This is a genomic window from Asticcacaulis endophyticus, assembly GCF_014652575.1.
Lineage (GTDB): Bacteria > Pseudomonadota > Alphaproteobacteria > Caulobacterales > Caulobacteraceae > Asticcacaulis > Asticcacaulis endophyticus.
The window spans coordinates 1-55,990 of record NZ_BMZB01000004.1 but is presented as its reverse complement, the minus strand read 5'-3'; the positions used below and the strand labels follow the sequence as shown (position 1 = coordinate 55,990).

The 55,990-nt window shown below is 54.9% G+C and carries 60 protein-coding genes, 1 tRNA gene and 1 pseudogene (1 of these 62 cut by a window edge); 32 read left to right on the top strand and 30 right to left on the bottom strand.

The window, feature by feature from the left end; genetic code table 11:
* Positions 1-690: the 3' portion of a 4-hydroxy-3-methylbut-2-enyl diphosphate reductase gene (gene ispH, locus IE102_RS13435; RefSeq protein WP_189487532.1), read on the top strand. 273 nt of this gene lie to the left of the window's left edge; the window shows 690 of its 963 coding nt (coding positions 274-963); its start codon lies beyond the left edge, outside the window; its stop codon occupies positions 688-690.
* Positions 691-706: 16 nt separating this feature from the next.
* A complete protein-coding gene (gene rnhA, locus IE102_RS13430) occupies positions 707-1,162 on the top strand; it encodes a ribonuclease HI (protein ID WP_189487530.1) in 456 nt (151 codons plus the stop codon).
* Positions 1,163-1,172: 10 nt separating this feature from the next.
* Here the strand turns inward: rnhA and IE102_RS13425 are convergent, their stop codons facing one another.
* Together IE102_RS13425 and IE102_RS13420 are read right to left on the bottom strand one after the other, a co-directional pair.
* Complete coding sequence (locus IE102_RS13425; protein ID WP_189487529.1) at positions 1,173-1,589, bottom strand: TFIIB-type zinc ribbon-containing protein; 417 nt, start codon at positions 1,587-1,589, stop codon at positions 1,173-1,175.
* 69 nt (positions 1,590-1,658) lie between these two features.
* Entirely contained in the window at positions 1,659-2,189 is a 531-nt protein-coding gene (locus IE102_RS13420; protein ID WP_189487528.1) for a gamma carbonic anhydrase family protein, read from the bottom strand.
* A 430-nt stretch (positions 2,190-2,619) separates the two neighbouring features.
* On the opposite strand from IE102_RS13420, the gene IE102_RS13415 reads away from it, so the two are divergent.
* Positions 2,620-3,393 carry a PhoH family protein gene (locus tag IE102_RS13415; RefSeq protein ID WP_189487527.1) on the top strand — a complete coding sequence of 258 codons (774 nt, stop codon included), beginning with the start codon at positions 2,620-2,622 and terminating at the stop codon, positions 3,391-3,393.
* 182 nt (positions 3,394-3,575) lie between these two features.
* Here IE102_RS13415 and IE102_RS13410 read toward each other — a convergent pair.
* The 3 genes from IE102_RS13410 to IE102_RS13400 form a co-directional block, all read right to left on the bottom strand.
* Positions 3,576-3,662 (bottom strand) — tRNA-Leu (locus IE102_RS13410).
* A gap of 115 nt (positions 3,663-3,777) precedes the next feature.
* On the bottom strand, positions 3,778-5,259 hold the full coding sequence (locus tag IE102_RS13405) for a M20/M25/M40 family metallo-hydrolase (RefSeq protein ID WP_229807766.1): 1,482 nt from the start codon (positions 5,257-5,259) through the stop codon (positions 3,778-3,780).
* Positions 5,260-5,280: 21 nt separating this feature from the next.
* On the bottom strand, positions 5,281-6,093 hold the full coding sequence (locus IE102_RS13400; protein ID WP_189487526.1) for a competence/damage-inducible protein A: 813 nt from the start codon (positions 6,091-6,093) through the stop codon (positions 5,281-5,283).
* Positions 6,094-6,144: 51 nt separating this feature from the next.
* Between IE102_RS13400 and sfsA the strand changes: the two genes are divergently transcribed.
* Entirely contained in the window at positions 6,145-6,879 is a 735-nt protein-coding gene (sfsA, locus tag IE102_RS13395) for a DNA/RNA nuclease SfsA (protein ID WP_189487524.1), read from the top strand.
* Between the two features lie 54 nt (positions 6,880-6,933).
* Here the strand turns inward: sfsA and IE102_RS13390 are convergent, their stop codons facing one another.
* Positions 6,934-7,179, bottom strand: a complete 246-nt coding sequence (locus tag IE102_RS13390; protein ID WP_189487522.1) for a hypothetical protein — start codon at positions 7,177-7,179, stop codon at positions 6,934-6,936.
* Positions 7,180-7,323: 144 nt separating this feature from the next.
* Here IE102_RS13390 and map point away from each other — a divergent pair, with 144 nt between their 5' ends.
* From map to IE102_RS13360, 6 genes are all read left to right on the top strand, one after another.
* Entirely contained in the window at positions 7,324-8,139 is an 816-nt protein-coding gene (map, locus tag IE102_RS13385; RefSeq protein WP_189487520.1) for a type I methionyl aminopeptidase, read from the top strand.
* Positions 8,140-8,144: 5 nt separating this feature from the next.
* The gene (locus IE102_RS13380; RefSeq protein ID WP_189487518.1) at positions 8,145-8,825 is read left to right on the top strand and encodes a JAB domain-containing protein; all 681 of its coding nucleotides are present in this window, start codon (positions 8,145-8,147) and stop codon (positions 8,823-8,825) included.
* A gap of 83 nt (positions 8,826-8,908) precedes the next feature.
* Entirely contained in the window at positions 8,909-10,216 is a 1,308-nt protein-coding gene (locus IE102_RS13375; protein WP_229807764.1) for a tyrosine-type recombinase/integrase, read from the top strand.
* An 11-nt stretch (positions 10,217-10,227) separates the two neighbouring features.
* Complete coding sequence (locus tag IE102_RS13370) at positions 10,228-10,470, top strand: helix-turn-helix domain-containing protein (protein WP_189487514.1); 243 nt, start codon at positions 10,228-10,230, stop codon at positions 10,468-10,470.
* 443 nt (positions 10,471-10,913) lie between these two features.
* A complete protein-coding gene (locus IE102_RS18130) occupies positions 10,914-11,063 on the top strand; it encodes a type II toxin-antitoxin system RelE/ParE family toxin (RefSeq protein WP_229807763.1) in 150 nt (49 codons plus the stop codon).
* A 1-nt stretch (position 11,064) separates the two neighbouring features.
* Positions 11,065-11,343, top strand: coding sequence for an addiction module antidote protein (locus IE102_RS13360; protein WP_189487512.1), 279 nt, complete (start codon positions 11,065-11,067; stop codon positions 11,341-11,343).
* Between the two features lie 73 nt (positions 11,344-11,416).
* On the opposite strand, the gene IE102_RS13355 is transcribed toward IE102_RS13360, so the two are convergent.
* Genes IE102_RS13355 through IE102_RS13345 form a run of 3 tightly spaced genes read right to left on the bottom strand, consistent with a single transcriptional unit; the run spans position 11,417 to position 14,800 of the window.
* Positions 11,417-12,334, bottom strand: coding sequence for a plasmid partitioning protein RepB C-terminal domain-containing protein (locus IE102_RS13355; protein WP_189487510.1), 918 nt, complete (start codon positions 12,332-12,334; stop codon positions 11,417-11,419).
* Complete coding sequence (locus tag IE102_RS13350) at positions 12,324-13,241, bottom strand: ParB/RepB/Spo0J family partition protein (protein WP_189487509.1); 918 nt, start codon at positions 13,239-13,241, stop codon at positions 12,324-12,326. The genes IE102_RS13355 and IE102_RS13350 overlap by 11 nt, the downstream gene beginning before the upstream one ends.
* On the bottom strand, positions 13,238-14,800 hold the full coding sequence (locus IE102_RS13345) for a recombinase family protein (protein WP_189487508.1): 1,563 nt from the start codon (positions 14,798-14,800) through the stop codon (positions 13,238-13,240). The genes IE102_RS13350 and IE102_RS13345 overlap by 4 nt, the downstream gene beginning before the upstream one ends.
* 77 nt (positions 14,801-14,877) lie before the next feature.
* On the opposite strand from IE102_RS13345, the gene IE102_RS13340 reads away from it, so the two are divergent.
* Positions 14,878-15,498: a DeoR family transcriptional regulator gene (locus IE102_RS13340; protein ID WP_189487507.1), complete on the top strand. Its 621-nt coding sequence runs from the start codon at positions 14,878-14,880 to the stop codon at positions 15,496-15,498.
* Here IE102_RS13340 and IE102_RS13335 read toward each other — a convergent pair.
* The 3 genes from IE102_RS13335 to IE102_RS13325 form a co-directional block, all read right to left on the bottom strand.
* Entirely contained in the window at positions 15,469-16,443 is a 975-nt protein-coding gene (locus IE102_RS13335) for a 3'-5' exonuclease (protein ID WP_229807762.1), read from the bottom strand. The genes IE102_RS13340 and IE102_RS13335 overlap by 30 nt on opposite strands.
* 68 nt (positions 16,444-16,511) lie before the next feature.
* Positions 16,512-16,967, bottom strand: coding sequence for a hypothetical protein (locus tag IE102_RS13330; protein ID WP_189487502.1), 456 nt, complete (start codon positions 16,965-16,967; stop codon positions 16,512-16,514).
* A gap of 158 nt (positions 16,968-17,125) precedes the next feature.
* Positions 17,126-18,301, bottom strand: a complete 1,176-nt coding sequence (locus tag IE102_RS13325) for an MFS transporter (RefSeq protein ID WP_189487500.1) — start codon at positions 18,299-18,301, stop codon at positions 17,126-17,128.
* A gap of 97 nt (positions 18,302-18,398) precedes the next feature.
* Here IE102_RS13325 and IE102_RS13320 point away from each other — a divergent pair, with 97 nt between their 5' ends.
* On the top strand, positions 18,399-19,310 hold the full coding sequence (locus IE102_RS13320) for a LysR family transcriptional regulator (RefSeq protein WP_189487498.1): 912 nt from the start codon (positions 18,399-18,401) through the stop codon (positions 19,308-19,310).
* 208 nt (positions 19,311-19,518) lie between these two features.
* On the opposite strand, the gene IE102_RS13315 is transcribed toward IE102_RS13320, so the two are convergent.
* Entirely contained in the window at positions 19,519-20,181 is a 663-nt protein-coding gene (locus IE102_RS13315) for an SGNH/GDSL hydrolase family protein (protein WP_189487496.1), read from the bottom strand.
* A gap of 148 nt (positions 20,182-20,329) precedes the next feature.
* On the opposite strand from IE102_RS13315, the gene IE102_RS13310 reads away from it, so the two are divergent.
* From IE102_RS13310 to IE102_RS13295, 4 genes are all read left to right on the top strand, one after another.
* Positions 20,330-21,022, top strand: coding sequence for a response regulator transcription factor (locus IE102_RS13310; protein ID WP_189487495.1), 693 nt, complete (start codon positions 20,330-20,332; stop codon positions 21,020-21,022).
* Between the two features lie 64 nt (positions 21,023-21,086).
* The gene (locus IE102_RS13305) at positions 21,087-21,440 is read left to right on the top strand and encodes a hypothetical protein (RefSeq protein ID WP_189487493.1); all 354 of its coding nucleotides are present in this window, start codon (positions 21,087-21,089) and stop codon (positions 21,438-21,440) included.
* Positions 21,441-21,455: 15 nt separating this feature from the next.
* Positions 21,456-21,869: a hypothetical protein gene (locus IE102_RS13300; RefSeq protein ID WP_189487491.1), complete on the top strand. Its 414-nt coding sequence runs from the start codon at positions 21,456-21,458 to the stop codon at positions 21,867-21,869.
* A 104-nt stretch (positions 21,870-21,973) separates the two neighbouring features.
* The gene (locus IE102_RS13295) at positions 21,974-22,384 is read left to right on the top strand and encodes a helix-turn-helix domain-containing protein (RefSeq protein WP_189487489.1); all 411 of its coding nucleotides are present in this window, start codon (positions 21,974-21,976) and stop codon (positions 22,382-22,384) included.
* A gap of 6 nt (positions 22,385-22,390) precedes the next feature.
* On the opposite strand, the gene IE102_RS13290 is transcribed toward IE102_RS13295, so the two are convergent.
* From IE102_RS13290 to IE102_RS13275, 4 genes and pseudogenes are all read right to left on the bottom strand, one after another.
* Entirely contained in the window at positions 22,391-22,750 is a 360-nt protein-coding gene (locus IE102_RS13290) for a hypothetical protein (protein ID WP_189487487.1), read from the bottom strand.
* 50 nt (positions 22,751-22,800) lie between these two features.
* Entirely contained in the window at positions 22,801-22,998 is a 198-nt protein-coding gene (locus tag IE102_RS13285; protein ID WP_189487485.1) for a hypothetical protein, read from the bottom strand.
* 188 nt (positions 22,999-23,186) lie between these two features.
* Positions 23,187-23,534: pseudogene (locus IE102_RS13280) on the bottom strand (transposase); the annotation flags it as partial.
* Positions 23,518-25,302: a hypothetical protein gene (locus tag IE102_RS13275; protein WP_505595773.1), complete on the bottom strand. Its 1,785-nt coding sequence runs from the start codon at positions 25,300-25,302 to the stop codon at positions 23,518-23,520. The pseudogene IE102_RS13280 and the gene IE102_RS13275, both read right to left, overlap by 17 nt.
* A gap of 781 nt (positions 25,303-26,083) precedes the next feature.
* Here IE102_RS13275 and IE102_RS18105 point away from each other — a divergent pair.
* The 5 genes from IE102_RS18105 to IE102_RS13250 all read left to right on the top strand — a co-directional run bounded on the left by IE102_RS18105 (position 26,084) and on the right by IE102_RS13250 (position 29,348).
* Positions 26,084-26,266, top strand: coding sequence for an ATP-binding protein (locus IE102_RS18105; RefSeq protein WP_189488018.1), 183 nt, complete (start codon positions 26,084-26,086; stop codon positions 26,264-26,266).
* A 397-nt stretch (positions 26,267-26,663) separates the two neighbouring features.
* Positions 26,664-27,005 (top strand): hypothetical protein, encoded by a 342-nt coding sequence (locus IE102_RS13265; protein WP_189487481.1) that lies wholly within the window; start codon positions 26,664-26,666, stop codon positions 27,003-27,005.
* A gap of 108 nt (positions 27,006-27,113) precedes the next feature.
* Positions 27,114-27,650: a response regulator gene (locus IE102_RS13260; protein WP_189487479.1), complete on the top strand. Its 537-nt coding sequence runs from the start codon at positions 27,114-27,116 to the stop codon at positions 27,648-27,650.
* Positions 27,651-27,694: 44 nt separating this feature from the next.
* Positions 27,695-28,135, top strand: a complete 441-nt coding sequence (locus IE102_RS13255) for a response regulator (RefSeq protein ID WP_189487477.1) — start codon at positions 27,695-27,697, stop codon at positions 28,133-28,135.
* Positions 28,128-29,348, top strand: coding sequence for a histidine kinase dimerization/phosphoacceptor domain -containing protein (locus IE102_RS13250; protein ID WP_189487474.1), 1,221 nt, complete (start codon positions 28,128-28,130; stop codon positions 29,346-29,348). The genes IE102_RS13255 and IE102_RS13250 overlap by 8 nt, the downstream gene beginning before the upstream one ends.
* A gap of 3 nt (positions 29,349-29,351) precedes the next feature.
* Here IE102_RS13250 and IE102_RS13245 read toward each other — a convergent pair whose 3' ends face one another.
* Positions 29,352-30,068 carry a response regulator transcription factor gene (locus tag IE102_RS13245; protein WP_189487472.1) on the bottom strand — a complete coding sequence of 239 codons (717 nt, stop codon included), beginning with the start codon at positions 30,066-30,068 and terminating at the stop codon, positions 29,352-29,354.
* A 208-nt stretch (positions 30,069-30,276) separates the two neighbouring features.
* Here IE102_RS13245 and IE102_RS13240 point away from each other — a divergent pair, with 208 nt between their 5' ends.
* The 4 genes from IE102_RS13240 (at position 30,277) to IE102_RS13225 (ending at position 37,196) form a co-directional block, all read left to right on the top strand.
* The gene (locus IE102_RS13240) at positions 30,277-31,473 is read left to right on the top strand and encodes a sensor histidine kinase (protein WP_189487470.1); all 1,197 of its coding nucleotides are present in this window, start codon (positions 30,277-30,279) and stop codon (positions 31,471-31,473) included.
* A 1,387-nt stretch (positions 31,474-32,860) separates the two neighbouring features.
* Positions 32,861-35,128, top strand: coding sequence for a TonB-dependent receptor (locus tag IE102_RS13235; protein ID WP_189487468.1), 2,268 nt, complete (start codon positions 32,861-32,863; stop codon positions 35,126-35,128).
* Entirely contained in the window at positions 35,128-35,700 is a 573-nt protein-coding gene (locus tag IE102_RS13230) for a hypothetical protein (RefSeq protein WP_189487466.1), read from the top strand. The genes IE102_RS13235 and IE102_RS13230 overlap by 1 nt, the downstream gene beginning before the upstream one ends.
* A complete protein-coding gene (locus tag IE102_RS13225; protein WP_189487464.1) occupies positions 35,697-37,196 on the top strand; it encodes a PepSY-associated TM helix domain-containing protein in 1,500 nt (499 codons plus the stop codon). The genes IE102_RS13230 and IE102_RS13225 overlap by 4 nt, the downstream gene beginning before the upstream one ends.
* A 93-nt stretch (positions 37,197-37,289) precedes the next feature.
* Here IE102_RS13225 and IE102_RS13220 read toward each other — a convergent pair whose 3' ends face one another.
* The 3 genes from IE102_RS13220 to IE102_RS13210 form a co-directional block, all read right to left on the bottom strand.
* Positions 37,290-38,762, bottom strand: a complete 1,473-nt coding sequence (locus IE102_RS13220) for a methyl-accepting chemotaxis protein (RefSeq protein WP_189487462.1) — start codon at positions 38,760-38,762, stop codon at positions 37,290-37,292.
* Between the two features lie 352 nt (positions 38,763-39,114).
* Positions 39,115-40,284, bottom strand: coding sequence for a PepSY-associated TM helix domain-containing protein (locus IE102_RS13215; protein WP_268247483.1), 1,170 nt, complete (start codon positions 40,282-40,284; stop codon positions 39,115-39,117).
* Positions 40,284-42,635, bottom strand: coding sequence for a TonB-dependent receptor (locus tag IE102_RS13210; protein ID WP_189487459.1), 2,352 nt, complete (start codon positions 42,633-42,635; stop codon positions 40,284-40,286). The genes IE102_RS13215 and IE102_RS13210 overlap by 1 nt, the downstream gene beginning before the upstream one ends.
* 148 nt (positions 42,636-42,783) lie before the next feature.
* Between IE102_RS13210 and IE102_RS13205 the strand changes: the two genes are divergently transcribed.
* Positions 42,784-43,284 carry a sigma-70 family RNA polymerase sigma factor gene (locus tag IE102_RS13205; protein ID WP_189487457.1) on the top strand — a complete coding sequence of 167 codons (501 nt, stop codon included), beginning with the start codon at positions 42,784-42,786 and terminating at the stop codon, positions 43,282-43,284.
* A gap of 1 nt (position 43,285) precedes the next feature.
* Complete coding sequence (locus IE102_RS13200) at positions 43,286-44,242, top strand: FecR family protein (RefSeq protein ID WP_189487455.1); 957 nt, start codon at positions 43,286-43,288, stop codon at positions 44,240-44,242.
* Positions 44,243-45,265: 1,023 nt separating this feature from the next.
* Here the strand turns inward: IE102_RS13200 and IE102_RS13195 are convergent.
* Entirely contained in the window at positions 45,266-46,015 is a 750-nt protein-coding gene (locus IE102_RS13195; protein ID WP_189487452.1) for an SDR family oxidoreductase, read from the bottom strand.
* A gap of 160 nt (positions 46,016-46,175) precedes the next feature.
* Between IE102_RS13195 and IE102_RS13190 the strand changes: the two genes are divergently transcribed.
* Positions 46,176-46,895, top strand: a complete 720-nt coding sequence (locus IE102_RS13190; protein ID WP_189487451.1) for an HAD-IA family hydrolase — start codon at positions 46,176-46,178, stop codon at positions 46,893-46,895.
* On the opposite strand, the gene IE102_RS13185 is transcribed toward IE102_RS13190, so the two are convergent.
* Together IE102_RS13185 and IE102_RS13180 are read right to left on the bottom strand one after the other, a co-directional pair.
* The gene (locus IE102_RS13185) at positions 46,872-47,813 is read right to left on the bottom strand and encodes an AraC family transcriptional regulator (protein ID WP_189487449.1); all 942 of its coding nucleotides are present in this window, start codon (positions 47,811-47,813) and stop codon (positions 46,872-46,874) included. The two genes, IE102_RS13190 and IE102_RS13185, sit on opposite strands and share 24 nt — an antisense overlap.
* Before the next feature lie 144 nt (positions 47,814-47,957).
* On the bottom strand, positions 47,958-48,236 hold the full coding sequence (locus tag IE102_RS13180; protein ID WP_189487447.1) for a hypothetical protein: 279 nt from the start codon (positions 48,234-48,236) through the stop codon (positions 47,958-47,960).
* Positions 48,237-48,655: 419 nt separating this feature from the next.
* Here IE102_RS13180 and IE102_RS13175 point away from each other — a divergent pair, with 419 nt between their 5' ends.
* Together IE102_RS13175 and IE102_RS13170 are read left to right on the top strand one after the other, a co-directional pair.
* Positions 48,656-48,988 carry a type II toxin-antitoxin system PrlF family antitoxin gene (locus IE102_RS13175; RefSeq protein ID WP_189487445.1) on the top strand — a complete coding sequence of 111 codons (333 nt, stop codon included), beginning with the start codon at positions 48,656-48,658 and terminating at the stop codon, positions 48,986-48,988.
* Positions 48,989-48,990: 2 nt separating this feature from the next.
* A complete protein-coding gene (locus IE102_RS13170) occupies positions 48,991-49,482 on the top strand; it encodes a type II toxin-antitoxin system YhaV family toxin (protein WP_189487443.1) in 492 nt (163 codons plus the stop codon).
* Positions 49,483-49,540: 58 nt separating this feature from the next.
* Here IE102_RS13170 and IE102_RS13165 read toward each other — a convergent pair whose 3' ends face one another.
* The 4 genes from IE102_RS13165 to IE102_RS13150 all read right to left on the bottom strand — a co-directional run bounded on the left by IE102_RS13165 (position 49,541) and on the right by IE102_RS13150 (position 52,173).
* Positions 49,541-50,029 (bottom strand): sigma-70 family RNA polymerase sigma factor family protein, encoded by a 489-nt coding sequence (locus tag IE102_RS13165; RefSeq protein WP_189487441.1) that lies wholly within the window; start codon positions 50,027-50,029, stop codon positions 49,541-49,543.
* An 84-nt stretch (positions 50,030-50,113) separates the two neighbouring features.
* Entirely contained in the window at positions 50,114-50,236 is a 123-nt protein-coding gene (locus IE102_RS18100; protein WP_373295611.1) for a hypothetical protein, read from the bottom strand.
* A gap of 317 nt (positions 50,237-50,553) precedes the next feature.
* Complete coding sequence (locus IE102_RS13155) at positions 50,554-51,531, bottom strand: CE1 family esterase (protein ID WP_189487440.1); 978 nt, start codon at positions 51,529-51,531, stop codon at positions 50,554-50,556.
* A 72-nt stretch (positions 51,532-51,603) separates the two neighbouring features.
* Complete coding sequence (locus IE102_RS13150; protein WP_189487438.1) at positions 51,604-52,173, bottom strand: hypothetical protein; 570 nt, start codon at positions 52,171-52,173, stop codon at positions 51,604-51,606.
* A gap of 170 nt (positions 52,174-52,343) precedes the next feature.
* Here IE102_RS13150 and IE102_RS13145 point away from each other — a divergent pair, with 170 nt between their 5' ends.
* Positions 52,344-53,060 (top strand): response regulator, encoded by a 717-nt coding sequence (locus IE102_RS13145; protein WP_189487436.1) that lies wholly within the window; start codon positions 52,344-52,346, stop codon positions 53,058-53,060.
* Positions 53,057-54,424 (top strand): ATP-binding protein, encoded by a 1,368-nt coding sequence (locus IE102_RS13140; RefSeq protein WP_189487434.1) that lies wholly within the window; start codon positions 53,057-53,059, stop codon positions 54,422-54,424. The genes IE102_RS13145 and IE102_RS13140 overlap by 4 nt, the downstream gene beginning before the upstream one ends.
* A gap of 315 nt (positions 54,425-54,739) precedes the next feature.
* Here IE102_RS13140 and IE102_RS13135 read toward each other — a convergent pair whose 3' ends face one another.
* Together IE102_RS13135 and IE102_RS13130 are read right to left on the bottom strand one after the other, a co-directional pair.
* Positions 54,740-54,931 (bottom strand): hypothetical protein, encoded by a 192-nt coding sequence (locus IE102_RS13135; RefSeq protein ID WP_189487432.1) that lies wholly within the window; start codon positions 54,929-54,931, stop codon positions 54,740-54,742.
* A gap of 163 nt (positions 54,932-55,094) precedes the next feature.
* The gene (locus IE102_RS13130) at positions 55,095-55,400 is read right to left on the bottom strand and encodes a hypothetical protein (RefSeq protein ID WP_189487431.1); all 306 of its coding nucleotides are present in this window, start codon (positions 55,398-55,400) and stop codon (positions 55,095-55,097) included.
* Positions 55,401-55,990: the final 590 nt, after the last annotated feature.

The window sequence follows — 55,990 nt, the reverse complement described above, 5'->3', positions numbered from 1 at the left end:
GCCGCCGCCCAAAACCGCCAGATGTTCTTTCTGGACGCCACCTGCCCGCTGGTATCCAAGGTCCACGTTGAGGCCGAGCGCCATCACCGCGAAGGCCGTGAAATCATCCTGATCGGTCATGCCGGTCACCCCGAAGTGGTCGGCACTATGGGCCAGCTTCCGGAGGGTGTGGTCAGGCTGATCGAAACCGCCGATGAGGCCCGCGTTTTTGAACCTGCTGATCCCAAAAACCTGGCTTTTGTGACCCAAACGACTCTGTCGGTTGATGATACCTCTGAGATCGTCGGCATCCTGAAAAGCCGGTTTCCCAATATCTCAATGCCCTACAAAGAAGACATCTGCTACGCCACCACCAACCGGCAGGACGCCGTCAAAAACGTCAGCGCAGACTGCGATCTGTTTCTGGTAATCGGCTCCAAGGCGTCGTCTAATTCCCAGCGTCTGGTTGAGGTCGCTTTGCGTGGCGGGGCCAAGGCCGCGCATCTGATTGATGATGCCAGCCATATCGACTGGTCTTGGTTTGAAGGCGTCTCAACCGTGGGAGTCTCGGCCGGCGCATCGGCACCGGAAAACCTGATCTCCGACCTGATCAAGGCCATTGGCGATGTCTATGACGCCGAGGTGATCGAGAGCAATGGCGTACAGGAGACAGTCACGTTTAAGTTGCCGCGCGTGCTTACCGAAGTCTAGATTTGGCAGAAGTCTGATGAAAAAAGTCACAATCTACACCGACGGCGCCTGCAAGGGTAATCCGGGCAAGGGCGGCTGGGGCGCGGTGCTAATGTTCGGCCCGCACGAAAAAGACCTCTATGGCTACGAAGCCGAAACCACCAACAACCGCATGGAGTTGATGGCCGTCATTATGGCGCTTGAGACCCTGAAAGAACCGTGCGAAATCGAGCTGCACGCCGACAGCCAGTATGTCCTCAAGGGCATCAAGGAATGGATTCACGGCTGGAAAGCACGCGGCTGGAAAACCGCCGACAAAAAGCCGGTCAAGAACGAAGACCTGTGGAAGCGCCTCGATGCCGCCCGTCAGCGCCACAAAATCCACTGGCACTGGGTCAAGGGCCACGCTGGTCACGAATATAATGAACGCGCCGATCAATTAGCCAATCGCGGGATCATAGAGGCAAGGGAGCAAGCTCCCTTGACCCGTTAGTTAAACATCCTCAGAAATCAAAAATGTCCATGATGCCTTCGAGCTTGGACTTCTTCTTGCGCTTATTGCCGTATTTATCGACGTAATACTCACCCTCTTTACCGTAATATTTATCCTTGCCGTAGGCTTCGCGGCGGCGGTCATCATCGTCATCGCGGCGATACTGCGGCTGGGGTTCGGGTTGGCGATATTGCGGCTCAGGGCGATACTCAGGCCGTTGTTGCGGCGGCGGATTATCACGATAGGCGCGTTGCTCCTGCGGGGCCGGTGCCGGGCCATCATTGTCACGCGCCAGTTCCAGAAGCTTATCCAGTTCGCCTCGGTCCAGCCACACACCACGGCATTGGGTGCAGACATCAATCAGAATACCTTCGCGCAAAATTTCACGAAACGCACTCTGGCAAACGGGGCAGCGTAGATCGGACATGGAACCTCCTTTAGTTTTTGGCATATCTATTTGAGATTGGGTCTCAAACCGATATGTCAAGGCACCGGGTCAGGAAATCTCAGCCAAATCCGCTTTAAACCTTTGCCAATTGGCGACATAGTGGTCCGCCGATCCTTTTAGGCTCTCGATCTGTCCCGGCGTCAGTTCGCGCACCACCCGCGCTGGCTGGCCCAGCAGCAGCACCCCATCAGGATAGACCTTGCCTTCGGGCACCAGCGCCCCCGCCCCTACGATCGAGTTCTTTCCGATCACCGCCCGGTTCAGCACCACCGCTCCAATCCCAATCAGGCTGTTATCCCCGATCGTGCAGCCATGCAGCATGACCTTATGGCCGATCGTTACCCCCTCACCGATCGTCAAAGGCGATCCTAGGTCGGAATGCAGCACCGATCCGTCCTGCACATTGGTGCGCGCGCCAATGGTCAATGGCTCATTATCGGCCCGCACCACAGCATTAAACCAAATGCTGACATCCTCCCCCACATGGACATCGCCAATCACCTGAGCGCCAGGGGCCACCCAAAAGCGCTGATTATCCGGCAACTTAGGCGATTTATCACCCAGACGATACAGGCTCATTTCGGCACCCCCTTACAGTGTGGCAAAAACTATCCACAGCTCTTGATCTTTCGCGCACGCAATAAAATTAACTTCTCGGTAACGAGACTCAGCGAATCTGTTAGCGTGAGTGTACGACGTTAGAACAACGCCCTGTAGGACAGCTTATAGACAGCCGTCATACGACTAAAGACCCAAAATGTTCCTGTCTTTTTGACTGAGGTTCTCAAAGTGGCTTTTAAGGTTTCGTCATCTGTCAGCCCCCCGATCTCCGCCCCGGCGGCATATGGGTCTGACTCGCGCTTCACACCGCCGCCCCCCGCACCACCCACTGCGTATGAGGCCAGTGATTTTCAAAGTGATTTTCACACCGCCTCGCCCTCCTCCCTGATACTTTTGCCGCAGACGAGCCTTTTCGGGTCTCGTCTTTTTTTATGCCCTTAAAGGAGCCATGATTATGACCAAGCGCACTGCCAAACGCTTTTTACGCGAAGGCCAGTTGGATACGGAAGCTTTTGCCACCCCTGATGCAAAAGTTCGCCGCATCCATGTCAATCATGGTAGCTGGTCGCCTATGGGTGCCAACGAGGACCGCGATCAGTCCTATGTCAAAACCATTAAGCCCAAGTCCGAAGGTCAGGCCGCCCTCATCAGCGCTATCGACGAGAAAAATCTGGTGCTGGCACTCGGTCCCGCAGGCACGGGCAAGACCTATCTTGCCATAGCCAAAGCGGTCGAAGCGCTTGAGGCGGGTCAGGTCGGACGGATCGTCCTGTCACGCCCCGCCGTCGATGCCGGGGAATCGATCGGCTATCTGCCCGGCGATATGGAAGACAAGCTGGCGCCTTACTTGCGCCCGCTCTATGACGCCCTGACCGACCGCCTCAGCATGAAGCGGGTCAAGGCCCTGATGCAGGAAGGCCTTATTGAGATCGCACCGGTTGGGTTCATGCGGGGCCGGACACTTAACAACGCGTTTGTCGTGATTGATGAGGCCCAGAATTGCACCTATACCCAGCTTAAGATGCTGCTGACCCGTCTGGGCTGGAACTCGACGATGGTCGTGACCGGCGATCCGCAGCAGTCCGATCTGCTGCCCGGCCTGTCAGGGCTTGGGGATGTGGCGGATAAATTTGAAGCGGTGGAGACCATTAAGGTCGTGCGCCTGGCTGACCGCGATATCGTCCGCCATCCGCTGGTCGCCCAGATGCTGGGTGTGCTTTGATTTAAAAGAATAAAGTCGCGTACCCATTTAAGCGGTCGGTCATTCCGGCCGCTTTTTTGTTTTGAATTGAAACAGTTGGAGCGAAGCGACTAGCGCCATTGAGGCGCGCAGCCCGCGCGGCGCCAAAGCGAACGAAGGTGAGCTGAGCGCTAAACCAAAAGAGCATTTCGGCTTTGCCGAAATGGTGCGGGCGGCCGGACTCGAACCGGCATGGGATTGCTCCCGACGGATTTTAAGTCCGTTGCGTCTACCGATTCCGCCACGCCCGCTTAAAACCAGCGGCCCTTATACTTAAGGGGCATGGCGGCGTCGAGACTAAATGCGCGCCAAAGGGATAAAGGGGGGAAGGATTGATGATATTATCAACATCTTCCCCGTTTAAAGCTACTTAGGGTTCGGCGCGAAGGTGACGCTGGTATTGGCAATCATCCAGACGGTGGCGGCCCAGGCGGCGACGTTTTGGTCCATCTTTTTCGGGTCGATGCGCTCAAGCACATCATCGACCGTGTGGTGGACATCGAAATAATCCGTGCCGTTCTGCTGAAGATCGAACACCGGCACATCCTTGTTTTTCAAAGGCCCGGTGTCAGGCCCGCCGCCGGTAGAGTCAGCGCGGTCGGTATAGATATTAAGCGGATACAGCACATTGCCAAGCTTAGCCTTAAACGTCTCATCGCTGGCCTTGGGCAGGCTGAGGCTATAGACGACATCGGCGCCGAAATCGGATTCGGCCGCGGCTATGTGGGTCTCATTCGATCCGGCGACTGCGTATTTTTCAGCGTAGGCCGTAGCCCCGGACAGGCCCTTATCCCCCGGTTGGGAGACCTCTTCGGAGCCCCAGAACACGACTCGGACGGTGCGTTCAGGGCGCATTTTATGGTCGATCATAACCTTGGCCGCCGCCATAGTGATGGCCACACCTGCCCCGTCATCAGTGGCGCCGGTGCCCAGATCCCAGCTATCCAGATGCCCGCCGATGGTGATAATCTCATTCGGACGGTTGCGGCCCTTGATTTCCGCTATGACGTTCTGAGAGGTGCCATTGCCCAGGAATTTCGGCGTCGACACCATCTTAAGGGTAAGCGGCCCGGCCTTGCCCTCACGTTGTAATTTCAACAAACGCTCGAACTGTTCGGCATCGGGCGGTGAGATCGCCAGCGCGGCTAAGCCTTCGTCGCCTAAGAAGCGAGTCGCCCCCGTGTGGGCAAAGCGGTGATCTTCGGTGCCTAATGAGCGCATCACATAGCCGATCGCCCCGCGCGCCTTGGCCGCTTCCGGCCCTTGCCTGCGCATCGAACCGGAATTGACGCCATAGCCCACGCCGGTCTGGGTGCGCACAGTCGGTTGCAGAATAACGACAATTTTGCCTTTAAGGTCAGCGGTTGAGGTCGTGAAATCCTGATAGGTTTCAAAAATGGCGGCCTCACCCGTAACCCCTTCAGGCGGCGTGGCGCCTGATCCGCCCAGAGCTGTCACCACCATCTTTTGGGCGAACGGGCCAGTGATCTCAAGGCTTTCCGCCCCGCGCTGCCACAAAGCGAGCGGGAACGTATCGATACGGACATTATCAAAGCCCATTTTTTTCAGTTCTTCGGCGGCCCAGACGGCTGAGTTTCGCTCAGAGTCCGATCCCGCCGGACGTGCCCCGAACCGTGTCGTCAGATGCGAGACAAATGCGTAGGCTTCGTTACTTTTCAGCGCCGCATCACGCAGTTTGGCGGCCTCGACTTCGGGGGCCAGCTTGATATCAGGCGCTACTCGCTCCGCCTTGGACTTAGGTTTAGCCTGCGCCCATACTGGCGACACCGCCACGGACACCAAAGACAGGCCCATCAGGGCCGACACACATACAGTTCTCGTTTTCATAGTCACTCTTCTCAACACACTTTACGCTGTCAGTTCCTCAAACGCCGCTTCGGGGAAGCGCAATTTCGCCTTTTCGAGCACATCATCCATCCCCGCGATTAAGCGCGAAAACGCTTCATCCAGACTGTCCTTATTGCGCCCACGGATCACCAGTTGCGTACCAAACGCATCCGGGAACATGCCGTAGGGGTAGCTGCCGAGGCTAAGATCGCTGTAGGCCTGGTCAAGTTCTGTCAGTATGTCGGCGGCCAGACTTTCCGGCACATAGTGAGCTTTTAAGGTGCGCGACATAACTTGACGGCCCTGACGCAGGCGATACGGCAGGTCGTTCAGCATTCCCGCCATGATGCGCGGCACGCCGGCCATGACAAAGACATTGCCAAGCTGAAAGCCCGGTGCGCCGGAGACCGGATTAAGGATCAGGCTGGCCCCTTCCGGCACCCGCGCCATGCGCCGGCTGCTGACATTGAGCTTATCAAGGCCGCCGTAGCGATCGATCAGCACCTGCAAGGCATCGGCCCTCTCGGCGAGAGGCACGCCAAAGGCCTTGGCGACGCAATCGGCGGTAATATCATCATGGGTCGGGCCAATGCCGCCGGTCGTAAACACATAGTCATAATCCGCCCGCAAAGCGTTGACGGTGCGCACCACCTGGGCTTCATCGTCATGGATCATACGCACTTCCATCAGGTCGATCCCCAGCGACCCTAAGAATTTAGCGATAGTGTTGACATTAGTATCCTGCGTCCGCCCCGACAGGATTTCGTCACCAATGATAACAATGGCAGCGGTAGGATTGGACTCATTGTTTAAATTTTCGGCATTGACCGTCATGCGCTCGGCTCCTTATGGACGTATGAACCATACAGGAAATACGTGTCGATCATGTCATCGGGCCACATACACATTACCCCTTTTGAACATCGCGTGGATGGGCTCATAAAAGGGCGATTGGTGTCAAGATACAAACGCTTCTTTGCCGACATAAGGCTGGAATCCGGTGAGATCGTCACCGCCCATTGCCCTAATCCGGGCAAGATGATGGGGCTTTTGGTTGAAGATACGCCCGCCCTGATCACCGAATCAAAAAACCCCAAAGCCAAGCTGAAATATCGGCTGGAGGCCCTGAAAGAAGGGGATCAATGGGTGGGTGTCAATACCGGCTGGCCCAACCTGTTGATCAGGAACGCGATTGTGGCAGGGCTTATCCCCTCACTTGACGGCTATCCCGTTATCCGGCCCGAAGTCAGATATGGCCATAATTCGCGCATCGACCTTAAACTTGAGGATCATCCGGTGCATGTTGATGCCTATGTCGAGGTGAAAAACGTCCACCTGTCGCGCACGCCGGGACTGGCCGAATTTCCCGACTGCGTGACCGAGCGCGGGGCCAAACATCTTTATGAGCTGATTGATATGGTCGCCGCCGGGTATCGCGCGGTCGTCGTGTTTTGCGTGCAGCGCGATGATGTGGATCGCTTTGATGTTTGCGCTGACCTTGATCCGAAATTCGCCGCCGCCTACCGCGCCGCCCGCATGGCTGGGGTAGAGATCGTGGCCTTGAGTTTCGGCTTTGATGAAACCGGCCTGCGGTTTCACCACACGCTAACCATCACATAAAAAACCGGATGCTGATCAACAGCATCCGGCTTAGTGTTCATATGAAATCTGAACCTAGTTAACCTTTTCAGCGGCCTTTTCGGCGTTGCGCTCGATGTTCTCGGCCGGCGACTGATCACCCAACTCATTGGCGGCATTATCGACACCTTGCGGCAGGGCCGTTACGGCATCGGCTACCCGTTCGCTGCTGGAGCGATTGTCCTGCATCATAAATATGGCGGCGACCGCAATGATGGCTATTACGGCGACCGCCAGAATGGTCATGAGCATGTTATTGTTTTGCGAACCTGTAGCGGCCATCTGTATCTTCCTGATATTAAAACTGTAAGTCCATGATCGCTGTCGCCGCATAAGATTTCAGTCGCTGATGTTTCAAACATTATAAGGGCATCGTCAGGGCCACGTGGTCTGGTATTTCGGGATTTGAGAGGTTATATTGTCGTCATGACCACAGATTCAGATTACCTCGTCCGCTCACAGTCGATCCGCATCCACACGGCGGACGATTTCGAAGGCATGCGCAAAGCCGGACGGCTGGCCGCCGATTGCCTTGATATGCTGATCCCCTATGTCGTGCCGGGGGTTAAGACCTCCTATCTGGATGATCTGGCGCGGGAGTTCATTCTGGACAACGGTGCCCTGCCCGCCTGCATCTATTATCGCGGCTATTATCATACCGTCTGCATCTCGCCCAACCACATTGTCTGCCACGGCATTCCCGGCGAAAAGACCCTCAAAGACGGCGATATCGTCAATATTGATGTGACCGTGATCGTTGAGGGTTGGCACGGCGACACCTCACGCATGTACGATGTGGGACAAGTTAATTCCAAGGCCAAGCGCTTGGTCGATATCACTTACGAATCCCTGCGCCTTGGCTTAGCGCAGATCAAGCCCGGCAACACTTTCGGTGACATCGCCGCCGCCATTCAAAAATATGCTGAGGCTCAGCGCTGCACGGTTGTGCGCGATTTCTGCGGCCACGGCGTCGGTCAGGTGTTCCACGACAATCCCAATGTCCTGCATTTCGGTAAGGCGGGCACCGGCCCCAAGCTGGAAGAAGGCATGTTCTTCACCGTTGAGCCGATGATCAACCTCGGCAAGCCGGACGTGAAGGTGCTGAACGACGGCTGGACCGCCGTGACCCGCGACAAGTCCCTGACGGCGCAGTGCGAACACAGCGTCGGCGTCACCAAGGATGGGGTGGAAATCTTCACCGCGTCACGCACCGATCAGTTCCGACCTCTGCCGGTTTTGTAAAGCGAATGGCTGAGGGGGGCACCAGCATCACAGAAGCCGCTCTGCCGGAACATGGCGGCCACCGTAACCGCTTACGTGACCGCGCGCGCAAGGCCGGGGTGTCTACCCTGCCCGATTATGAATTGCTGGAACTGTTCCTGTTTCGCTCAATCCCTCAGCGCGATGTCAAACCGCTGGCCAAGGCGCTGATTGCCAGATTTGGCAGCCTGCCCGCCGCCCTGTCCGCGCCGATTGAGGACATGCTTCAGGTGTCATCGCTCGATAATGCTGGCCGGGCGCTCAAGATCACGCCGGAAATTGCCCTTGACCTGCAACTGATGTTTGAGGCGACGCGCCGGTTGTTGGCCGAACCGCTTAAGCGCGCCACGGTTTTGTCATCGTGGTCACAACTGATCGCCTATCTGCGGGTGACTTTGGCCTATGAGCCGCGTGAGCAGTTTCGCATCATTTTCCTCGATAAGAAAAACCAACTCATAGCCGACGAGATCATGGGCCACGGTACAGTCGATCACGCCCCGGCCTATCCGCGGGAGGTTATGCGCAGGGCCCTGGAACTTTCGGCCAGCAATGTGATCTTAGTTCACAATCAGTTCACGGCACGCCGTTTTTTCTCCACTTTTCCTCTCTTTGCCACTGATTTAAATCAGTTTTTATCGTTTGTCACAAATGGTCTGGCGAAGGCATAGTTGGTGACGGCGGAAGGGTGATTGATCACTCAGCCGCTCCCAATCACACTCCCTCATATCGGAAGTGATCCCACCTGACATAAATGGTGAACGATATGCCTTGCCTAACGAATCTCGAAATCCGTCATGCCATTAAGCGTGTAGAGATTGCCCAAAAACAAGAGAACTTGAGTGATGGCGAAGGACGAGGGACCGGGCGCCTTGTCCTGATCCTGAAGCCCATGCCTCGGCGGGTGACAGCCGAATGGATGGCTCAACAATGGCGCGACGGAAAGCGCGTAAAGAAAAAACTTGGAGCCTATCCCTCTATGTCGTTAGCCGAAGCTCGCGAGATATTTGCCCGGGACTTTTCAAACGTCATTCAAAAAAAGCGAAGCATCAAAGTTGCGGGAGATACACGAATTGGCTCTGTAGAAGATTTATTCTCCGGGTACATCCAATCGCTGAGAGACGCGGGAAAGCCTTCATGGGTCGAAACGGAAAAGGGTCTCAATAAGATTGCCGAGTTGTTGGGGCCAACACGGCCGGCACGGAATATCGAGCCTGACGAAATCACTGCTGTCATCAGGCCCATTTATGAACGTGGGGCGCGTTCTATGGCTGATCATGTGCGCAGCTATATTCGTGCCGCGTTTAGTTGGGGGCTGAAATCAGAACACGACTATCGCACCTCTTCTCCTCGTCGATTTCGCTTAGTTTACAATCCTGCAGCAGGCATTCCCACCGAACCGAAAAAGGTAGGTACGCGCTGGCTAAGTGAGGAAGAGTTCGTTCGCCTGTATCGCTGGCTCGAATGCCCGGACACACCCGTCCATCCTCCGTACACGCGTGCCGTCAGGCTTATAATGCTCGTCGGACAGCGTGTTGATGAGATTGCCCAGTTACACGTTTCTCAATGGAATGCGTCGGAGCGTATCATCGACTGGTCAAAGACGAAGAATGACAGGCCGCACGCTCTGCCTGTTCCCGATTTGGCGGCAGAGTTAATTGAGGGCATCACGCCGAACGAATATGGCTGGTTTTTCCCTTCGCAAACCGACCCAAGCAAACCGGTACGCGCAAGCACTCTCTATACATTTGTCTGGCGTCAACGCGAGCGTGGCGTAATTCCATACGCTACCAACCGCGATTTGCGGCGGACATGGAAAACCCTGGCTGGAAAAGCGGGCGTTTCAAAGGAAATTCGGGATCGCATTCAGAACCATGCGCTTCAGGATGTCAGCTCAAAGAATTACGACCGGTGGCACTACATGCCTGAAAAACGCGCAGGTATGAAAAAATGGAATGCGTTCATTACCAAGGTTCTCACCAAAAATCAGAGCACCTTGCCGCCTGACCCAAGCGTCAAAGGGCACCCATTCACTCCCCTTCCAGCAACATCGATAAATTGAAGGATGAAACGATGACTAAAGCCAATATGCCAATTGAACGTCAATATCTGACCACCGTTGAAGCGGCGGAGCTAATGCACCTGTCGCCGCGAACTCTGGAAAAGTACCGTTTCCGAGGAACGGGCCCGGCTTATTCCAAGCTTGGCAAGGTCGTACGTTATAGCCGTGCCACACTTGAAGCCTGGTTTGTCGAGAGCACACGCCGATCTACCAAACCCAGTAAGAAAGAACTGCCATGCCCTACGTCGAGCTAGCGGGGATGGCCGCGTGGGCGATACCCAATACTCACGGCTTAGCGCCTTCAACAAATCCGAGGCAGTTCGCACCGCCCAAGCGCTGCAAACCAGCATTGTGACTGGTTGACGAGGTTCAAGGTTCGGCCCCTACGAAAATCCTCTTTCGATAACTAAAGTTGACAATTTCCCATCTATGTACTATAGTTATCATCCGCAATGGAGGTTACGGTTCGACGCGTGCTCCTCCCTTGACCATGGCACGCGTTTATCAAGCAAGGACATCTCAAATGACCAATATCTGCACCCAACTAAATATAACCAGGAACCGATCTTATGATCATTCAAAGAACCGACCGCTTTTCCAAATGGCTAAAGGAGCTTAAGGATACAACGGCCAAGGCCCAAATTCTGAGGCGTTTAAAACCGGCAATTTCGGCGACACCAAATCTGTAGGCGACGGTGTGCACGAACTTCGCATTCACTTCGGACCGGGATATCGGATCTATTACGCCTTCCAGGGTGAAGAAGTCGTCATCCTACTCTGCGGAGGGGACAAAGACTCACAAGATGTCGATATCCGTCGCGCCAAGGATATTTTGAAAGAATTATAATATGGAAACCATCCGACCTTTTGATGTGGCGGAGTTCCTCGATGATCCTAAAACAGCGGTTGCCTATCTGGCCGCTATCTTCGAGGACGGTGACGCTGAAGAAATCCGCGTTGCTCTCAATGACGTGGCTCGCGCCCACGGCATAAGTGATTTGTCGCGCGAAACAGGTTTGTCTCGTGAGGCGCTTTACAAAGCATTTGGTAGCAATGGAAACCCAACGCTCACAACGCTTCTAGCCGTCTTTAAGGCGCTAGGTTTGAAGCTATCCATCGCTGCTTAGCGGGGGACTAAATAGTCGGCTCCTCTACATTTTCGCCCCTTTCGACCGTCTACTCACAAAGTTAGGTCCAAGTTTAGTTTGTAAGCTTCGTCATGTCGGAAATCTGCCGAAACTGGCTCAAAATCTCAGGTTGATGGTTCGACAGATAACGGACAATTCTGGCATTGTTGAGCAAGGTTCCCAAATACCCCTTCGCCAAAGTCAGGTTGAGGACATCCTTACCGTAGCTGTCTTCGATCAGGCGGTATTCGCGTTGCAGGCTGTCCATTTCGGTTTCCATGCGCACCATCTGATCCTCGTCTAGTCCCTTGATCTTCTTTGCGCGTTCAGGATGGACGAGTTGAGCTTTTGGTGTGGCTGCCAGCAGCGCCATCACATAGGGCTTGGTGTAGATACCGGCATCATTCATCAGCGTTGCCGCTTCGACCTGCCGCAGAGGCTTCATTTTGCGGAGAACCGGAAACGTTTTGGGTGCGATAAACTGGTCTTTGAGGAGTTCTATGGCCTCAGGGCAGATGCCTTCCAGCATATCCCGCTTTTCGATAATGCGGCGAACGTCGAGATTCAGAGCCTCAGCCAGTTTCTCTTCGGAAACCCCGCGTTCAATGGCCCGCCGTATCATCTTATGTTCCTGGATCGATGCGATACGATTGATATGCTTATTGTAGGTGAAACTTTCGTCGTCTGACGCCACAAGACAGGTCACGATCCGCTCACCGAGTTCCTTAAGGGCATGGAGACGCAGATGCCCGTCCCTCAAAAAGTAGCGGCCATTCATACCTACCGCCAGCGACACCGCTGGCGGTTCTATAATGCCGACGGCGCGTGTCGAGGCAACAATCTGCTTGTATTTATGGCTCTTGAAAACCTTGGGGTCCATGACCTTAGTCATGATGATCTGGTCGATATCGATATCAACGGTGCGCTCGTCGAAACTGGCCTCAATCGGCACTTGGGGCAGTCTCAAAACGCCACTGCGCTTAGAAACCATGATGCCCGCCCCGTTCCGACATAAGTGACGCCAGAGGTTTCGGCAGTGTATTAAGACCCTCAGCCCGCAGGAGCGTACAAAAGTTTTCATCCTGGGTTAATTCCCGTAAGGCTTGCGTCACAAAGGTAAGCCGTGTCGCGGCAATATCCGCTTTTTTAGTCAGCAGGCGTTTGCGGTCCAACTCCCGCTGAAAGACCTTCATCACGTCCTGACCCGAAAACGCCCTTTGGCTCTTTTCCCGCCCTACACGCTTTTGGCCGGTGTAAGCCTTCCCGCAGCGGCGGCGCGTGTCCATAAGTTTCTTTGCCAGTAAGAGACGGTTGCCCCTAAGCTGATTGGACTCATAGGCATCCTGCAAAGCCAACTGCTCCTCTTCCGGGCCCTCAGCTATGCGAATAGCGAGATACATCGGGATCTGGCCGTTCTCCACCGCCGTCAACAAACGCTGCTCCCCCTTTGCCATCAGGTTGAGAATGCCATCGACGTACTCCGTGGACATCCCAGTCTTTTTGCCTATCGTTGCCGCGTCATACCCTTGCTTTGCCAGGATTTCGACACCCTGGAGTATGTCAGCGGACCGATGCTGGCGTCGCGCAAGATTCTCCACCAGGCTCATTATCAGAGCCTGCTCCTCACTGGCATCAATGATCATCGCCGGTATTTCGATTTGGCCACAAGCGAGGAATGCTTCGAGGCGCCCCTGGCCACAGATGAGGTCATAGTCCTTATCAGCGGTGCCGGAACGACATGCCGTCACCATGATGGGTCGCTTCATACCCACCTGTGTCATGTTGGTCGCCATATCGAAGAATATCTTCTGATTACGCGCCCTCGGGTTCAGGATGTTGATGCGATCAATCGGTATCTTTGCAATTTTACCGACACGCAGACCCTTCGCGCCACTCACGCCGCCACCGGCAGGTCCGCTCTCTCAGCCATGAGAAAGAATGATTCAAGATCGTCGAAGCGGTAGGCATCCAGCGCAAGGTGGTTGTTGTCTGCGAGCCGTATTTTTGGCGTTTCAATATCTATCGCCGGGATCAGATAGTAATCGAAAACGTCGCGATTATTGGCAGCCATTCGGACGACTATCGTGATGTCAGGCATCAGGCCGGCATCAAACCGTATCTGCCAGCGATTTTTACCGGATGCGGACTGACCGCAACGACTGATAACCAGTGAGGCTTTGATTTCCTCATTGACGATAAGGAAGTCTGTTTGCTCGTCTACCCGGATCTTACCGCCGAGTTGCCCGATCTGGTTCAGGACATCCGCTATAATCTCAGGGTGCATCTGCCTGATATGCCGGTTGTCCGCGATGAACGTGAGGTCGCGGCCTGGATCATAACCTATGAGTTTGTAAGCCTGTGTCAGGCCGCCAAAGCGATAGGCGTACACGGCACTTGACGGCATGTCGTCTGTCTCGTCGATCAGGATACCTGAAAGCCAGCCCTGGCGCTCATGCAGGGCTTTCAGCCTTGTCAGCATGTCCGTATCCGTAAACTTTCGATTTCGTTCGCGGATTATGCCCTGAGCTGTGTAAAAATGGCGCGGTTCAATGATCGCCTCAAAGACTCCATCCGCGCGGACCCACATATCCGGGTCATTCTCGACCCGTCGCTTTTTCAGTTTGAATGACCGCCGATTGAAAACATTGTTCCCAATATATTTTTCGTTGGTCAGAATGCCGTGCACGACACCACGGGTCCAGTTTCGGCCAAGGTCAGTTTTCACGCTACGCTGATTTAGACGGGCGGCAATCTCTGACTCACGCAGTCCCTCTTCAGTAAAGGCTTTGTAGATCCACTTTACGATCACCACCTCATCCTCAGGTCCGGCTACCAGCACCACCCGGTCCGTCTGAAGCGACTTGTGCTCCCCCCGCTTCAATTCCCCCTTCGGATTGCGTTGTTCGTCGAGCAGGACCCGTCGCAGGCCAAATCCTGCCGGACCGCCCTGCCGAAAGCCCATCTCTATAAGGCGGCACTGGCCGGCGAAGACCTTGCCGGAAAGTTCGCGGCTGTACTCTCCGGCCATCGCGCGTTTAACGCCCTTAACGATGGTTGAAACCGGACTGCCATCATTCTCAAATTGCTCTGCAACGTAGTGCACGTCGATACCCGCACGTCGGCACATGTATTCGTAATAGGCACTTTCGTCGGCATCCTGAAACCGTCCCCATCTGGTGACATCAAGGACGAGAATGGTTGTGAAATCGGCCGCACCAGACTGCACGTCGGCAATCAGGCTCTGCAATGCCTCGCGTCCATCAATGCTCAGGCCGCTCTTGCCAGAGTCGGTATAGGTCCGGACAATGTCGATAGCGAACCGTTCGGCGTACTCGCGGATGGCGTCCGCCTGATTTTCCGTCGAGTATTTCTGGTGGTCCGTAGACATGCGGACATACATCGCACCGCGTCTGCGCCTGGAGGTTTCTTCGCTCCCGATTGTCATTCCTGCGTTCATAAATCCCGCTCCCGAAGGCGTTAGCACTGACCGCGACTTCTGAGGCGGCGGGGAATTTTAGCGTGGGAGGGGACAGATTGTCGCTTGCAAAAACAAGGCGAGTTTTGGGAGTAAAATCAAGCGTTTCTTCCGACCTTGAACTGGCAAAAATTGTTGCCAAAGCCCTTCGTGAAGACTTCGGAGACATGGCATCCGCCATCAAGCAAATTGGTCAGATTACAAGCGCAAACCTCAACACCGTCACAAACTGGTATCAGGCCAGAAATGTCCCATCTTCCAGACACTTACTTGTTCTAGCAAGAACCTCTCCCGGTATATTGCGGCTCGTCCTGATGCAGATCGGCGGGGAAGATCTATGGGATGCCTTTCAGCTCTATCCCGCCCCTAAACGAACCGTGTCCAGACGACATGATATCGGCCGCAATACGCCCAAACGCGTTGATGAGGATGTCACAATAAATGTCACAACAACCAATCTCAATGAGCGCCAGAGCTGGTTTATCAGCGAACTCAAACGCGGCTCTCACTGCGATGCGCAAAGCCTTGCGAACGAATGGAATGTCACCATTCGAACCGCGCGGCGGGATATTTCCGACCTTAAAAGTCACGGCCTGATAAAGTTTTTCGGGGCAAAGAGGAATGGAAGATACGGGATGTCTGACCGTACATTAGGCTTTGAAGCGATCAACGGCAGATAATATTCTAATGACAGGCTCGATATCGGCGCGCTGATAAATATCGCTGCGCAGAAACATCAGTTCAGCGTCAAGATCAGTTTCTGCGACCTCCATCCACCAGGATTTGGGCTGACCATCCGTTCCGTCCGACCAGCGATACCCTCTCGCCTTCAAGATGTCTTTCGTCTCGAATGGACTGTACAGCGCCCAAATTTTCGCCCTGGATTGTAGGCTCGCCTGATAGAGTTCCGTGAAAGCCGATGCGCCCTCATCTGTGACGGGCGCCATCAGCACTTCAAGAAGGGCAAAACAGTCATCGACGGCGCGATGGCCCTCATGGAAGAAACCGGACTGGCCCACAAGGTAGCCCAGTTTACTGCCCTCAAATCCGCGCGCGGACCATCCGATTTCAGCGTTGGAGCACGCCCAGGGCACATCACCAAAGACAGGCGAAATCAACTCACAAAACGGACGATCAAAGGCTGCATTGTGGGCAATGACCAGATCCGCCGACCTGATTAACCGCTCAATTGCCCAAATATCTAGGCTCTGCCCTATGACCATATCATTAGTAATGCCAGTCAATTGGGTAATCTCATCACTGATCGGGGTTGTTGGCTCCTGAAGACCGCCATACACTTCGAGCACGTCCCCCATCTCACCCTCGTCGGTGAAGCTGAAGGCGACCCCACCAAACTCTATCACTTCATGAGTACGAAAACTCAGCCCGGTGGTTTCGGTATCGACAATCACCCCAATTCTCGGGAAACCAGGGCGCCGTTCGGTCACAACCACTCGCTGAGGCAACTTCGTCAAAATTCGGTACCGGCCCGTTTCCGTCAGGCGACGCACCATCTCCGCTTCGTCAACAGGCAACGCGTTGTCGCGGGCACGTGACCGACGTCGGTCAGCGTCCACTGACGACGGTGCCCCAAACATATCCAGTTGATTAGAAACAGGCTTCACGTAGGCCTCCCACGACACTCGACAACGCATGCAGCGACTGTCGTCTGTAACAGGCAAGCCCCAAGGCGTCAGCCACGTTTTTCTATGCGCTCAGTGTATTCATAGCCGGGAGGTGCCAAGGCCACGAACTTGACGTCGATGTGACCCGTGACCTCTATATATATGCTGTAAAGTTCACCGCCAAGCCGCAAGCCTTGGGAGATAATATCGGTCTGAAGTTCCGCCGCCGTAAACGCGGGGACATAGCCAATGTGATAGCTCTCAATGACCGGGGCCATGAACGGCCAATTGCGCTCAACGAGGCCCACGACCTGAATGGCATTTTCATCATGAGAATTTAAGGGTTCCGGGATAAGCTCAAGGCCGTAATAGAGCCCTTGCCGTTCTGCGCGTTTGACGGCCTTGAGCCACGATCTGACATACGGCAGCCGATGAGGAATGCCTGCAACGGACTCAGCCAGGGTGGTCTCTACCCACACGCCCGGCGGTCTGTGACGACCAAGGCCGAATTTTTGATAGGTCATAGAAAGCCCCGCATGTCACCGATCGTCATACAGAATCGGCCCTTGCCTCAGTTTACCTAAAAGCGTCGCCTCTGCGCAATAACCGGCGACCTTCCTCAAAGATGCGCATGCCCAGTTCGTGAACACAAACTAACCTTACTGATCAACTCGCGCTTGCATTACGCACACTTTTGCGGCTCAGCTACCTTCACCACTGGCTTAGTACGCAGGCAAAGAACCATGATCAATCCTGCGGTTGCCATGACCGCGCCCGCCAATGACACCGCAGGGTAGCCCAGTCCGGCAGAGATGACCGCCCCGCCTAACGCCGCCCCTACGGCATTGCCCAGATTGAAGGCACCGACGTTCATGGCTGAAGCCAGATTGGGCGCGTCGGCGGCAACGTTCATGATGCGGGTCTGCAAGGGCGGCACCAGTGCAAAGCTCGCCGTGCCCCATAAGAATATCAGTATGGCCGCAGGCACGGGCCAGCGCATACCCCAGGCGAACAGAACCAACAACACCACAAGGCCCGCGAGTGTCACAATCAGGGTGGCATCGATCGAGCGGTCGGCGTACCGGCCACCCAGCCAATTGCCTGCAGTCAAGCCCAGGCCATAGATGACCAGCATTACCGTCACGAAAGCGGTGGAGGCCTTGGTCTCGCTTTGCAGGATCGGGGCAATATAGGTGAAGACCGTGAACATCGCACTTGCCCCCACGACGGTCAGGGCCAAGGCTGCAAGCACCGCTGGCTTTTTCAGGACTCGCAATTCCGTCATCATATCGGCGTTCTTATCGGCGGGAAGCTCTGGCAAAGACACTCGCAGACTTATCATGGTCACGATACCCAGCCCGGTGATCCCCCAGAACGCCGCGCGCCAGCCCATAACCTCCCCGGCCCAGGTGGCGAGAGGCACGCCGCCGATCGTGGCGATCGTCAAGCCCATGAACATGGCCGCGACAGCCCCGGCTCGCCGCTCAGGCGCAACCAAACTTGAGGCCACAACCGCCCCTACACCAAAGAAGGCTCCATGATTAAACGAAGTGACCACACGCGCGATCAGCAGCAAGGTGTAGTCACCCGCGATCGCTGACACGAGATTGCCGATCGTGAATATGGCCATCAGTCCGATTAACAATGTTCGCCGGGGAACGCGCCCCGTCGTCAGGGTCATGATGGGCGCACCTATTAACACCCCCATCGCATAGGCGCTGACGAGTAACCCCGCTGCAGGTATGGACACGCCCAGATCCGCCGCCATGATCGGCAGGAGGCCCATGGGCGCAAATTCTGTAACGCCAATGCCGAAGGCGCCTGTTGCCAGCGCCAGAAGAGGAAGATTAGGCTTCATTGAAATTTTCCTGATTATGTGCCCTAACAATATGAATGCTTTTTGCCTTGTTGTTTAGGCAGCCTTTAAGACAAGGTTCTGTGCGTAGGATTCACAAATGAAACGTGAAATGGCCGACCGGTCAGGTGAAATGGAAGCGTTTGCTGCCGTGGTGCGTGAGCAAAGTCTTTCGGGCGCGGCGCGACGGCTGGGACTTACCCCCTCTGCCGTGAGCCGGGCGATTACCCGTATAGAAACGCGCCTGGGTGTGCGTTTGATTGTGCGCACGACACGGTCGATCACCCTGACACCGGAGGGGGAAGCCTACGCCCGAGGCGCCGCGCGCATCCTTGCTGATCTGACTGAAGTCGAAGACGCCATAGCCGATCAGGGCGTTCCGCGAGGCCGCCTGCGGGTTAGTGCCGCCTTGGCCCACGGTCGTCTGGTTATCGTGCCGCTATTAGGGGAGTTTTCGGACAGATATCCGGGGATACGGCTCGATATCAGTCTCAGCGATACCTTGGTCGACGTTTTGGGTGGCCGTGCCGATGTCGCCATCCGCTTTGGCCCCCTGTCGGATAGTCCTTTGACCGCCCGGCGCCTGGGCGACACAGGACGCTCGATTGTGGCCTCGCCAGAGTATCTGTCGCGTAAAGGCACGCCTCTGGTGCCCGAGGATTTACTTAGCCACAACTGCCTGAATTTCGACTTTCCCCGTATCGAACCCGGCTGGCCGTTTCGCAAGAACGGGCACGATTACGCGTTAGGGGTTTCGGGCACCATCGAAGCCAACAATGGCGAGACCCTTGTCCAATTAGCTCTGCAAGGCGTTGGCATTGCCCGCGTCGGAAACTTCCATCTCGCGAACGAAATTACGGCCGGCAAGCTTGTTGTCCTCCTCGATGATTTCAACCCCCAAGACCGCGAGCCGATCCATGCGGTCTTTGTGGGCGGCAGCCATATGCCCGCGCGTGTTCGCGTTTTTGTTGACTTTCTTGTGGAGCGACTGACCGTCCGACATCTCAGCTGACTGCAAGCAATCTCTACTGGGGCCTTCGGGCGCCATACGCCCCAAGCGGCAATTTATGAGTTGCTGCGAGTTTCCATATACCGGACAGTCGCGTCTGACAGTAAAACCTAAAAACGCGACACAAAGTGACGATTGAGAAAATGTCGAAAGCGTTAACATGATCCATGGTGGATTAATCAAAAAGAGGAAATTTTTGATACCACGCCAATTAAACCTTACAGACCGTACCCATTTGCGCGCGCCATATCTTGTAGGCGTCCGCCGTAAGATGGATACCGTCGATGGTCGGTAAATCCTGATCCAGTTCAACGACCGGCACGCCCACCTCAGCGGCTAAGGTGCGTATCCCGGCATTGAGGTCATCGATATAGCTGGCTTTAAAACCTTCACGGGTTTCACTGATGGCCGGTAAGGTCGCAATGGCGATGTCGCGCCCTTTGGCATTAGTGATGATTTGGCGATAGGTCTTCATGGCTTCGTCTACCGGACGGGCGGCCAAGTGGTTTTTGGCATTGTTGCTGCCTATGGCGAAAATCACGCGCTTGGCTTTTGATCGTTCGATCAACTCACCGGCCCACCGGCTAGTGTCCTGGATAGAGGCTGAACTGATTCCGGCATTAAGTACCGCCCCACCACAGAGCGAATCAATGCGGGCAAATTCGGTCAGGCTATCGCCAATGATAATCGTCTCAGCCTGCATTTGATCAGCCTGAGAATTGATGGCATTTACGCGTTGACGAAAATGGTCAACCGGTTGATTTGCCTTGGCATTATCGGTTGCAAACTTCCATGCGGTTGCCCCCGCTGCGCCCGCACTTAATACAATGACAGCCGCCATCGTTGCTGTGGCCGCTTTGTTATAGGTGATCATCTACCAGCCCTATTTTTATTGCCCAATGGAATATTCTTATATTCCAGAAATAAGTCAACGGTTGCTGAATAAGACCCTCTGGTGCGATCCCAAATTGTCTGATTAACCTAGTTCATCCCAAAGTATTGTGAGTCGGGAGGGGGGCGGCATGGCTGCATCACTTACTAAGATTGAGGAACTGTCTCAGCGCCAAAGAGAAATATTGCGCCTGACATCTCAGCACCTTCAGGCCAAGGAAATTGCGCGCCTTCTGAAAATATCTGAGCACACCGTAAAGACCCACAAAGACGAGGCCCGCAAACGACTTGGAGTTAGCACCAGTCGCGAAGCCGCCCTCCTATTTGCCAGCTACGAAGCTGAATTTCCCCTCCCCCCTGGCGAGGGAGACCGCTCAAGAGGGATAGTTAATTCCGCCCGTATTCCGCCATCCTCATCACCAACGGACGCTGTGGCGCCAACCGTAAATGAGGATGCCGATGACCCAAAACAAGCTGAAAACCGATCCCCACCTGACGATCTCATTGACCGATCTTCAGATCGCCTGGGCGATGCTGGCGAACCCGGACAGATCATCCGAAATCCCGAACATAATCTCGGCAGTGGAAACGCTAATTGGCGTGGAAGGCCCGTCGAAGGCGGCCTTTACAGTGATCGCCGCCACGGCATGGCTGACCAGCGAGGGCGAAACCTCATCGCGTGGTTGGCAAGCCTAACCCCAATTCAATGCATCGCTTTAGTCGTGATTGCCGCAGGCACCATCGTTGTGTTCATGGCGGGCCTGATCGCCTGCGTATTGGGCATCATGACAGCGGCGCAATACCTGAAATCCCAGTCCGGATAAATTTCAGCATCCGGCTGGTTAACCCGGCCGGAAACGGCGTTTCCCAAGAAAATGGAGAAATGAAATGAAAAAAGCAGATATGGCACGCGCTGGCGCAGCCGAGTTATTTGTGTTTGAACATGCAATCGAAGACGCGCTGTCCAAAGGCGGCGACCTGATCGGAACCCTTTCGAGATTACGCATTGATGGCAACCTATCGATTACCATTGGCCAGGACGCCATCAACGAAGTGGTCAATGCCATTCAGGCCGTGGCCAAAGCGCGTCAGGCCATCGTCGCCGCTCACGCCCACCTCGATACGGTCAAAACCCAGATTGGCTGCCGCACGGTGGCGGTCGGCACCTACGATAAACCCGAAGATGATAAACGTGGCGGCGGCACAGGCTCCGGCTTTGTACCTGCGAGTGCTGCCGCATAATATTTCGGTCTTCGCATGACGGTCGCTCAGGCAGGTTTAGCTGTTGCTGTCATCATAGGGCTCTGGGCGCTCTGGCGTGGCGGCCTCACCGAACGGGTGGGTGCCGCCATTATCGTTGGGGGTTGGTGTCTAACCGCACTCCTTAAACATAATGGCCTTCCGACCACCACTATCGCGGTCTTAGATATCATCGTGACGGTAGCGCTAATTTGGCTTTTCGTCTGGTCACGAAAAACCTGGACGCTTTTTGCCGCCAGTTTTCAGTTGCTGGCCATCCTGACCCATTTTGCCGCGTCCTTTACCGGTTACCATGGTTGGTTCGCTTACCTGACGCCCTTGAATATGTTTGGTGGGTATGGGCTTCTTCTGGCCCTGGCCGTCGGCATCATACAGGCTGAGCTTTACCGGGCGCGACGCGCCCGCCCTTAGCCGTCAGAACCCAGAACAAACCCATAGATTGTTTTCGTTTGCACTGCACACGTTTCACCTGTAATTACCAGCCCCTCGCAATCCATGATTCAGGTAGGCAAATAATGGCAGAAATACCGCATCCCATTGACGTTCACGTCGGACACCGCATTCGTATCCGCCGCAAATTTATGGGCATGAGTCAGGAAAACCTTGGCGATAAGGTTGGCTTGACCTTCCAGCAGATCCAGAAGTACGAACGCGGATCGAACCGGGTTAGCGCTTCTAAGCTGTTTGAGATCAGCCAGGCCCTCAAAGCGCCTGTACCCTATTTCTTTGAAGGCATTGTAGACGGCGATTTGGATTCATCCGGTGAAATATCCCGCAGCGAAAGTGACGCTTTAAGCTTCCTTCAAACCACCGAAGGGCTGGAACTCGCTCAATATTTCCCGAAAATCAAAAACCCCAGCTTTCGTCGCAAAGTTTTGTCACTGGTTTCGGCCATGGCCCATGACGAGGAAGACGCCAAGGCCTAAACAGCCTCACGCATCATTCTTCGGCATTATGGCCAGCCTGGCGGCCTGAAGGACGCTGGCTATGGCCGCAGGATAATCAACGTGTGGCCCTATCGCCTGCCCTGCTGGAAAGTCATCGAGGACGTAAGGATCGTGGCTAAGCCATTTTAAACCCGACAGGCTGCGCTCGATCTCGCCATGATCTACTTGATTTGGTGTCCGATCAGTGATCGCGGCCGCGATGCGCTGATAATTCCGCAGCATGGACATTAGCGTCCCCAATGCGCAGGCTTGGCCTTTTGGCACATTTGCCGCGGCCCCGCCTATCCCCGCAATCACGGCTTCAATGACCGCGATCACATCACGCAACTTTTCCTGATCGACCATAAGCACCTCTTCGCCCGCGATTTAGGCCGAGTCGGCAAAACGTCACATGGTCATTTCTTTATCCGCACCCTCACCCCGCGCCCCTTGACCCGCACACCTTCGGACGGATCATCAGGGATCGCAGACTTTGGTTTAAAGTGCGGTGGCAGCTGGCGCGGTCTGGCATCGATCCGGCGGCGAATAACCTCCGCCACCATCGCAAGGATGGGTAACAAAATCAGCGCAATGGTTGCTAAGATTTCGATCATGGCGACAACATGATCGCATTTGAAAATCTATCAATGACATAAAACATCAGATTACGCTTGGCTGAGTAAGCCCTGATCGTTATGGACGATCCTATTATGCGGATCATTGATAGAATCGTCTTATATGAATTGTCCCAAATGCCAGAGCTTGAAGAAGCCCTAAGCACTAGGCTGTGGTGACGAATTAATCATTTAAGCCAAAGCATGAGACTGGCGATTTTGATAAATCCGAGGAAGTTAGCGGCAAGCTTGTCATATCGCGTGGCAATACACCACCATTGCTTGAGTTCGGCAAAGAAGCCTTCGATCCCCCAGCGTTGTTTGTAGGCGATGCGATCGTAATTGTGCTGGTATTTGCGATGGCGTCTGGGCGGGATGACCGGCTCACCACCTTGTTCGAGAATGAGACCATGCAGGCTATCGGCATAGCAGGCACGGTCGGCGAGAACTTTTTCAGCGCGTAATCCGTGCATCAGATCACAAGCCGAAGCCATGTCATTCTGCTGGCCGGGGCCAAGCTCAAAGCGTACAGGAAGAAGATGTTTGAGGTTTGGAGCCCGTATCTGGTATTTTAAACCAGCCTGGTGTTCCATCTTCAAATTGATCGTCCGTCATCTGGCGTATATCGCTTCCATCCTTACGCATGATGTATAGATCCCCGTAGGGTTGAGGGTTATAGGGATGAAGCGCGGCCTCATCCTTGAATCCCCCGCGAGAACTCGTAAAGGCAATCCATTGGCCATCAGGCGACCACACGTTGTGCGCGTCGTTGCCCGGCGATTGTGTCAAGCGCTTGAGATCTGAACCATCAGGCTTGATGATGTAGATGTCATAGTCACCATCCCGATCACTCGTAAAGGCGATGGAATTGCCATCTGGCGACCAGGAAGGAAAATTCTCATGTCCGCCCCTAGTCAGTTCTCTCGTCACCTGCGTTTTGACATCGAGGATGGACAGCCCATTTTTGTCCTTACCTGCCGAACGGTAAACGATCTGGTTTGCGTCGGCTGACCAACTTGGGAAGCCGTAATTGCCGGATCCATCGGTCAAAATACGCAGTCCCGTACCGTCGGCGCGCATAACGGCGATATCCGCTATTGCCGAGCCGGTAACGCTCTGAAAAAAGCCGCCGAAACCGAAAGCAATTTGCTCGCCGTCGGCTGACCAAACGGGTGCCAAAGCACTGAGTTTTGCATCGCCGAATAATAAAGTCCGGTTTGAACCATCCATGTTCATAACAAGAATGCCATTATGCAGGGCGCCAGCCGTCTGGTCGTTCAAGAGTATTTGCTTTGCGTCAGGTGAAGCGGAAGCAAAAATACCTGTTCGGATAAGGCAAATTTCAGGTGTCCGGCTGGCCAAGGTCTGCCAGGGCGGCCAAACTGTGCTGGTTTCTCGTTGAAAAACCATCGATTTTCCATCCACAGACCAGTAGGGATTACGCATTTCGCCGCGTGCGCCGGTTGCATTGCCTATAAAATCGATCCCACCTTCTGGTCCACCGCTAGTGTAAGCAATGCGCTTATCCGGCAACGCATGAGGTGACCACTTCTCACCGGGGCCATCTGTGAGTTGATTGCGCTCTCCGGTCGCCAGAGTGATGCTGACGATCTGGGTTGTCCCGCGAAGTCGCCGGGGGCTGGTGATTTTCTGAACATCCTCAAGGCTCGCTTCGTAATAGATCAGCGACTGACCGTCTAAAGACCAAACCGGGCTGCCCGCAAAGGCGTCTTGAGAGGTTACCTGTCTCAACTGCGTTCCATCTGTACGGACTACAAACAGTTCCGTGGAATGGAGCGTAACAAAGGAATGTTTTTTCTTCGTAGACAGGCGGTCAGAAGAAAATGCGATCCATTGGCCGTCAGGCGACCAAGCAGGGCGGAAGTCGCCGCCGGGATGGCGCGTGAGGTTGCGTAGCTTTTTCGTCTTTAAATCGACCACCCAGATGTCAGCCTGACCCTCGCGGCTGGATACAAAAGCAAGGTGTCGTCCATCTGGTGAAAGCGCGCCTTGGTCATCAAAACTAGGATTATGGGTCAGTTGTTCGACGCCCTTGCCGTCGAGGCGAGCCCGATAAATATCAGACGAGCCGTTACGCGTTGAGGTGAATAGTATCCAGTCACCGTCAGCCGAGAATGACGCGTTTGAATCGAGTGCGGGATTGGCAATGATAGGTCTGGCATTGCTGCCATCAGCATCGGCAATGAAGATGTCGGTATTCAACGGGCCAAAGCTCGCAAAAGTCAGACCATCCCTTGGAGGCGCAATCGCTTCTGCAGCCTTGATGACGTCCAGGCAACTCATCACGATCAGAGCCATTAACGCTGAGCAATGGATTTTCGCGAGCTTGCTCAGGGAAACCGTCATGGAAGTCTCCAAATCGTTTCGTGCGGGGCGCACACACTTACGCTTAGACTTAATTCTTCGGGATACTTTGGGATCAGCAACATGGTCGACAAATTCGGGAGGCAGTTGCATCACACTCGAAATGAGACTAACAAATTTATCCCTTACAGTAAACATAGCGACTGAACCGCCCCGGGTTTGCCAGCGCCCCTAACTCGTGAGCAGATAGGGCTATGACAAACAAGACGACGAATAAATTTCCCCAGGAGCTCCGTGAGCGAAGACTTACAGCTTTGAATGGATGTGACGGGAGCTTGGGGTTGATGCGCTAAGGTAATGAATTCGCCCTGTGTCATTGTTTGTATGTTCGCCTTGGTTTTTGACTCCGCTTGAATCCGAATGGGAGTATATCAATATACGCCCGTCGCCCTTGTCACGATGAAGATGACCTTGGCACAGATTAAGATGGGAAGAGAATTCGTTCTGGACGTGATGGAGGTAATTGAAAACCATTGCCACCATGCGCCAGAGCGCAGAGCATCAGCGAACTCCAGCTATCACCAATCCGGTTCAGAATATCTCGCACAGGCGGTTGTGGTTCGATACTCGGGAACATGAGGTGGTTATGCCTCTAGCTGAGTGCATGATGCTTGATGCTTGATGCTCCGCGTTTTCGGCAGATTCTTCACAACCTGATCGGCAACGCGATAAAGTTTACCGAAAAAGAGTATGTCCGGGGATTAGCCTTGAAGGTCAAGCTCAACCTTTCAAAAAATTCACGCAAATTGACCGACGCGTACCAGGCGGTACAGGGTTAGGCCTTCTGATAAGCAAGCAGTTGGTTGAACTCATGGGCGGAACGATAAGCGTCGAAAGCGAACCCAACAAAGGCAAACGTTTTACCCTTGACCTTCCTGTCTAATATTGAACCGGGGGCTTTCCCAAGTGTGACGCCCCTCTTCTGAAGCCGCGAAATTTGCGCTTAGAAAGCCCTAAAAGCCAGATTTTCGGGCAAAATTGGCGGCTAAATATTACTTCATGCGTACTTTCCGAGCCTACTCAAAACAAAGGATATCGAATATGAGTTTTGAATAATTGGCGTTTACTCCCATACGTTGACTGACGTTAATCGAATTTAGAACTGAAGCGCTAAATTACGTCTACGAGAAGGGACTTCTCATATGACAACGTTTCATGGCGAAATAACTGACAGACACAGTTACATTCCAATTGGCGTCTGTAGACCGAAACCCATTTCCAGTCGGAGAAAGATACGTCCCACGTTCAATACAAGACGGCCTCATTTCTGGAAATGGGCGGTGTTAACTGCCGATATGCACCCTCTTGGTTTCATCACCGTCAGCCCCTACCCAAGCGCAAGCCAATTAGGGTTTCAATGTTTCGGCCCGTGCCTGTCACTATTCATCAGGCGATCATTTCGTGAACATGACTACGCCGTTGATATCATGAAGGGGCTTATCAAGTGGATACAGGACAACAACCTGTTAAAAGTTATCCATGCTTGGCATTTTGTTGATGACATGATTGTTGCCGAAAACCTGATTGCGGCCGACTTCATTTACACAGGCTGCCTGACCTTAGAGCCATCGGCACACGGAATGCCCATGATGCCGGCCCGGCACATGATCCAGTTACTTTAGCCCTTTCCTACTTAAAGAATTCGTCAAGGCCTTCGCCAAGACATTTAAGTGCTGCGGTCGTAATAAAACCAACGAGGCAACCCACTAAACACGCTGAAAGCAAATACAATGACGACTATCGCCGAACGAGCCGAAATGCCGCAAGTGCTCCTGATCGAAGACAGTCATGAAGATGCCATTTTAGTTCAGCGAGCTTTCAAAAAAGCCGACATACCCACCCATGTGACCATCGCCCGAACCGCCGAGATAGGTCTGAGCATTTTGCGGCGCGAGGGTGGGTTTTTAAACACCCCATTCCCGGACATTATCCTGCTCGACATTGATCTCCCCTACATCAGCGGTATCGACTTTCTCAAACTGGCGAAGGCAGATTCAGAGCTTAGGTTAATCCCAATCATTATAATGACCAATTCCACCTCAGAAGCGGATTTGCTTGAAACTTACAAAACCTACGTCAACGGTTTTGTGACCAAACCCATAGGACTTGACGGTTATGAGCAGGTTATCAGAACCCTTGAGGAATACTGGTTTAAGTTAAGCGCCACCCCTGAGACCCATGCACCCGCGTCCTTGAGCCGCCGTAAACATGCCGAAATACCTACATCTCCACACGGACGGCTTGGAGGTCAAAATAGCAGAGGTTGAAAACGCAATCTCACCGGAGCGGCGCAACATCTGAAGGATCCACGATGTTAAAGGTTTTAATCGTTGAGGACGACCTAATGATCGCCGATATGACTGAGGAATTTCTCGTTGGCTCTGGTTACTCGGTTTGCGGGATAGCAAGAACCGTCCCCAAGGCGATTTCTTTGGCCAAGAGTCATCTTCCGGATCTGGCGATCATAGATTTGCGTCTGGCCGATGGCGGCATCGGTACGGATGTAGCGGCCGAACTAAACAGACTTAAACGTATTGGAGTTCTATTCGCCAGTGGCAATATAACCCAGTTCGAACTTACATCTGCGGACGGAGATGCAAGCCTCGTAAAGCCTTATCTAATAAAGGACCTGCTGTGCAGCCTGAGTATCATCAGTGAAATTGTCTTGACCGGGCACAGTTCATTACCCCACCCGCGCGGTTTCAAGCTTTTAAAGCCCGCAATAGCTGATCGTGAAACGTTCCATGCCTGAGAACCTTGCCAGAATACATAAACTCCTGAGACAGCAGGCCGCGATCGCCAGCTTCGGCAGCTTTGCGCTTAGCGAAGCCGATTTGCATAAGGTTCTGACCGAAGCGGCGCGGGTCTGCGCGTCCGGACTGGATGTAAGTTTCAGCAAGATCTGCCGATACCGGGCTGAGGAAAATGACCTGCTCGTTGAGGCCGGTCATGGCTGGAAGCCAGGTGTCATCGGCAATGTGGTTTCAAGGGCAGATGTCAGCTCGCCGCAAGGTCGCGCCTTTGTCACTGGCGAGCCGTCCATCTCAAATGACTTGCGCACTGACACAACGTTCGAGTTGCCTGCATTTTACGCCGAACATGGCATCATCTCCACAGTCGATGTGGTCATTCCTATAAAAGATAACCAGCCCTACGGCATTCTTGAGATCGATAGCGATATTCAGCATAACTACGATCAGCATGACATCGACTTTTTGACAGGGTTCGCCAACGTGCTGGCCGAAGCGGTCGCCACGTCGGCGCGAACTGAAATACTTCAAACAACCATTCAGGAAATGAAAACCCTTGTCGCCGAGAAAGATCGTCTTCTCGACCAAAAAAAGGTCTTGGCGGAGGAGCTTCAGCACAGGGTCCGCAACAATCTTCAGTTAATTTATGGCATGCTGACCAAGCAGCTAGACGATACAAATGATGAGACGGGCCAGCGGGGCTTAAGGGCTATTGCGCGGCGTGTATTCACCTTGGCTAAGGTTTATGAAAACCTGCTGGGAACCGAAATGACTCACGCGACCGATTTCGGAAGGTATTTGGAATCGCTTTGTGTAAATCTGGCTGAAATTCAGGATGCCAACACAGATCATATCTCAATGACGTGCCACAGCGCTTCAGTGACCCTTGACTTAGACATGGTCACGGCATTGGGCATAATCGTGGCCGAACTCGTGACCAATAGTTATGATCACGCTTTTCCAGATGGGAATGGTGCCATAGTCGTATCATTGATCGTTGACCCGGATGTGCCTGGCAGAGCGACCCTTGCGGTTCGTGACGATGGCCAAGGGTTTGCCGAAAAAGTGGGCAGCAAGCGCCATGGAGTTGGTCTGGTTCGCAGACTTGTCGAACAAATTGGCGGCGACATTGACTTTGTGTCTGAAAAAGGCACGCTTTGGATCATCACTTTTCCGATCACTACATTTGAAATGGGGCTGCCCAGCGCGGCGTAACCTTCATGAAGCGGCATTTATCTCGGCGCTCATGACGAAACGTGCCAGTTCCGGCAAGGATTTCGCGCCCAGTTTGCGCATAATCGAAGCGCGGTGATTTTCCACCGTGCGCTGACTGATGCCAAGGTCTGCCGCAATGTTCTTGTTTGGATATCCCGCGAGGACAAGGCCCATAATTTCTGTCTGGCGGGGGGTTAACCCAGCCAGGTGCGCCGCGGTGGCTTTATGTTCCCCCTGACGCCGGTTGAGACCTTTTGAGGTCTTGACGGCCACCTCCACACACTTCATCAACCGTTGCCGCGTAACCGGCTTTTCCAGAAAGTCCGACGCGCCGGCTTTCATAGCCTCAACCGCCAAGGCAATATCGCCACGCCCCGTAATCATGACGGTGGGTATTTTATCACCCTCTCTTTGAAACGTCTGCAAAAGCTCCAGGCCACTCATCCCCGGCAAACAGACATCAAGCAACAGGCAGCTATCCTTGCCCGGCGTATAGGCCTCCAGAAAGGTTTCGCAATTTCCGAAATCCTCAATCGCAAGGCCCATCGGTTGCAGCAGATCACGTATGCCGTCGCGGACAAGGCAATCGTCATCAACCACATAAATGGTGGAGCGGTGTTCTGTGGGTTCTGAACGCAGGTCAGATGCCTCGGCGGTTTTCGGGCTCAGTTGATCCAAACCTGTCGGACTGTTTTTCGGGAATAGATAGGAAGCGTGCATCGCGGGCTGCCATTTCTGGCTTTTCAACGAACCCACTTACGCCCCGATTATTCGGAGCTGAGAGGTGGATCTGCGTATTTACCGAGGCTACCACAGTTTTCGCAACTCACGATATACATTGTTTCCTGACCATTCCCATCACCGGTGAAACTGATGGCCGCACGGTAGCCAAAGGAGAGCCCCCCCCTAACAAACAACGGAGATTGCCATGCGTTTATCTGATTTTATTCGCGAAAACACGGCGTCCATTATTTCTGATTGGGAGGCGTTTGCTAAATCTCTGACGCCTTCGGGTGAGCACATGGGATCGCTGGCGATTAGAGATCACATCAGCGAAATCCTCGACTTCATAATCGCCGATATTGACTCGGTTCAAACCGACAGCGAACAGATAGTCAAGTCTCACGGGGAGAAGTTGCACGACCCACACCCCAGTGCTGCTGAAGTTCATGCCTCGCTGCGCTATGACGGTGGGTTCAACATGGATCAGATGGTGTCAGAATATCGTGCGCTCAGGACCAGTGTTGTGCGACTATGGAGAGCATCTGGCGTTACCCCCACCTCGCACGATTTTGATGATCTGACCCGGTTCAATGAAGCCATTGATCAGGCCCTGGAGGAATCGATCACCGATTTCTCGGCTAAACTTGAACTCGCCCGAAACCTTTTCCTAGGCATACTTAGCCACGATTTGCGCAACCCTTTGGGGGCTATTTCAATGTCGGCAGAGCTGGCAATCAGATTAGGCGACCTCAGTGAACGCCAGGCCATGCTCCAGGCTCAGATCGTCGAAAGTTCAGGTCGCGCTAATGAGATTGTCACCAATCTGCTGGACATGACCCGCTCACGATTGGGATCGGGCCTGCCCATCATTCGTCAGCCCATGGATATGGGATTTGTCAGCCGACAACTAGTTGAAGAAATGCGGGCAATGCACCCCCATCAGGAATTTGAGCTGACGACCTCCGGTGATGTCAGTGGCATATGGGATAAGGCGCGCATTGGCCAAGTGCTGTCGAACCTGATTGGCAACGCCGTGCAGTACGGTTTTAAAAGCACACCCATCACCGTGCGCGTCGAAGGCATGCCACGCGATATTGTCATTTCAGTTCACAACGATGGCTTTCCAATAAATCCCGCGGATATTCCCTACCTATTCAACGCACTCACCAGGGCGCATTCAATTCAGCCCTCGACAAACCAGCCAACTTCTACAAGCCTGGGGCTTGGCCTTTTCATCTCCAAGGAGATCGTGACGGCACATGGCGGCAAAATCAGCGTCACATCTTCTGAGCGCGACGGGACCGTATTCAAAGTTTGTTTTCCAAGGATGCAAAATGTCGTCGAGTTAAAACCAAATCAGCGTTCTGGTAAAATCGGACGTGAGCATAGCGGAAGGGCCTGAATGCGCTTACAGGTATGTGCCGCCTTCAATCAGGGGCCTCATGAATGACAGTAATGATAACGGACAGGCTGGCAAAGGCGACCAGAATCAAAGCTCTTTCAGGACTCAGCAAAAGGTACCCCCCCGAAAAGCAGCAGCAACATAGGCTCGCGCCGCAATTCGCAGGCGATACGCAGCGGTGTTCTGATGCGTGCGCGGCAAATCATTGGCACCTTCCAATTTAAGCCGGGCTTGCGCGAGATCTTCGCTTAGGCCGTCAACCTATTTAAAGGTAACGGCACTGTCGGGCATGAGTATAACTTTGAAAAACGTAAATTGCCAATGGGCGCAAGGACCGAGGGGACCGATCCTTGCGCCCTCATCTGATAACCACATCTGCCATTGGGGATGGCCGGGGCGTGCGGCAATCTATGATTTGCCATAGGCGCTTTCTCAACCTCCGGCCCTAAATCCATACGACTAATCTAGTCCGAGGAAATAGACTCGGATTCTACTTAGGCCATGCAATATAAGCCTGACTTCCCTGCGGGTCTTGCGTTACGTGACAACACACACAGGCTTAATTCGACGCCAAAGCGGAACAAGCCCCTAAAGTGGACATTTGGGTACATTCCACTCTCCCCGCTTAGCGAATTACCGCAGCAAAGCCTTATTCAGGTGGTCTGGGCTAAGTTGGTGTTGGACTCATGAGGGCGGAAAGTAAGCGTGATATCCCTGCGATATTACTGTGCGGTTGATGGTCCATAGCAATACCAGAAATCCACCCGTCACAGTCTCGCGTGCCGATTATAATCACCGTAAGCCTGGTTCCTGTAGCCAGAAGTACGCGAGTGACTATGATTTCTGTGATATGCGTCTCCGCTCGGTATATGTCGGTTGCAGAGACGTAAATCGTCTCCAATGCCCTTAAAAAGTCAGTGATCTGAGCACGGCCTTTGAGCGGTTCGTCAATTAAATTTGAGGTAAGAATTGCCCTATCCATAATTTCGGGAAGTAAGGTAAGGCCGTCTTTTGTGAAGATTGCCACAATATCGCTAAGCTCCTGAAGGATGAGTGTGCTCCAACCTATACATCCGTAAGTCAGGATGCGATGCCATCATCACCGTCATCGACAAAATGTCAGGCGTAATGAAAGCAAAGGTGGTTATACGTATAAAACGGCGACACGATGCCGCCTTCATTCGGCCACCTACTCCGCACCGGCTGCTTGGCGCAGGACTACATGGATCTTAGCCCAAGGTTTAGCTGCCTATATACCCCCAACATTAACACCATCAAATTCGCCCCCACCAATCAAACGTAGCCCCCACAGATGCGATTGACTATCAAATCCAAAAACTGCTACTGCAATTGAATTGCAATAACTTTCCGTTTGGGTGCAAAGAAAATGAAATTAAGCCTGGTCTCTGCTGTCAACCTGATAGCACTATTATCATATTTACCAGCGCAGGCCGATGCGCCTTTAGGCCCGGATGATGCCGACGCAGTGACGGAAGTCGTCGTAACAGGTGAAAAAACGCGCCGGTCGCTCCAAAACACCCAATCTTCGGTAGCTGTAACCACGACGAAGAAGATTCAGGATGAGAACATTCAGAATTTCTACGACGTTGTGCAACGCACCGCCAATATGTCGGAAACTTACGGCCCAACCGGCTTTACCATTCGCGGCATTTCCAACCTGAACGTTTCCGGCGGTGGCGCGGGTTCGCTGGCGACCATCTATGTCGATGGTGCGGCCCTGCCGGAACGTGCCGTTTATTCCGGCCCTCTGGAAATGTGGGATGTCGGTCAGATCGAAATTTTCCGTGGCCCGCAATCAACCCTTCAGGGTAAGAATGCGCTTGCCGGTGCGGTCATCATCCGCTCTAAAGACCCGACGTTTAATTATGAATATAAGATGCAGGCGCTGGTCTCGGATCAGGGTGACCGTAATATTTCAGCCGCCGTAGGCGGCCCTCTGATCGAAGATCAGGTCGCCTTTCGCCTGTCGGCGGATAACCGTCATTCTGATGGCTATATCTATAACACCACCCGCCATACTCAGGAAAACCCGGTCAAGAACCTGAACCTGCGCGGCAAGCTTCTGTTTCGTCCTAAGGCGGTTGACGGGCTGGAGGTCATTGCCACCTACGCTCACAATAAATTCGATTCCGGTTATCTGTTCACCTATGCCCGCACCGATGTCCCGGACTATTACGATAACCGCATCAACACATCGAATTATCCCAATACCAACACCACCAAGACCGATATTTTCACGGTTGAGGCCAGTTACGAAATCTCAGACCGCCTGACACTGTCGGGCGTAGTGTCGCACAATAAGTTCGACACGACCATGTCCTACGATCAGGATTCGACCGAACAGGACATTTCCTATGGCACTCAGGCTCAGCTTGCCAAGACATGGTCGCAGGAGGCCCGCCTGAACTACCGGAGTGAGCGTTTCACTGGTCTTCTCGGGCTTTATCATTCCAAGCGTGACAGCGACGCCGACATGACCTCCCTCACCAATGTGACAACCCCAGTACCGACCATCATTGGCGGTTTGATGCTGAGCGGCCTTGATCAGGGCACAGCCACCTTTATTGCCAACCTTTATGCGCAGGCCTTGCCCGTCATTCCGGTCGATGTGACGTCACAATCACCTGAAACGGTCGAAAATACCGCTGTGTTTGCGGACGGCAGTTGGCATATTAGTCCAAAGCTGTCGGTGCTCGGCGGTTTGCGTTATGACCGTGAGGAGTATGGTGTCGGCACGACGCAGGTTGCCATCTTCGCTGGCACCCTCCCCAACCCGGCCAATTATCCGGCCGAAATTCAACCGGCGATTTCCGGTATCAATGCCCTTGTTATTGGTCAGGTGTCCGGGGCCAACTCCGACACGGCCCTTCAAACCCGCACCTTCGAGGCCTGGCTGCCCAAGTTGGGCGTAAAGTACGACTTCACCGATGCCATGTCGCTGAGCTTCATTGCACAGCGTGGTTATCGTTCGGGTGGATCGGTCATCAATCAAGCCCGATCAACGGTTGTGGCCTATGATCCTGAATATACTACCAATTATGAGTTCTCATGGCGCAGCGCCTGGCTGGACAACAGCCTGACGGTCAATGCCAACACCTATTACATCGACTGGACCGATCAGCAGGTAAACGTCAATATGGGCCTGAACGAGTTCGACTATGAAACCAAGAATGCCGGTAAATCGCACCTCTATGGTTTTGAGGTCGAGGTCGCCCAGCGCCTGACTTCAAACTTCGACTGGTACGGCTCGGTCGGCTACTCCAAAACCGAATTCGATGAATTCAGCGTCGATCAGGGCAGTCTGGTCACGGACTTCTCCGGTAAGGAATTCATGTACGCCCCACGCTGGACGGTATCAGCAGGCGGCACTTGGCGAGGCGACAACGGCCTGTTTGCCAATCTCAACGCCAGTTACCGCGCTGAGAACTATCAGGGAGTCGATAATGATTTAAAGGTCAAGGCTCGCACGCTCATCAACACCAAACTTGGCTATGATGCCGGCGCCTGGGCGGCTTATATCTATGCCAATAACCTGCTTGATGAAAAATATTCGCAGTATGATCGCCCCGACGACGGCATCTCCCTTCTGGGTGCCCCCCGCACCGTCGGAATCATTCTTGAGGCCAACTTCTGATGAACTGGGAAACGGCTTACCAAGCCGGTGCCCTAGCCCTCGCGTTAGCGGGGGCTTTTGCGCTTAAAGCTGCCTGGTCAAAACCGGGACCAAAGCGACCGTGGTTTATTATTCTGGGCTGGGCGTTGTTTCTGGTCTCAGCCATTATGGCCGCCGCCATGCTTGGGCCGGTACGCGGAGCCTTCATAGCCCTCGCTATCGCCTGCGCAGCGGGTATGAGCGTCGCCGTTTCCAATTACACCATCCGAGTTGTTAAGGCTCGTGCCGGTCGCGAACTTGCCCTTGAGCCATCCGACCGTAAGCGCGTGGCGTGGCGCGGGTGGATTCGAGGGTTTCTGGCCGGCCCTATGGCGGGTATTGCCGCCATGGGCGTGGGCCTATTCGTCGCGATCTGCTTTCCGGGCGCGCCTCAGACCCGCATGGTTGTAGGCGGCGTTTTGGTGCCTTTTCTGTGGGCCGGCGGCATGGCATGGACATTATCTGATGACAAAATCATCCGGGCCTTTGCTGTCCTGTTTGGCGTTGCGTTCCTTTCATTGGGTGCGGCCTTTCTGAAAGGAACCCTGGCATGAGCCGTAAACCTATCTGGCCAAAAATTCCGGCCGCTTTTGTGCGCGCCATGCTGGCCGGCCATTCCGCACTTGGGCTGGCGTTCGCGGCCCTGATCTACATCGTTTGCTTTTCCGGTGCGGTGGCGGTTTTTACTACTGAGTTTCGCCGCTGGGAAAACCCGACCTCCCCTGTTGTCCACGACGTGACACCGGATGTTATTGAGCGAACCCTGACTCAGACACTGGCAAAAGCGCCGTGGGCACACCACGTTTTCATCACTCTGCCAACGGATGATGCCCCGCTGATTCGTGTGATGGTTCAGCCAGACCACGAAGATAAAGCCCACAAGGATATAACCTGGGTTGCAGATGCGCAGGGTAATCTGAAACAGGAAACCGTCGATGCCTGGTCTAATTTTCAGGCCTTTTTACATGTCCGCCTGCACCTGCCGGATGCCTGGGGCGGTTTCGTGGTCGGTCTGACCGGTGTAGCATTGCTGTCATCGCTCATATCGGGGATATTGTCGCATCCGCGCGTTTTCAAGGATGCCTTTTCGCTAAGGCTGGGCACGAATAAGCGCCTCCAGGAAGCCGATCTGCATAATCGCATCGGGGTCTGGGGACTGCCGTTTCATATCATAGTATCCCTGACCGGCGCGTTTCTTGGACTGACAACAATTGTTGTCGGCGTACTGGCGCTGGCCGTGTTTAAAGGTGATGTCAATAAGGCCTATGCTTTGTTCACAGGCCCTCACCCGATCGATGATCCGCGTCCGGCGCCGCAGCCGGATATCAAAAACATTCTGTTCGATCTTAAATCGCGCGAACCCCATGCGGTGCCGACCTACATCATGATCGAGCATCCCGGCGAAGAAGGCGCGGCCATCGCCGTCAGTGCCGAAACCAGAGGCAAGCTTTCGCGCGGCGAAATGCATGTTTATGACCGCAAGGCTAAGTATCTTGGAAACTGGGGATGGGAAAAAGGCACAACAGGCCAGAAAATCTATTCGACCCTGTCGCCCCTTCATTTTGGATGGTTTGGCGGTTGGCCGCTTAAGGTTATCTATGGCGTTCTGGGCATGGGCCTTGCTGCGGTCACCTCAAGTGGTATCGCCATCTGGCTGGCCCGGCGGCGTGACAAGGGCCGTCCGGCCCCAACCTGGGAGCGGCTTTGGACCGCAACCGTATGGAGCCAACCTTTGGCCTATTCCTTAACGGCAATCTGCGCGCTCATAACCCGTTCGGATAACGTACTCCTGCCCGTCTGGGGCGGCGCCAGCCTGACGATTTTGGTTCTCGCGCTCTTTACACCGGTTAGAATATTGTCAGCAGGGTTACGCGTTGCGGGTAGTTTGGGTCTGATGGCGGTCGTAGCGACACACGCTGCCCTGTGGCCACCCATGGCAAACATTGATCCGATAGTTTGGTATATGCATGCAGTCCTGATTGGACTGGCAATCATTTTACTGTGGAGCGCGAGGGCATCCGTACTCGCCGCTCGAAACCCGCAATCATAGACACAGCCGCTGGCCCGTTTACACTGGCTAGTCGCCAAAGCGCCCTGCCCGGAAATGGTACTGAATGGGCATCCGGGAGCATTTTTTACGGCCCTAACCAAGTGAACGGGCAGCCTGGCGCACATTTTGTGTCGACTGGTCAACCTGGGTTGCTGCGCTAGCAATGGTAGAGGCATTTTGCGTGATCGAATCGACGCTACTGGCAGCCACCTGCATGTTAGATGCGATGTCACGCACCACGGCCGACTGCTCATTCATGGCCCCAGCAATACTTGTCGATATCGAATTGATCTGATCAATGATCTGCGTAATTGCCTCGATGGATGCGACGGCCTTTTCAGTGGAAGCCTGGACTTCCGTGATCTGGGTCCGGATTTCATCCGTGGCTTTAGACGTCTGGGTAGCCAGGGTTTTAACCTCAGTAGCAACAACAGCAAAGCCTTTACCGGCCTCACCCGCACGCGCCGCCTCAATAGTAGCGTTCAGTGCGAGCAAATTGGTTTGTGAGGCGATTTGATTGATCAGTCCAACCACGTCGCCGATACGTTGGGCGGCCGAAAACAGACCTGACACAATCTCAGTGGATTCAGTCGCCTTTTGAACCGCGGAGGCGGAAACATCGAGCGCGGTATGAACCTGATGATTTATCTCGCTTACCGACGCTACGAGTTCCTCAGCACCCGCGGCGACAACCTGCACATTCGACGATGTTTGGGTTGAGGCAGCGGCGGCACCCGACGCTAAGCTCGTCACTTCTGAGATCGCGGTTGTGATCTCTTCGAGATCGCGGGTTATTCCGGCCTGAACCTGCTCGCGCCTTAACCGCTCACGTACCTGTGGCGTGATGTCCGTTGCAAACTTCACGACCTTAAAGGGAATGCCTGTGGCGTCAAAGATGGGATTGTAAGACGCCTGAATCCAGACTTCACGTCCCCCTTTACCGATCCGTTTATATTCAGCAGCCTGGAACTCCCCTCTGGCAAGCGCGTCCCAGAAGGCTTTGTATTCTGACGATCGCCCGTAGCCCAGTTCGACAAACATAGAGTGATGGCGCCCTTTGATCTCCCCAATCTCATAGCCTAGGGCACTAAGAAAATTCTCATTGGCTTCGAGAACATTGCCAGCAAGATCGAAATGGATAACGGCTTGGGCTTTATTAATAGCAGCGATTTGTCCTTCAAATTCAGCGGTCTTGAGTTTTTGAGCGGTTATATCCGTTGCTATCTTGACGACCTTGATCGGCCGACCGTTGCGATCCAGGACGGGATTGTAAGAGGCCAGAATCCAGACTTCTTTTCCCCCTTTTCCGATACGCAGGTACTCAGCGGAATCGAACCGGCCTTGTTTCAGGTTCGCCCAGAAGCGTTGGTATTGATCGCTATCCCGATAAGCGGGGGGCACAAATATGCTGTGGTGCTTCCCCTTGACCTCGGCGAGTGTATAACCAACCGCCGATAGGAAATTCTCGTTAGCACTCAGGATCGTTCCATCCATAGAAAATTCAATCAGAGCCTGAGACTTCGAAATCGCTTGTAACGTCGCGTCGCTAGTTGAATCCCAAAACATGTTATTCTGCCCCAAACCCTGTAAAAGCCTTAGAGAACAATGTTCTTACTTAGATAATATTTCCTTACTTTTTGAATGGGAATATGGACTGCAAAACATGAACACCATCTCTATTCATCGCGCCGTTAATCGAAATGAATGGTTAGTGCAAGCATGCAGGATCTCAAAATGCCCTGTTGATCACCGCCAAAGCCCCCTATACAACTAACTTAAAGCGCCCGACCTTCATGTATCTGTTGGTTTTTGGCTGCTCGGTATGACGCCTGCAACCGGATTATCTCGCCGTTAAGCGGTTCTAAACCGACATTTAACGGAACACACGTCACAAAACACCGGCCAGCCGCAACATAGCTTATATCGGTGCACGCACGCGGGCTTTGCGCTTGCGCCACCAGATCAGCAGACCTGTGACGCAGATACAGGTTAATACCAATCCGGAAACAAATATGACGGCACGGCCGAACGCGCCGAAGGCCTTGCCCGAATGTAAAGGATATTGCCAGGCCAGGAATACATCGCCGGCACCGCCTTCGGTGACGTGCCGATCGCTGATCAAATGCCCTCCACGCCCGTCAACAACCATTAAGCGCCGTCCATAGGTGTCAATGTCGCGCGGATCATATAAACGCAGTTCATAGACCCCTTTGGCCGGATTATAGGCCATCAGGTCTATCCGGGACTGATCACCGACGGAATTAACCACGTCCATAGCCTGCCCGAATGATACTTGTGGATCATGGATCGGCGTCTCAAGGGCTGGAACCGTGAAAATGGCGCGCGGTGTCGTCGGGGAGATCGCATCAACCGTGCGGACAAAGCCGTCGTACCAGTTAAAATAAAGCCCCGACACCGCCAGTATAAGCGTGATGGGCATCAGCCACAGCCCGCCGGCCCGATGGAGATCAAAGGTACGTTTATAACCCCCACCCCTAAATCGCACCCGAAAGCTTGCGGTCCATTTTTTGAGTGATGGGAATGATAAAATCGCCGCGACAACGTGGTCTATCACCCACAACAGGGACACAAGTCCCAAAAACCATACCATCGCCCCACCCAGGTGCAGGTCCATGTGCAACCCATAAACAAAGTTCATGAGATGGCGCCGCCCCAGCCCATCCTCATGGGTTCTGGAACCCAGAACCTGCCCCGTGTAGGGATTTACAAACACATCTATGTCACCGCCCTCACCTGCGGCATACGGGCGCAAAGGCAAGGTCATAAGGACGCTGCTACGGTCAGTTTGCGGCAAATCTACGAACCGGACAAAACGCTCAGGATAAGCATCCTGCGCCGCCTGAACCCAGCTTTGCGCGGACACATGCTCACCTTGGACCTGAACGCGCCTCAGGTCAGTGTTCAGAAGCGCATCGAGTTCATCATAATAGACAATGGCCGAGCCCGTCAGACCGAGCACGGCCAGCCATAAAGCACCCAGCACGCCAAACCAACGATGCCAGAGAATGAGCCATGGCCGGGGGCGAACCTCCGGCCATGATATTTTCCGAATGCGGCCAGCGGGCATCAGAATTCATAAGCCAGCGACACCCGGACATCGCGTCCGGCCTCATAGACCCCGGCAATCCCTTCCCAGTCGGGAATGTGATTATAGTCGGCGACACTGGCGTGATCGCGGTACTTTACGTCAAACAGGTTTTGAACCGCAATATTGACCCGTAGACGATCAAGGCCCTTTGGTTTCCAGTCGATAAAGATATCCGCGACCGTATAGCTGGGTTTATCAACACGCTGGATATCGGCAATCCAGCCAATTTCGCGCGCGCGGTACAGCACCGGAATATCGTTCAGGGCCTGAACGTGGCGGACGTTGAAACCTGTATCAATATTACTGGCGGCCTGCCACGCGACATTGAGGTTCCACTGATCACCCGATGCGTTGGCGAGACCAATTTCTTCGTAGCCTTCAACCGCCCGGCCATTCAGTTCTGAATCATAGGTTGTATAAAACACATCGGCACTGACACGCGGCCAGCTATAGCCGACCCTCAGTTCAAAACCCTTCGTTTCAAATTTGCCGACATTTTCATAATAGGTGGCATCCTGAGGCGGGGCACCGGCGCCGATCTGATCCATGATAACGTCGTCAATTGTCATTTGGTAGAGGGAGGCTGAACCGCGCAGCCTTGTGGCCTTATAGGTTAGCCCCACTTCGGTATTATCCACACGCTCAGGCTCAAGGTTAGGCGCCAGGGTGATCCGGCCTGGACGGCGTTCCAGCGTAAAGGCGTCACCCACTTCCTTGCCCCGGAAGGCCTGAGCATGTCCTGCGGTGAGCGACAGCGTATCTGTAAACGCGTATTTCAGACCGATATTTCCGCTAAAGCCCTGACTTGATGTGCCGCTGTCGTAGGTTACCTGCTCAAGATCGTAGTCATCATAACGTACACCGGCACTGATCAGCAGCGGATCGGAGACCTGAAAGTGGCCTTGCACATAAGCTCCCCAAAGACGGCCCTCCTCCTTAAAGGCCGCCACAGCCGGGTTCCAGGCCCAGTCGGCGATAGCTTGTGCGTCGCCCAGATATTCGCTGCTCACGCGGTCAGTCTTGTGCTCAATCCCATAGATCAACTCATGCGCCCCAAAACGGCTGGTGTTGCGGACATCAAAGCCGAACGTATCGATCTTGGCACCATAACGCCCCCAGCGCGTAAAGATATCCTGAGTAAATTCGGCACGGGTGTAATAGGCCGTGACATCCATATTCACCAGGTCACCCAGTTCGTTGCGATAGTTAGCTACAGTTGTGCGTCGCCCTGCCTCCGCCGGATACAAAATAGCCCCTTCAAGGGCAGGCCAGTTTGGTCTTTGGCCAAATTTGCCTTCCTCATCGCGGTGTTCATAGCTTACCGACAGGAAATGGTTGGGCGCCAGTTTCCCCGATAGCTTCAGAAACCCCAGGGCCTGCTCTGCCGCTGTGCCATAAAGCCGGTCACCATCACCATCCTGCATGTCATCACGATCAACATAGACCAGAGATCCGAGCAAACTCCAGTTATCCGACAGGCGGCCATAGGCGGTGACACTGCCCTTATAGCCGTTGTTGCTGAACCACGACGCCTTGCCTAGCATTCCAAACGGCTCCCCCTCCGACAGCAGATCTTCCGCGCTTTTGGTTCGGAATCGCAAGGCCCCGCCCACTGCACCAAAGCCTGAAGTCGCCTCACCCGCCCCAGCCTGCAACTTGACGCTCTTCATCAATTCAGGCTCAATCTGCACCCGCCCGATATGGTGGAACAACGTGCCGGTCTGAGGTGCGCCGTCCACCGTTACATTGAGCAGAGTGTCTTCCATCCCCCGGACATAGACTTTCTGAGCAATACCGACCGACCCGCCGACTGATACGGACGGGGTATTGCGGAAGATATCGGCCAGATCGTTGGCCTGAGTTTGTTCCAGTTGCTTTGCCCCAACCAGCACGCTTGTGGTCTGCCCGACCACGACAACTTCGGCAATATCCTCAGGCCCCGATGTCACAGTTTCAGCGACAGGCTTGGCTGAGCGTTGAACCACCCGCTCAACCGCAACCTGACGGATCACAAAACCACCACGGCCGTCAGGTTGCGCCGATAAAGACGTCCCTTGCAGCAGCCGCTCTAATGCCTCGGAGGTCGTATATCCCCCCCTCAGCCCCGAAGTTTGTTTCCCCCGAACCGTTTCTGGCAGAATGGCAATCATGACGCCCCCCTGACGACCAAGCTGAACAATCGCGGCGTCCAGCGGACCGGCGGGAATACTAAAATTGACTTTTGTCACTGATGCCTGAGCGCATGCAGGTGACACCACACCTGTCACCGCCGCTGTGGTGAACGCGATAGCCAGGGCTGCGCAGGCAGCACCTGAGAAACGATTTTTCATATTCGGTTTCCTGAGATTAATAAGGCTTTCGTATTCAGGACGGTTGAAACCGCAAAAGCGGACACACATTGCATTATTTCGCCCCCAATATTGCAAATAGTTCGCATTTGCTAAATAATCCCCGTCGTAACAACAACGGCGGCAAGAAATGAAAACGGGAACCGGAACAGTTGAAGGGCTCTATATCGGTCATGGCGAGTGGCTCGCTAAATGGCTGGAACGCCGTCTGCGCTGTCCGGATCGTGCAGCAGACCTTAGCCATGATACATTCTGCCGATTGCTTGAGCGCTTGCCTGAGGTCACTCCCGCTTCACCCCGCAGCCTTCTCGCCACCATCGCCCGCCGCCTTATGGTGGATGACATCCGCCGACGTGAGATCGAACGCTCCGTAATCGAATGCTTTGCTCTTCATAATGATGATACCTATCCGATTACCCCTGAGCGGATCTTGGAGGCCATCAGGTTTCTTGATGAGGTGTTGAAAGTTCTGGGTGGCCTGCCCTCCATCACGCGTCAGGTGCTGTTGCTCAGGCGTGTGGATGGCCTCAGTCAGGAGGAGATTGCCTCAAAACTCAACCTGTCAACCCGGACGGTGCGTCGGCATATTGTCAGCGCCAGTGTACAAATTTTCAGTGTGATGGCAGATTAACATGTCCCTAAAAACACCCCAGAACATTGTAACCGCGGCCGCCGAATGGGTGGGTTTGCTCGATTCTACCTCCGCCAGTGATGCCGACTGGTTGGCCTGCGAAAGCTGGTGTGCGGCCCACCCCCTGCACCGGACAACATTCGAGAAAATGTGGGCTTTTCATGACCGCCTTGATCAGGCCGGTCCCGCTGAAATCAAAGCGCTGCAGTCCTTGGCGTCAAAACCGAAACAAGACCTCCGCCGGGCTTTAGTCTACGGATTTGCTTTTGTCATGTTCGCGGGCCTGTCCTGGAGTCTTTTGACCTCAGACAGTCTTCGCGATAACTTTCCCGACTATCACACCGCACGTGGGGAACAGAAAACGGTAGCACTCGCAAGTGGCAATGTTGTTATACTCGATACGGATACAGCTATACGCGTCACCGAACGCGAACGTCTCGATACGGTCAGGCTTATCACAGGACGGCTGCTGGCGCGAGTAAACCGCAGCCCTGAGCGACGCTTCAGCATTCAGTCCACATTTGGTTCGGCTACGGCGCTTGGCACCGCCTATGAGGTCGAACTGACGGCCTCCGCAATGAAGGTCAGCGTCATTGAATCGACCGTGCGTGTTTGTCCGGCAAACACACCGCCTGCCTGTGAAACCTTATCGCCGGGTGAGCGCGCAAGCGTAGATCGTCACAGGGTGACACGACTGCCCAAGTCCGCCCCCGCTACCTTCAGCAGCTGGGCAACAGGCTGGGTAGAGGCCGTGAATGAAGACCTGACTGTGGTCCTTACAGAGCTGAATAGATACAGGTCACTACCTCTTGTGTTCGATCCGGAAAGGCTAAAGGGGCGTCGCGTCAGCGGTATTTTTCCCGTTCGCGATCAGGATGCAGCCCTGCGAGGTGTCGTTACCTCTAGCGGGACCCGACTTGTGTACACTGACAACGGAACCGTAAGCGTCGTAAATTAAATACACTTCATTTAGGCCGGTTTAGCAAAGCCCACACTCATTCTGTCCCGTTTTATGGCCCCCACCCCACGAATGCTGTTGACCATTCTAAGCTCGCTTTCACCTCGTAAAACTAAGAAATAGTGGTCTGACTTCGTTGCGACCGTTTCATATGGTCTTGCGTCCGTCCGTTTAAATGATATTGCGAGCTATTCTTATTTAATATTTCTGGAATGAACGCTGTGGCCCTCGCTTCTGCATCAATGCCAAACAATATATGCGATTTAGTCTATGCCGAACATTTTTCAGTATGGGCAATGCGAACCGCGGTGGCCTGCCCTCATTCCTGCCGTATCTTGCACCGTGAGTTGCGCCACGCATTCGGTGAAGAAGTGACTGAAGGCTGTACGGCCTTTAGCCAGATTCTAATAACCCTCTCGTCGGGAAAACGCACCCTGACAATTGGCAGGCCCGGACATATCGACCTTACCCATGATGAGTTGAGTCTGGTGGCCTTACTCTGCGCAGCTCAGAATGCTGACGAGACGCGCTTTGCCGCTCACGCCAATTGGCTTATGGGCAATGACCGCATTTACGCCCTTTATCAGCCCTGCCGGACATTCGCGACCATCCTTAGCCGCAGAGGTCACGGGTTTCGTCTGAGGCCGTGTGCGGCGCTCGTCAGTACGTCACAACGCGCGGAAACACCCGCGTTGAGATTAGCCTGAGATTTTACCAAGCTTACCTTTTCCGGAAATCCCTAACGATTCAAATCAGGAGAATCCGGCCTAATACTGGCACCGGTTGATACTAAAGGGACCCTTTCACGCCGCTCCTGCCACCGGCCCTTGGTGAAGTTGATCACATGCTGCCCGGATTGGGCGCGCCAGTTCTTGCTAGTAAGCGGCACGATCAGCGGCTTTTCGTCCCCCGACGCCTTGATTGGCGAACCGCCGAAAGCCGCCGCTTCCCTCTTCAGATGGCAGTAGTTGAACGGCGCATCGCCACCGGTTAGCCCACGCGGCATGGGTCGAACCTGACCGCTCAGCCATGGCACCCTTGAAAGAGAGCGACCGCGTCGGCCCCGGCTGGGAACTGAAGCCTACCGGACATATCATGTACGGCGGCCCAGACAGCCTCGGCAACATCGGTTTCTTTCGTTGTTAGCGTCGGCTGGCTAAACGCTTCGAAAATCGGGGCGGCGAAGTCGGCATAAGCGGGGGGAATGAGATCTTCGATACGAAGATCCGTGTTTTGTGCGAACCGCGTCGTCGGGGCATATCCCGGCTCCACCAGTCTGACCCCGACGCCAAAATGGGCGAGTTCCTGGGCGAGCGAGCCTGTGAAGCCCTCGATAGCCTGTTTGCTGGCGGTGTAGGCCGCCGCCAGCGGCATAGGGGCCAGCGTGACGCTTGATGTCACGTTGACGACGACGCCGGATCGGCGTTCGCGCATCTGGGGAATGACCGCCTGGCACATCGCCATAACGCCGAACGTGTTGGTGTCGAACACCTTACGGATATTCGCCATTGGCGTTACCTCGAAGGCACCGACAACGCCAATGCCTGCATTATTGACGAGCACATCGATCGGCCCTGCACCCGCGACGGCAGCCGCTATACTGTCTTCGTTCGTTACGTCGAGCGGCAGAATACGCAAATTGGGCGATGACGGCAGGAGCCGGGTGTCGGGGTGACGCATGGTCGCGATGACCTTCCATCCCCTATCGAGGAAATGACGCGCCATCTCCAAGCCATAGCCCGAGGATGTACCGGTGATTAGGATTGTTTGCATAAGAACCTCCGTTGGTTGGATGGTTCCTTAATAGGGCACAGCGTGGAGACGATCCATAATCCCCAGTCCATTATTCATTTCCAAGTATCCAAATCGTGAGAATAATGGTAAGGAAAAGGCCAAATTCCCAAAATTAACCTTTGAAAGAGCACAACGCAAGATGCAGCCACTTTCGCAGATGCGACCGATCGATGCCATTCTTCTGGACATGGATGGAACGATCCTGAATTCCATTAAGGCCGCCGAGCGTATATGGGCGGCGTGGGCGGAGCGGCACGGTATCGATGTCGACACATTCCTGCCGACCATTCACGGCGTACAGTCGGTCGAAACGATCCGCCGGACGGGTATCGCCGGTCTTGACCTCGTGGCCGAGGCGGCCAGAATCACGCAGGCCGAAATCGATGAGGTGGAAGGTATTGAGGCGATCCCGGGTGCAGCGGCGTTTCTTACCACTCTGCCAATGAAGCAATGGGGCATCGTGACCTCGGCACCGAGGGCGCTGGCCTTGCGCCGGATCGAAGTCGCGGGCCTACCCGTTCCACCTTTGCTGATTGCCGCCGAGGACGTGGCGCGCGGGAAGCCGGCACCTGACTGCTTCCACCTGGGCGCCGAAAAGCTTGGCACCACGGCGGACAGATGCCTTGTCATCGAGGATTCCGTCGCCGGGATTGCGGCAGCCGTGAGCGCCGGAGCAATGGTGCTGATCGTTACGGCCACTCATCACAGACCGACTGAAACCGGACATCCGACGGTTGTCGATTACAGCGACCTGACACTAACGACCTTGCCAAATGGTTCTCTCGAGATCGGCCTTACTTTGGATTCCGTCGATGCTCCCGGCGGCATAAAGTGGTTACTGCAAACCCGTTCCGTCTAATTGGTTCCCGGGATCGTTGTCGCCGAGGATCCTAGCGAATTTTCCTGGCGGACAGCCGAGCCGCTTTCGGAAAGCCGTGCTGAAGGCGCTTGCGGACTCGTACCCGATCTCGTCGGCAATCCGGTCGAGGGACTTTGCGCCGTGCAACAAAGCATCTTTCGCCAGCGCCATGCGCCACCGGGCCAGATATTCGATCGGGCCGCATCCCAGAACGGCGCCGAAACGCGCGGCGAAGGCGGAACGCGACTGTCCGGCGACCCGGGCAAGGCTCGCCACGGTCCAGTCGGCTCGGACATTGGCGTGCATCGCCCCAAGCACTCGCGCTAGTACCGGGTCACGCATACCGTTGAGCAGACCGGCGCGGTCGTCCCCAGGCCCGATGCCATCCCAGCGCATGGCTTCGACCAGCAGAACCTCAAGCATGCGCTGGAGGATCATGTCCTTGCCTGGCTCATCCTGGCCGCATTCTTCCATGATGAGGTCGATCACCCGGCCGAGGCGTACCGCTCGCCCTTCTGAGGCCGGAATATGAATCATGCGCGGAAGCAACGCGAGCAGGAGCGGTGCGTTGATAGTCTCGATACGAAAGGTGCCGCCGAGCGCCTCGAAATCGGCTTCCCCGTCCGGCTCGCCATGGCGGCTGGGCACATCCATAGGGTCGCGCAACTCGCAGTTGATGTCCGGTTGACTGCTCAAGGTGAAGGATGGCGTCGACGGCAAGAGAAGAAAGGCCCCTGGCTCCAGCTTCCACGGCGCCTCCCCCTCGAACGCGATCCAGGCCGCACCTTTCAGGATGATTGTGAAGCCGGGGGCATCATGCGCCGCATAGCGAACGCCCCAGCGCCCCCGCCCGGTAATGGGTTTGGAAATGGCCGTGCTCGGCCGCAGCAGGGCAATGATGTCGCTGAGAGGGTCCAAGTGAGACGATCCGTAATTAATATGGGAACAGGAATCCTATACCGTCTCATCATCTTCGTCCAGCAGACGTGAGCCGCCGGTTCGTCTGTTGTCGTGAGGGAGGACGTTGACGAATCTGCGCTCATGAGAGGCAGAGGCCCCTCGTCACTTTGCCCATCTTGGCGGGTCAATTTGCCGCCAAGTCTTGTACGTTCCCGGAACCGGAATTTTAGCACCAAGCTCCTTCAAAGCTCCTGAGCTCAATTCGTAAATGTCCGCACAGACCTCGGGATTGCCATAGTAAGGCGCCGCTGCTGTAAATGGGCCCACCGAAGTTACTTGCGCAACGGTGTTGTCCCAAGTGGTCCGCTTTAACCAGAAGCCCGGCTGCTCGCCATTCGCCACATACATCTGAAAAACATTGAGATCTGAGAAATCCGCCATAACGCTTGCCTAAGTCCGATGGCCCTTGATGACGTTCATAATGAAGCGGGAAAGGCTGAAAGCGGACGTCCCGAGGGGGGTAGGACGTCCGCTATATTCGCCGGTTCGCAGGGGAAGGACATACCGGCGAGAATTGAGCATATAAGCCATTACCTCTATAATCCAGCCCGGAAGTGACGCTTTCTGTCCAAAATAGCGTCGTGAATCGGATCTCGTATTCCTAAGCCCGCCCGGCGTAGCTAAGTCGTCGGAACCCTCCGGGACAAGAGACGGGGCGCACGGGACTTTTGCAGCGCGCTACAAAAACCGAACCGTTCATAGCATCTGAGGTGGCGATAATTCAGGCTTTCTAAAATCCGCCCCTTGACAAAGTAAGGCAATTTCCTTACTAAACCTCAAGATTAAGTTAGGAGTCGACCATGGCTGCGTTGCTGAAAGAAGAAAGCACCATCACCGCAAAGGGCCAGACCACGGTTCCTAAGGCCGTCCGGCAGGCCCTGGGCGTGGACTATGGCGGACGCATCGCCTTCTTCGTCGATGACGCGCGCCGCGTCTATGTCGAGAAGGCGACGCAAGAGGTGAGCGATCCGGTCGTTGATCGCTTCCTTACATTCCTCGCGCATGACATGACGAAGCATCCTGGCACCTCCATCATCCCGATCCCCGCGACGTTGCGGGATCGTATGGCGGCGCTGGTCGGCGACATCGACGTTGACCTCGATGCCGAGATCGACGGGGGTGTCGCACTCTAGCCATGCTAACGATCAATGGCTGGACCATCCTTGCGCATCCCCTTTTTCTCGATCAGTTGGAGAAGCTGACCGAGACCGTCGAGGCGTTGAAAGCAAAGAAGCCCGAGGAATATCGGAAAAATGCGAACACCAAGCTCTTGGCCGCATTGAACAAGCTCGTTTTTGAGGCGATTGCGGCTGACCCGACGGCGACAGCCTATCGGCAAGGCTCGACCCTCGGCGATGATTACAAACATTGGTTCCGGGCGAAGTTCGGGAACGGCCGCTTTCGCTTGTTCTTCCGATATGACTCGACAGCGAAAGTCATCATCTTTGCCTGGGTCAACGATGAGACGACGCTGCGGACCTATGGCGCGAAGACGGATGCCTACAAAACCTTCAAAGGAATGCTGGACGACGGCAATCCACCAGACGATTGGGCCGCACTGTATAAGGCGGCTTCCGAAGCCAAAGCGGTCGAGCGGCTCAACACCGCTTCATCCACAAAGCCATAGTGCACTAACTGCCGCACAGTCCTGCATGGCGCCTGTAGGGCGTCTCGCAAAAGGCCATTTAATGGATGGCGCCGATCTGCCCAGAAATATGTGCCAGCTTGTCAGGGTTCCGTATCTTGTAGATGGCCCTAACACGGCCATCCTTGATCTCGAACGAGGTTGTCTGCAATGTGCCGTTATACATGCTGACATAGCCCGGCAGGCCGTCGATCCAGACCTGTCGAACCATGCTTTCGGTATCACCATACTTCCGGAAGAGACCCTCGTAGAGACGCAGTGCCTTATCCACGCCAACAATGGCGTTCGGGAAGGCCAGCACTTTGCCGCCACCATCCGACACGATCCTGACCCCTTCGGCAAGGATGGTCCAGAGCGTGCCGATATCTCCAGTTCGGGTTGCGTCGAGGTAGGCCAGAGATATCCACTCGCCGTCGTCGCGGGCCACCCGATAGCGCGGCTTGTCGACTTGCACATTGCGGCGGACGCGTGACGCCAGTTGGCGCACGGTCACGACGTCGCGGTCGAGCGTTGCGGCGATCTCGTCCATCGGAGTGTCAAACACATCGTGCAGCAGGACATGGCGGAACGTCCTGCCAGATCGCAACGCTGCCGGATTTTGTCCAATCGGGCGTTAGAGGCGACCTATCTTGGTGCTGATGACGTACTCTTCGCGTGGACGCCCTTGCAGGCTAACCCCCAATCGGCGCTCGCTCAGGCCAAGGCCGTACCACGGTGACGCGTCGAAATAGCGTATACCTTCGTCCCACGCAGCCGAAATCGTATCCGAGCATCCTGCTCGGTCATGACCGTAAAAGAGTTACCTCTGCGCCCAAGGCAGACATTTGAGATACGCGCTGAAATCTCGGAAGCGGACATTATCAGCTCTTTTTTCATCCAATTTATAACAAGCAAAGCGTCTAAAATTCTAGGGGCACCTCACCTGCACCAACCATGATAAAGCCTCCAAGGAAGAGGCCGACGACGCGGAGCCAGGTTGGAAGTGGTTTCATCTCGTTTCACTTTCTTGTTTCGAACGGTATTGGGGTAGAACAAAAATTCACATCTTCACGGTCAGTCGACGCGTGAATGGACCTTAAAGAAATCCCAGATCACGTCGGTGGCATTTATAGCATCGTAACGGTTGCGCTCCAGGGCCGGTGTCGTTCCATCGGTTGCGCCCGGCCAGCCATGATTGGCCGAGGCCAGACGATAAAAGCGTACCTCGCTGCCTGCACGGCAGTCACTGTTGACCTCGGTCGTCACGTCGCCTTGCGTCACTATATTGGGCACCGTGGTGCAACCGTCCGCTCTACGCCAGAAATCGACGGCATAACGCACCGGCTTGAATGGCTTTGACTGCGCTTTAGCGACAAAGCGGGTCGGGCTCATGCCACCGTTGAAGCCGACGACCTGATCCTGGACGCCGTGCATGATCAATATGGGGACCGGTGCACGAGGGGCGGGTTCACCACCGAACATGGCGCCGGCCACTACGGCGACGCCAGCCAGACGCTCCGGCATGGCGATGGCCACCCGATGCGTCAGCATGCCACCATTGGACAAGCCGGCAACGAAGATGCGGTTGGCATCCACATTCGCCGCTCGGCTCATCTGATCAATAAGGGTTGCGACGAAATGCACATCGTTACCGCCACTCGTCATCGCCTCACCACAACAACCGCCCGCATTCCACGTTCCGGCCTTCGCCTTCTGACCAATGCCGTTGGGCGCGACCAGAATGAGACCTTCGGCACGAGCCTTGGCTTGCCAGCGCGAGATCATCGTGCCGCCATTGCCACCGCCGCCATGCAACAACACAACCACCGGGGCCTTCATCCCAGGCCGGCTGGCATCGAGTACAAGATAACTGCGCCGGGCCCCATCAAGTGTCAGGCTACGTTCTACCACACCGGGGATGGCAGGGGCTTCGGCCGCTCGCGCGGCCATCCGATCGCGTAGACGCATCCGCTCCGGCGCACCGGCGGCGGCACATCCCGAGACGAATGACGCCATGACGATGACACTGAGGATCGCTTGGTGTGATTTCATAGTGTTCAGTCCTGAATGGATCTTGAGGCCATTCCCTTGCCAAGGCATCGGATGGCAAGGGAATGGGGATAGCTACTGGTCGCGTTCAACGGTGCGGGTGCGGCTGGCGGTGGCCCCTGCCCCCGTGGTTACCTGCGTACCGACAACGACGCTTCCCTCGGTTACCGACACATCGCGCTCCGCTGTGACCGAGCGTCCGCTGGAGGTTTCGACACCACGCGTGCGACCATAGCCATCGTCCGTCCGGTAGACGGTGTCCCAGGCCGATTGGGTGTTACCGGCAACGCCGGTGTGCGTGCGCTGCCCACGGATAGCCCCCTCACCCACGACAACCGACCCGGAGCGGGACGCCGTCGCGCCATTATTATAGATTCGCGAGGCGCTTGTGCTGACGGCTCCGTCGCCATAGGTCGTGTCCCGCGTGGTTGCGACGCCGCGTCCCGATTGGGTCTGCAGGCTGCGACGCACTTGCGTCGCGCCCGAATTGCGGTTCAGGCTACGGCCGGCCACGTAACCGTGACCATGCGCGCCCTGAACCGATACAATCCGGTCGCGCGCGCTGGCTTCAGCAGAGGTCGTGGCGATCAGCGCGAGGCTGATAGCGCCTGCAAATGCAAGACTATAATTTAAAAATTTGGACATGGGCGGAATTCCTTTGACGTGTTGGTGTATCCCGAAGGTACGCCACCGTCGTAATCCGCATGTGACCCGAGTGTTTCTGTTCGTAACAAAGTGTAACCGGCGGCATTCCGGCTTTTCGGCACAGACCCGGCGCGTTACACATGGAGATCAACCTTCTATCGGTATCCCCAATGTCCCAAACCACTCTTATTGCTGTTGTCGAGGATGACCCTGAAATTCGCGCCTTGATCACGGGACTGCTCAAGCGGGAGGATTTTGAGGTCGCCGCCTGTGGCAACGGCGAAGACCTTGATCGCGCCATGGCGCGTCAGCGTGTCGATCTCGTCATTCTTGACCTCATGATGCCGGGTGAAGATGGCCTGTCGATCTGTCGGCGCCTGAGAGGGGGAAATTTGTCGACACCGGTGATCATGGTGACGGCCAAGGGCGATGATATCGACCGGATCATTGGCATCGAACTCGGCGCCGACGACTATCTGGCCAAACCGTTCAATCCGCGTGAACTGGTGGCGCGGGTCAAAGCGGTACTCAGACGAACGCGCGATGCGCATCAGGTGGTGCGGACTACCACGGCGGAAACCTATCGTTTCGATGGCTGGACACTGGACACGGGCGCGCGGCGTCTAGCGACGGCGGCGGGGCAGCCGGTTGAGCTGACCGGCGGTGAATTCGACCTTCTGATGGTGTTCCTGACCCATCCGCAAAGGGTCCTCAACAGGGATCAGTTGCTCGACTGGACCCGAGGCCGATCTGCCATGCCCTTTGACCGCAGCGTCGATGTCCAACTCAGCCGATTGCGGCGCAAACTGACCGACGAGGCCTGCGACATGATCAAGACTGTGCGCGGCGGTGGGTATCTGTTCTCACCTGTCGTGGAGCGCGTATGATGCGCGAGCGCTTCGACAGTCTGTTCGTGCGCATCGGCGCGGTGTTTCTCATCGGCTGCCTCGCTTTTCAGGCGGCGTTGTTGATAATCGTTTTTTGGCCAGGTGGCCCGGCACGGCCGGTATTCCTCCTGCCCTCGCCCGAACAGGCCATGGCCATGGCGGCAGCCCTGGAAAAGGCACCGCCGGCGTTGCGGCCTGACATTGTTCGCGCCTTGAACAGCGATGCCCTGATTGTCCGGACCGCCCCCTCTGTTGAAATCCAAGACGACGGTGCCCCCCTTAAGAGTTCTGCGCGCCTGGAGCGATTGTTTGCTCGGTACGCCAAGGGGCTGGACGGGCGAGCGTTCAGCATCCAGGTGCGCTCTGGCGGTCGGGTCAATGCGTTCTCAGAGGACCATATTGGTGCAGCCGCACCCGTGCGACTGGTGTTAAGTCTGAGGACAGGTGAGACCCTGATCCTTGAACGGACTCGTGCGCCAGCCCTGCGACGACTGATGGATCGCGGCCTCATCATCGCCACAGCCGGTCTCATCATTCTCGGCTTCGTACTTGGGATCGCCTTGCGGCAAACCGCTCACCCGATCAAGCGTCTGAGCCAGGCATCGCGACAACTGGCGGGCGACCTATCCGCACCAGACCTGCCACTAAAAGGGCCTTCCGAGATCAGGGAGCTATCCGCCGCCTTCAACGACATGAAGCATACCATCCGCTCGCTGATCGACGACCGCACGCGGATGCTGGCCGCCATCGCCCACGATTTTCGCACCTATCTGACCCGGCTTCGCCTGCGCGCCGAATTCATCGATGACCCGGATCAACAGGCCCGTGCCATCACGGATATCGAGGAGATGAACGAGTTGCTTGATGACACCCTGACATTCGCGCGCGACGTCTCTCTCTCGGGGGCCCCCAAGACGCGATCTGTGGATGTCGTTGCCGAGATCACCACTCTTACGGCCACCCGTCGGGAATCCGGACAGAACATCGACTTCGGTGACCACCTCGACACCCCTCTCATGGCGGCCTGTGCGCCTTTGGCCCTGCGCCGCATGCTCAATAACCTCGTTGACAATGCCGTGCGCTACGCCGGCAGCGCAAGGCTAAGGGTTTGGTCCGAATCCGGCTTCGTCATGGTTGCGGTCGAAGACAGTGGCCCTGGCGTGCCTGATGAGGCTCTGTCCCGATTGACCACACCGTTCGAAAGACTGGAGACCTCGCGCGCCCGTCAGACCGGTGGCGTTGGCCTTGGACTCTCGATCGTGAAAGCTCTTGCCGAGAGCCAGGGAGGTGGTATGTCTATACAGAATCGCGCCGAGGGCGGCTTGCGGGCGACCTTGCGACTTCCAGGCGACAATACCGGTTGAGGGCATTACACCTGAACATGCTACTCTTATACGTACGCCGTTTTCCAAATCTTTGGTCGAAACTTTCAGCCGTCGTCGCGCTGACGTGAAGCAACCACCTGCGCCTCGGGTAAAGCCAAGTGCTCAATGGGCGCGGTTCACGGAAGGCTTTCCGGACCGCTGCCGTTTAAGATATGACGCTATCGTCGTTGCGCCTGAACGATAGCCACGCCACGGTCAGTGACCATATTTACAGCCTCGATCTTAACTCGCGGCTGAACTTTCTCTTTTCCATGTGAACCTCCAGTTCGATGAACACCCTTTTCTCGGTGTTCGTCAAACCGGCAGCAGCTCAGTTTTGGCCATAAAGACCATTACGCGAGCAATGGATGAGTTGTCGAACCTGACAACCGCCATGGTTGGCGCCGTCGAGGAACAGGCGGCCACCACACAGAAAATGTCCAGCAACATCACCGGGGTTTCAACTGCCGCCGCAGCGCCGGGAGAGCGCTGGCAGCGTAAGTGCAATCGCCTCGATCCTGGCCGGACACTCCGACGGTTTGAAGGGCAGTGTTGAGCGCTTCTTAAAAACAGGCTGATGCCGCGATCTGCTTATTGGAAGGGTCGGCGTGTGCATTTCGCATCGACACGTGCAGCGATTTGACGGTGGGTTCGATCAGGTGAACATGAGCTAAGCCTTAGCCGGAAATAACGCCACCACCTCTCTCAAGGCCTCGACGCTCTTGCCCAAAGCTTTGATCGCATTCTTTAATTCGTGGCAAGTCTGTATGAATGCGGCTTTCTCGTCTGGCAAAGTTCCAAGTTCCTGCATACGGCTAACGGTCGCGGCCACTTCTTTTTCCAAGATCGATGCCTGGTCGACAATCGACGAGGTGAGGACCGCTCGCTCTTGACGAAGAGCCTGCGGATCGATTGTTTTCGCGAGGCGTTCAAGGACGTCTGGCTTGATAGGCAGAAAGTGTAACCGACTGGCCATTTGCGTACTCCCTTACCACTTCAATCTATTTTACAACTGCTAACGACATATGAAGATCGAATTTAAGCCGAACAGATTCGCAATGGACTGGAGAACGTATAGACTGCCATATATGCCCTTAGGAGCGTTTAGCTGCAACCCAAAGCCACTTTTATTATCATTGCAATTCACATTCGCTCCCATCAGCATTTGGGCAGGCGACCCGCCACTGCCCAAATGAACAGCCCGATACGGATCAGCCTGAACCGAGTTGGCTCGTGGCGCAAATCGACTAGGGCACATTCCCCATGGTGGCGATGAGACGTGCGAGCTTTACTGGTTGAAGATAATCGCGGGGACGCACACTCAGTCAGCGATCCTTTATTACGATGTAGATCCAGTGCCCCCCCAGAAACGTCCTGGGCGCGTTGGAGGTTGGCAACAACATCTATCATCTCGTTATATTGAATCTAATTCACCCTATTCCGCCTTGCACTATACCCCCATGGGGTATATGCAAATGGCCTTAGTATTAATCGAGGCCGCTATGTCACAGCATCCATCCCACACCGGCCAGCTCCCGCGCTTAAACCGGGCTGCCGGGCAGATCG

Bases quoted from the DNA above. Each gene is read 5' to 3' on its own strand.
- rnhA (WP_189487530.1), top strand. From the start codon at position 707: ATGAAAAAAGTCACAATCTACACCGACGGCGCCTGCAAGGGTAATCCG.
- IE102_RS13425 (WP_189487529.1), bottom strand. From the start codon at position 1,589: ATGTCCGATCTACGCTGCCCCGTTTGCCAGAGTGCGTTTCGTGAAATT.
- IE102_RS13420 (WP_189487528.1), bottom strand. From the start codon at position 2,189: ATGAGCCTGTATCGTCTGGGTGATAAATCGCCTAAGTTGCCGGATAAT.
- IE102_RS13415 (WP_189487527.1), top strand. From the start codon at position 2,620: ATGATTATGACCAAGCGCACTGCCAAACGCTTTTTACGCGAAGGCCAG.
- IE102_RS13405 (WP_229807766.1), bottom strand. From the start codon at position 5,259: ATGAAAACGAGAACTGTATGTGTGTCGGCCCTGATGGGCCTGTCTTTG.
- IE102_RS13400 (WP_189487526.1), bottom strand. From the start codon at position 6,093: ATGACGGTCAATGCCGAAAATTTAAACAATGAGTCCAATCCTACCGCT.
- sfsA (WP_189487524.1), top strand. From the start codon at position 6,145: ATGTCATCGGGCCACATACACATTACCCCTTTTGAACATCGCGTGGAT.
- IE102_RS13390 (WP_189487522.1), bottom strand. From the start codon at position 7,179: ATGGCCGCTACAGGTTCGCAAAACAATAACATGCTCATGACCATTCTG.
- map (WP_189487520.1), top strand. From the start codon at position 7,324: ATGACCACAGATTCAGATTACCTCGTCCGCTCACAGTCGATCCGCATC.
- IE102_RS13380 (WP_189487518.1), top strand. From the start codon at position 8,145: ATGGCTGAGGGGGGCACCAGCATCACAGAAGCCGCTCTGCCGGAACAT.
- IE102_RS13375 (WP_229807764.1), top strand. From the start codon at position 8,909: ATGGTGAACGATATGCCTTGCCTAACGAATCTCGAAATCCGTCATGCC.
- IE102_RS13370 (WP_189487514.1), top strand. From the start codon at position 10,228: ATGACTAAAGCCAATATGCCAATTGAACGTCAATATCTGACCACCGTT.
- IE102_RS13360 (WP_189487512.1), top strand. From the start codon at position 11,065: ATGGAAACCATCCGACCTTTTGATGTGGCGGAGTTCCTCGATGATCCT.
- IE102_RS13355 (WP_189487510.1), bottom strand. From the start codon at position 12,334: ATGGTTTCTAAGCGCAGTGGCGTTTTGAGACTGCCCCAAGTGCCGATT.
- IE102_RS13345 (WP_189487508.1), bottom strand. From the start codon at position 14,800: ATGAACGCAGGAATGACAATCGGGAGCGAAGAAACCTCCAGGCGCAGA.
- IE102_RS13330 (WP_189487502.1), bottom strand. From the start codon at position 16,967: ATGACCTATCAAAAATTCGGCCTTGGTCGTCACAGACCGCCGGGCGTG.
- IE102_RS13325 (WP_189487500.1), bottom strand. From the start codon at position 18,301: ATGAAGCCTAATCTTCCTCTTCTGGCGCTGGCAACAGGCGCCTTCGGC.
- IE102_RS13320 (WP_189487498.1), top strand. From the start codon at position 18,399: ATGAAACGTGAAATGGCCGACCGGTCAGGTGAAATGGAAGCGTTTGCT.
- IE102_RS13315 (WP_189487496.1), bottom strand. From the start codon at position 20,181: ATGATCACCTATAACAAAGCGGCCACAGCAACGATGGCGGCTGTCATT.
- IE102_RS13310 (WP_189487495.1), top strand. From the start codon at position 20,330: ATGGCTGCATCACTTACTAAGATTGAGGAACTGTCTCAGCGCCAAAGA.
- IE102_RS13305 (WP_189487493.1), top strand. From the start codon at position 21,087: ATGAAAAAAGCAGATATGGCACGCGCTGGCGCAGCCGAGTTATTTGTG.
- IE102_RS13300 (WP_189487491.1), top strand. From the start codon at position 21,456: ATGACGGTCGCTCAGGCAGGTTTAGCTGTTGCTGTCATCATAGGGCTC.
- IE102_RS13295 (WP_189487489.1), top strand. From the start codon at position 21,974: ATGGCAGAAATACCGCATCCCATTGACGTTCACGTCGGACACCGCATT.
- IE102_RS13290 (WP_189487487.1), bottom strand. From the start codon at position 22,750: ATGGTCGATCAGGAAAAGTTGCGTGATGTGATCGCGGTCATTGAAGCC.
- IE102_RS13285 (WP_189487485.1), bottom strand. From the start codon at position 22,998: ATGATCGAAATCTTAGCAACCATTGCGCTGATTTTGTTACCCATCCTT.
- IE102_RS13275 (WP_505595773.1), bottom strand. From the start codon at position 25,302: ATGAGTTGCCTGGACGTCATCAAGGCTGCAGAAGCGATTGCGCCTCCA.
- IE102_RS13260 (WP_189487479.1), top strand. From the start codon at position 27,114: ATGACGACTATCGCCGAACGAGCCGAAATGCCGCAAGTGCTCCTGATC.
- IE102_RS13255 (WP_189487477.1), top strand. From the start codon at position 27,695: ATGTTAAAGGTTTTAATCGTTGAGGACGACCTAATGATCGCCGATATG.
- IE102_RS13250 (WP_189487474.1), top strand. From the start codon at position 28,128: ATGCCTGAGAACCTTGCCAGAATACATAAACTCCTGAGACAGCAGGCC.
- IE102_RS13245 (WP_189487472.1), bottom strand. From the start codon at position 30,068: ATGCACGCTTCCTATCTATTCCCGAAAAACAGTCCGACAGGTTTGGAT.
- IE102_RS13240 (WP_189487470.1), top strand. From the start codon at position 30,277: ATGCGTTTATCTGATTTTATTCGCGAAAACACGGCGTCCATTATTTCT.
- IE102_RS13235 (WP_189487468.1), top strand. From the start codon at position 32,861: ATGAAATTAAGCCTGGTCTCTGCTGTCAACCTGATAGCACTATTATCA.
- IE102_RS13230 (WP_189487466.1), top strand. From the start codon at position 35,128: ATGAACTGGGAAACGGCTTACCAAGCCGGTGCCCTAGCCCTCGCGTTA.
- IE102_RS13225 (WP_189487464.1), top strand. From the start codon at position 35,697: ATGAGCCGTAAACCTATCTGGCCAAAAATTCCGGCCGCTTTTGTGCGC.
- IE102_RS13220 (WP_189487462.1), bottom strand. From the start codon at position 38,762: ATGTTTTGGGATTCAACTAGCGACGCGACGTTACAAGCGATTTCGAAG.
- IE102_RS13215 (WP_268247483.1), bottom strand. From the start codon at position 40,284: ATGCCCGCTGGCCGCATTCGGAAAATATCATGGCCGGAGGTTCGCCCC.
- IE102_RS13210 (WP_189487459.1), bottom strand. From the start codon at position 42,635: ATGAAAAATCGTTTCTCAGGTGCTGCCTGCGCAGCCCTGGCTATCGCG.
- IE102_RS13205 (WP_189487457.1), top strand. From the start codon at position 42,784: ATGAAAACGGGAACCGGAACAGTTGAAGGGCTCTATATCGGTCATGGC.
- IE102_RS13200 (WP_189487455.1), top strand. From the start codon at position 43,286: ATGTCCCTAAAAACACCCCAGAACATTGTAACCGCGGCCGCCGAATGG.
- IE102_RS13195 (WP_189487452.1), bottom strand. From the start codon at position 46,015: ATGCAAACAATCCTAATCACCGGTACATCCTCGGGCTATGGCTTGGAG.
- IE102_RS13190 (WP_189487451.1), top strand. From the start codon at position 46,176: ATGCAGCCACTTTCGCAGATGCGACCGATCGATGCCATTCTTCTGGAC.
- IE102_RS13180 (WP_189487447.1), bottom strand. From the start codon at position 48,236: ATGGCGGATTTCTCAGATCTCAATGTTTTTCAGATGTATGTGGCGAAT.
- IE102_RS13175 (WP_189487445.1), top strand. From the start codon at position 48,656: ATGGCTGCGTTGCTGAAAGAAGAAAGCACCATCACCGCAAAGGGCCAG.
- IE102_RS13170 (WP_189487443.1), top strand. From the start codon at position 48,991: ATGCTAACGATCAATGGCTGGACCATCCTTGCGCATCCCCTTTTTCTC.
- IE102_RS13165 (WP_189487441.1), bottom strand. From the start codon at position 50,029: ATGGACGAGATCGCCGCAACGCTCGACCGCGACGTCGTGACCGTGCGC.
- IE102_RS13155 (WP_189487440.1), bottom strand. From the start codon at position 51,531: ATGAAATCACACCAAGCGATCCTCAGTGTCATCGTCATGGCGTCATTC.
- IE102_RS13150 (WP_189487438.1), bottom strand. From the start codon at position 52,173: ATGTCCAAATTTTTAAATTATAGTCTTGCATTTGCAGGCGCTATCAGC.
- IE102_RS13145 (WP_189487436.1), top strand. From the start codon at position 52,344: ATGTCCCAAACCACTCTTATTGCTGTTGTCGAGGATGACCCTGAAATT.
- IE102_RS13140 (WP_189487434.1), top strand. From the start codon at position 53,057: ATGATGCGCGAGCGCTTCGACAGTCTGTTCGTGCGCATCGGCGCGGTG.
- IE102_RS13130 (WP_189487431.1), bottom strand. From the start codon at position 55,400: ATGGCCAGTCGGTTACACTTTCTGCCTATCAAGCCAGACGTCCTTGAA.